This is a genomic window from Salinivibrio sp. HTSP (genome assembly GCF_003390965.1).
Classification (GTDB): Bacteria; Pseudomonadota; Gammaproteobacteria; order Enterobacterales; family Vibrionaceae; genus Salinivibrio; species Salinivibrio kushneri.
In genome coordinates this window covers 1,025-43,596 of record NZ_PXUD01000113.1, presented here as the reverse complement: position 1 = coordinate 43,596, position 42,572 = coordinate 1,025, and the positions used below count along the sequence as shown (strand labels likewise).

At 50.3% G+C, this 42,572-nt stretch carries 36 protein-coding genes; 18 read left to right on the top strand and 18 right to left on the bottom strand.

Annotated elements, in window-relative coordinates:
* Both C7A19_RS15030 and C7A19_RS15025 read left to right on the top strand, forming a co-directional pair.
* The coding region (locus C7A19_RS15030) for a VCBS domain-containing protein (RefSeq protein WP_116645314.1) at positions 1–4,073 on the top strand (4,073 nt) is incomplete at its 5' end.
* A 110-nt stretch (positions 4,074–4,183) separates the two neighbouring features.
* Positions 4,184–5,095, top strand: coding sequence for a mechanosensitive ion channel family protein (locus tag C7A19_RS15025; protein ID WP_235614325.1), 912 nt, complete (start codon positions 4,184–4,186; stop codon positions 5,093–5,095).
* Positions 5,096–5,173: 78 nt separating this feature from the next.
* Here C7A19_RS15025 and C7A19_RS15020 read toward each other — a convergent pair whose 3' ends face one another.
* On the bottom strand, positions 5,174–6,514 hold the full coding sequence (locus C7A19_RS15020) for a magnesium transporter (protein ID WP_077459023.1): 1,341 nt from the start codon (positions 6,512–6,514) through the stop codon (positions 5,174–5,176).
* 214 nt (positions 6,515–6,728) lie between these two features.
* On the opposite strand from C7A19_RS15020, the gene C7A19_RS15015 reads away from it, so the two are divergent.
* The 5 genes from C7A19_RS15015 to C7A19_RS14995 all read left to right on the top strand — a co-directional run bounded on the left by C7A19_RS15015 (position 6,729) and on the right by C7A19_RS14995 (position 11,226).
* Complete coding sequence (locus C7A19_RS15015) at positions 6,729–7,169, top strand: ATP-dependent zinc protease (RefSeq protein ID WP_077484960.1); 441 nt, start codon at positions 6,729–6,731, stop codon at positions 7,167–7,169.
* 14 nt (positions 7,170–7,183) lie between these two features.
* Positions 7,184–8,089, top strand: coding sequence for a 30S ribosomal protein S6--L-glutamate ligase (gene rimK, locus C7A19_RS15010; RefSeq protein WP_116645313.1), 906 nt, complete (start codon positions 7,184–7,186; stop codon positions 8,087–8,089).
* Positions 8,076–9,143, top strand: coding sequence for a succinylglutamate desuccinylase/aspartoacylase family protein (locus C7A19_RS15005; RefSeq protein ID WP_069360828.1), 1,068 nt, complete (start codon positions 8,076–8,078; stop codon positions 9,141–9,143). The genes rimK and C7A19_RS15005 overlap by 14 nt, the downstream gene beginning before the upstream one ends.
* Before the next feature lie 107 nt (positions 9,144–9,250).
* Positions 9,251–9,694 (top strand): peptide-methionine (R)-S-oxide reductase MsrB, encoded by a 444-nt coding sequence (gene msrB / locus C7A19_RS15000; protein ID WP_069360829.1) that lies wholly within the window; start codon positions 9,251–9,253, stop codon positions 9,692–9,694.
* A gap of 119 nt (positions 9,695–9,813) precedes the next feature.
* Positions 9,814–11,226 (top strand): GGDEF domain-containing protein, encoded by a 1,413-nt coding sequence (locus C7A19_RS14995; RefSeq protein WP_116645312.1) that lies wholly within the window; start codon positions 9,814–9,816, stop codon positions 11,224–11,226.
* 6 nt (positions 11,227–11,232) lie between these two features.
* On the opposite strand, the gene C7A19_RS14990 is transcribed toward C7A19_RS14995, so the two are convergent.
* On the bottom strand, positions 11,233–12,618 hold the full coding sequence (locus C7A19_RS14990; protein WP_116645315.1) for a class II fumarate hydratase: 1,386 nt from the start codon (positions 12,616–12,618) through the stop codon (positions 11,233–11,235).
* Positions 12,619–12,778: 160 nt separating this feature from the next.
* Between C7A19_RS14990 and C7A19_RS14985 the strand changes: the two genes are divergently transcribed.
* The gene (locus C7A19_RS14985) at positions 12,779–13,063 is read left to right on the top strand and encodes a hypothetical protein (RefSeq protein ID WP_077459019.1); all 285 of its coding nucleotides are present in this window, start codon (positions 12,779–12,781) and stop codon (positions 13,061–13,063) included.
* 51 nt (positions 13,064–13,114) lie between these two features.
* Here C7A19_RS14985 and C7A19_RS14980 read toward each other — a convergent pair whose 3' ends face one another.
* The 3 genes from C7A19_RS14980 to C7A19_RS14970 all read right to left on the bottom strand — a co-directional run bounded on the left by C7A19_RS14980 (position 13,115) and on the right by C7A19_RS14970 (position 15,693).
* Positions 13,115–13,582: an ASCH domain-containing protein gene (locus C7A19_RS14980; RefSeq protein WP_077459018.1), complete on the bottom strand. Its 468-nt coding sequence runs from the start codon at positions 13,580–13,582 to the stop codon at positions 13,115–13,117.
* 225 nt (positions 13,583–13,807) lie between these two features.
* Positions 13,808–15,055 (bottom strand): cysteine desulfurase-like protein, encoded by a 1,248-nt coding sequence (locus C7A19_RS14975; protein WP_116645311.1) that lies wholly within the window; start codon positions 15,053–15,055, stop codon positions 13,808–13,810.
* Positions 15,056–15,057: 2 nt separating this feature from the next.
* The gene (locus C7A19_RS14970) at positions 15,058–15,693 is read right to left on the bottom strand and encodes a 2OG-Fe dioxygenase family protein (RefSeq protein ID WP_077459016.1); all 636 of its coding nucleotides are present in this window, start codon (positions 15,691–15,693) and stop codon (positions 15,058–15,060) included.
* A gap of 439 nt (positions 15,694–16,132) precedes the next feature.
* On the opposite strand from C7A19_RS14970, the gene C7A19_RS14965 reads away from it, so the two are divergent.
* Together C7A19_RS14965 and acnA are read left to right on the top strand one after the other, a co-directional pair.
* Positions 16,133–16,735: a DUF6151 family protein gene (locus C7A19_RS14965; RefSeq protein WP_116645310.1), complete on the top strand. Its 603-nt coding sequence runs from the start codon at positions 16,133–16,135 to the stop codon at positions 16,733–16,735.
* Positions 16,736–16,911: 176 nt separating this feature from the next.
* The gene (acnA, locus tag C7A19_RS14960; RefSeq protein WP_116645309.1) at positions 16,912–19,650 is read left to right on the top strand and encodes an aconitate hydratase AcnA; all 2,739 of its coding nucleotides are present in this window, start codon (positions 16,912–16,914) and stop codon (positions 19,648–19,650) included.
* A gap of 39 nt (positions 19,651–19,689) precedes the next feature.
* On the opposite strand, the gene C7A19_RS14955 is transcribed toward acnA, so the two are convergent.
* Positions 19,690–20,733 (bottom strand): glycosyltransferase family 9 protein, encoded by a 1,044-nt coding sequence (locus tag C7A19_RS14955; RefSeq protein ID WP_116645308.1) that lies wholly within the window; start codon positions 20,731–20,733, stop codon positions 19,690–19,692.
* Between the two features lie 96 nt (positions 20,734–20,829).
* Between C7A19_RS14955 and C7A19_RS14950 the strand changes: the two genes are divergently transcribed.
* Positions 20,830–21,240: a diacylglycerol kinase gene (locus C7A19_RS14950; protein WP_077520358.1), complete on the top strand. Its 411-nt coding sequence runs from the start codon at positions 20,830–20,832 to the stop codon at positions 21,238–21,240.
* A 64-nt stretch (positions 21,241–21,304) separates the two neighbouring features.
* The gene (locus C7A19_RS14945) at positions 21,305–23,134 is read left to right on the top strand and encodes a DUF3413 domain-containing protein (protein ID WP_116645307.1); all 1,830 of its coding nucleotides are present in this window, start codon (positions 21,305–21,307) and stop codon (positions 23,132–23,134) included.
* A gap of 73 nt (positions 23,135–23,207) precedes the next feature.
* Here the strand turns inward: C7A19_RS14945 and C7A19_RS14940 are convergent, their stop codons facing one another.
* Genes C7A19_RS14940 through C7A19_RS14930 form a run of 3 tightly spaced genes read right to left on the bottom strand, consistent with a single transcriptional unit; the run spans position 23,208 to position 25,578 of the window.
* Positions 23,208–24,158, bottom strand: a complete 951-nt coding sequence (locus tag C7A19_RS14940; protein WP_116645306.1) for a biotin-dependent carboxyltransferase family protein — start codon at positions 24,156–24,158, stop codon at positions 23,208–23,210.
* Positions 24,143–24,838: a 5-oxoprolinase subunit PxpB gene (gene pxpB / locus C7A19_RS14935; RefSeq protein WP_116645305.1), complete on the bottom strand. Its 696-nt coding sequence runs from the start codon at positions 24,836–24,838 to the stop codon at positions 24,143–24,145. Before pxpB ends, C7A19_RS14940 begins: the two co-directional genes overlap by 16 nt.
* The gene (locus tag C7A19_RS14930) at positions 24,835–25,578 is read right to left on the bottom strand and encodes a 5-oxoprolinase subunit PxpA (RefSeq protein WP_116645304.1); all 744 of its coding nucleotides are present in this window, start codon (positions 25,576–25,578) and stop codon (positions 24,835–24,837) included. Before C7A19_RS14930 ends, pxpB begins: the two co-directional genes overlap by 4 nt.
* Positions 25,579–25,968: 390 nt before the next feature.
* Here C7A19_RS14930 and C7A19_RS14925 point away from each other — a divergent pair, with 390 nt between their 5' ends.
* Positions 25,969–27,639 (top strand): methyl-accepting chemotaxis protein, encoded by a 1,671-nt coding sequence (locus C7A19_RS14925; RefSeq protein WP_077459212.1) that lies wholly within the window; start codon positions 25,969–25,971, stop codon positions 27,637–27,639.
* Between the two features lie 63 nt (positions 27,640–27,702).
* On the opposite strand, the gene C7A19_RS14920 is transcribed toward C7A19_RS14925, so the two are convergent.
* The 4 genes from C7A19_RS14920 to C7A19_RS14900 all read right to left on the bottom strand — a co-directional run bounded on the left by C7A19_RS14920 (position 27,703) and on the right by C7A19_RS14900 (position 30,569).
* Positions 27,703–29,007 carry an MFS transporter gene (locus C7A19_RS14920; protein ID WP_077599722.1) on the bottom strand — a complete coding sequence of 435 codons (1,305 nt, stop codon included), beginning with the start codon at positions 29,005–29,007 and terminating at the stop codon, positions 27,703–27,705.
* A 157-nt stretch (positions 29,008–29,164) separates the two neighbouring features.
* Complete coding sequence (locus C7A19_RS14910; RefSeq protein WP_346330223.1) at positions 29,165–29,719, bottom strand: GNAT family N-acetyltransferase; 555 nt, start codon at positions 29,717–29,719, stop codon at positions 29,165–29,167.
* A 49-nt stretch (positions 29,720–29,768) separates the two neighbouring features.
* Entirely contained in the window at positions 29,769–30,125 is a 357-nt protein-coding gene (locus C7A19_RS14905) for an NADH:ubiquinone oxidoreductase (protein WP_069360848.1), read from the bottom strand.
* 57 nt (positions 30,126–30,182) lie between these two features.
* Positions 30,183–30,569, bottom strand: coding sequence for a hypothetical protein (locus tag C7A19_RS14900; protein ID WP_069360849.1), 387 nt, complete (start codon positions 30,567–30,569; stop codon positions 30,183–30,185).
* Positions 30,570–30,777: 208 nt separating this feature from the next.
* Between C7A19_RS14900 and C7A19_RS14895 the strand changes: the two genes are divergently transcribed.
* From C7A19_RS14895 to C7A19_RS14885, 3 genes are all read left to right on the top strand, one after another.
* The gene (locus tag C7A19_RS14895) at positions 30,778–31,842 is read left to right on the top strand and encodes an ABC transporter substrate-binding protein (protein WP_162300287.1); all 1,065 of its coding nucleotides are present in this window, start codon (positions 30,778–30,780) and stop codon (positions 31,840–31,842) included.
* 102 nt (positions 31,843–31,944) lie between these two features.
* The gene (locus C7A19_RS14890) at positions 31,945–33,678 is read left to right on the top strand and encodes a GGDEF domain-containing protein (RefSeq protein ID WP_155522577.1); all 1,734 of its coding nucleotides are present in this window, start codon (positions 31,945–31,947) and stop codon (positions 33,676–33,678) included.
* Positions 33,679–33,869: 191 nt separating this feature from the next.
* Positions 33,870–34,409 (top strand): histidine phosphatase family protein, encoded by a 540-nt coding sequence (locus C7A19_RS14885; protein WP_116645300.1) that lies wholly within the window; start codon positions 33,870–33,872, stop codon positions 34,407–34,409.
* A 138-nt stretch (positions 34,410–34,547) separates the two neighbouring features.
* On the opposite strand, the gene C7A19_RS14880 is transcribed toward C7A19_RS14885, so the two are convergent.
* Positions 34,548–35,978 (bottom strand): 6-phospho-beta-glucosidase, encoded by a 1,431-nt coding sequence (locus C7A19_RS14880; protein WP_116645299.1) that lies wholly within the window; start codon positions 35,976–35,978, stop codon positions 34,548–34,550.
* 222 nt (positions 35,979–36,200) lie between these two features.
* On the opposite strand from C7A19_RS14880, the gene C7A19_RS14875 reads away from it, so the two are divergent.
* Together C7A19_RS14875 and C7A19_RS14870 are read left to right on the top strand one after the other, a co-directional pair.
* Positions 36,201–37,085: an aspartoacylase gene (locus C7A19_RS14875; protein WP_077459220.1), complete on the top strand. Its 885-nt coding sequence runs from the start codon at positions 36,201–36,203 to the stop codon at positions 37,083–37,085.
* Positions 37,086–37,178: 93 nt separating this feature from the next.
* Entirely contained in the window at positions 37,179–38,567 is a 1,389-nt protein-coding gene (locus tag C7A19_RS14870) for a diguanylate cyclase (protein ID WP_116645298.1), read from the top strand.
* 56 nt (positions 38,568–38,623) lie between these two features.
* Here C7A19_RS14870 and C7A19_RS14865 read toward each other — a convergent pair whose 3' ends face one another.
* The 4 genes from C7A19_RS14865 to C7A19_RS14850 form a co-directional block, all read right to left on the bottom strand.
* Positions 38,624–39,730, bottom strand: coding sequence for a sel1 repeat family protein (locus C7A19_RS14865; protein ID WP_116645297.1), 1,107 nt, complete (start codon positions 39,728–39,730; stop codon positions 38,624–38,626).
* Positions 39,714–39,998, bottom strand: a complete 285-nt coding sequence (locus C7A19_RS14860; RefSeq protein ID WP_077459223.1) for a type VI secretion system PAAR protein — start codon at positions 39,996–39,998, stop codon at positions 39,714–39,716. The genes C7A19_RS14865 and C7A19_RS14860 overlap by 17 nt, the downstream gene beginning before the upstream one ends.
* Positions 39,999–40,033: 35 nt before the next feature.
* On the bottom strand, positions 40,034–41,980 hold the full coding sequence (tssI, locus tag C7A19_RS14855) for a type VI secretion system tip protein TssI/VgrG (protein WP_116645296.1): 1,947 nt from the start codon (positions 41,978–41,980) through the stop codon (positions 40,034–40,036).
* A gap of 123 nt (positions 41,981–42,103) precedes the next feature.
* On the bottom strand, positions 42,104–42,572 hold a 469-nt coding region (locus C7A19_RS14850), incomplete at its 5' end, for an Hcp family type VI secretion system effector (RefSeq protein WP_235614324.1).

Genomic DNA, 42,572 nt, shown 5'->3' with positions numbered 1-42,572 from the left:
CCCTTGATCAAGCCAGCGTGCAGGATTTAGACGCAGGCGATCAAGTTACCGACACTATCACACTAACCGCTACTAACGGTGTACCACAGGACATTGCCATTACCATTACCGGTAGCAATGACGCACCCACGTTGGCTCAGGCTGTTTCGACGCAAAATCTGCAAGAGGATTTTGTTAGCTACACCATTGATCTGAATACGGTATTTTCGGATATCGATAGCAACGATACGTTAAGCTTTGATGTGGCGAATGTGCCTAGTGGGGTCTCCGTTTCTATTGATGCGAATGGCATCGCGACCATTTCTTCGGTCGCCGATTGGAGTGGGACAGAGACAGTGAGCTTCCGCGCCACCGATACCCAAAATGCGAGTCTCACGCACGATGTCACCTTCAACGTCGAAGGGGTTGCTACCGCCCCCACACTCACGGTCAGTCGTGGCGATCAATCACTGACTTATATTGATAACACAGGACAAATCTCCGCCACTGACCCTGGAGCGGGCGGATCACGTGCCATTCTTTCGCCCTTAACAATCTCCGGCACCGCCAATGAAGCGGGCGAAACACTCACTTACCGAATCAGCGGCTTACCCGACGATGCGGTATTATCAGCGGGGACAAAAGAGGCAAGCACCGGCGATTGGCTGCTCACGGACGCGCAATTGAGTGGTCTTAATCTCGCCTCTCCCGCGGATATGACTGGCGTCACCCTATCCATTACGGCTATCAGTACCGACGGCACGGATCAGGCATCGACCACGGCCATGCTAAATCTAGAAAATGATAGCTTTGCGCTGACCGAAGGACAAACCACCAGCATTACCAGTGCCAATGGGCTGATTAGCAACGATACAGACACACAGGCCACGGTCACCCGCGTTGCCACCAATGCCAGCCAAGGAGAAAGTGGCAACAGTGAAGTTGTGATCGGCCCTGCCACCATCGCCACCGCACTGGGCGGCAGCATTACGGTCAGTGCCGATGGCAGCTTCACCTACACCGCACCAGCAGTGAATCATGCAGGCGGCGGTCAAGTCTATGACAGCTTCTCGTACCAAAGCAGCGAGAATGGCGAGTGGACAACCGTGACCTTTGATGTGAGCGACTCCGCGCCTGTCGCCCATGATGATAGCGACAGCGTGGCCTCTGCCGCCTCGACAGGGGGAAACGTGATCACTGCCGGCGCTGGCGCCGATACCCTTGGGGCGGATACCACCACGGTGACCGCGGTTAGCTTCAACGGTACCACCTATGCGGTTAACGGCAGTACTGTGATTGCCACATCGCAAGGGCAATTAACGATCCAGTCTGACGGTAGCTATGTTTACCAATCATTAGTCGCGTCAGCGACGGATGCCAGCACCCTGGATGATGAGGTATTCACTTATACCCTCACCGACAGCGATGGGAATATCAGTCAGGCACAGCTCACAGTCGGCCATGACAATAATACCCAGTTAAACGCCGATATCGCTTCAGTCAGCGAGCAAGGGTTAGTGAGCAACGATAATAGTCATTCCACCCAAGGCAACCTCTTGGATAATGACACCGGGATTGGTACCAATGTCGCTCTCGATCAAGTTAATGGACAAAGTTTTGGCAGTGACGGTGTCTTAACCCTCACGACCGCCAGTGGCACCTTGACTGTTTATAACCAAGACAACAGCCAAGGTTATCGCACGGGTGACTATACCTATACACTCAACAGCGCCACCAGCGGCGATAACGTGAGTGAAGCCTTCACCTACACGACTTATGATCCAACAGCGGCCACCGCTTATCGCTCATCGGCTTTTACTGTCAATGTGCAAGATGATACGCCGACCTCTGACAACATCGAAAGTGCCTTATATGCGACGGCAGAGAGTAGCTCGACCTTTAATCTGATTCTTACCGTTGACCTTTCGGGTAGTATGGCCGATCCGGTTGATCCGAGTGACCCGGATTCACCCACTCGGATGGAAGTCACCAAAGCCGCACTAAAATCCATGGTAGAGGAATACGATAAGCTTGGCGATCTCAACATCCAAGTTGTGTCATTTTCGAGTGAAGCCCAGTCTTCAGGTTGGATACTTAACGATGTCAGCAGCGCATTAGACGCAATCGAGGGCCTATATGCCGGCGGTGCCACCCGCTACGATAACGCGCTAAACGAGATCATCAATACTGTCGATACCTCTGGTATCACCACAGATAAAACCGTCTCCTATTTTATCTCGGATGGGATACCCAATGATGACTTTGAAAATAACACCAGCCTGCAAAGTGCATGGCAAAATTATATCGGCGCGCAAGGCATTGATGAGTCCTTCAGTGTCGGGGTCGGGGATGGCATTACGACATCGCCACTGACTCCTATAGCAGCAAGTAGCTCAGGTGATAGCAGTAACAATGTGTTGCTGGTGACCGATGAAAATGAACTCGCTTACTCACTGCTACAAACCATCAAGAGCGGACAAGTTTCGGGTGGCATGGTTCTGATGGATGATGAGGGTAATACTGTCTCCTTATTCGGCGCCGACGGTGGGTACGTTTCTACGCTCACCCTAGATGGGCAAACGTACAACTATGATCCCGCCACGGACAGCGCGCAGCAGACCTTTGAAACCGCCAAGGGCGGGATCCTCACCATCAATTTTAATACCGGCGAGTACGACTACCGCGTGGCGGTCGACAGAAATATTCTCAACGAACAAGAACAAATCGCGCTGACGCTTACCGATAACGATGGCGATACCAGTGATGTGAATGTTGCCATTGACCTCTACTACGAGGCACGGCTCGATGCCAATCACGATATAGTGATCACCAATGTTCATGACGGTAGCCCAATCGTGATCCCCGGTTTGGCATTAACCCATAACGATATTCCGTCAATGGACAGTACGATCACGGCGACCAGCAACGGGGTACAAGGGTCAGTAACGGGCACGGATGACGTCACCTTCACACCCGATAGTGCGATGAATACGCAAGCTTTCCTTGACCCCATCGGTAACGACTCTAAATTTATCGCAGAATCCGAACTCGGTGATTACGCTGGTTCGTTTGCTCAGGCACAGAGCCTAGACCGCGGTAAATTCGGGACCATGACCCAGGAGGTGTGGCCACACATTGATGTTGGTAACTTCGGTGCCAATGCCGCCCTGACGGGGACGGTGCAAAACGGTACCGACAGTGACATGACAAAAATGGATCTCTACCAAAACGAGAGCTTACTCTTTGATGATGACAATTGGACGAATAATCTGAGCGTAAGAGTGTATGACGAAAACCAACAGCTATTGGATACTCTCAACCCAGATACGGGCAGTAATAGCTTTACGGCCGGTCAGCAAGGCACTTACTATTTTGAGGTCGTGTCCAACAATGAATCCAATGATACCGAGAGCTATGAAATTTATCTCACTCTGGATAGAGCTAATGCGGTGTTGCCAGAGCCTGAACATCAATTTGAATACACCTCCTCTAATGGCAGTTATATAGATAGTGCACTGGTCGATATTATTGCGATTGATGAGCAAACGCTGGAAGGTACTTATCAAAGTGAAGTTCTCGCGGCCGGTGCAGGTGACGATACCCTGATTGGCAACGCGGGCGATGATAGTTTACTCGGGAACCACGGCGACGACGCGCTTGATGGCGGCCTTGGCGATGATCTGCTAATTGGCGGGAAAGGTGACGATACACTGACCGGAGGGCTTGGCTCTGATACCTTCGCGTTTTTAAGCGGCGATCAAGGGTCGGTCGGCGCAGAAGCAGTTGATCGCATTACTGACTTTGATGTGCAAAAAGATACACTGGCTCTCTCCGAGCTGCTGATTGATGAAGACCAAGCCGGAGAGAGCCTTGAAGACTATTTGACGCTTGAGGACAACGATCAGGGTGAAGCCACTTTATACATCGCCTCTGCGGGCGATAATCAAATCGACCAACACGTGGTGTTTGAAAACCTCAGTGTGGCAGACATGGCTAGCGCATACGAAATTGATATGAGTGGCCTCAGCAGCCAAGAGCTAAGCGCTTCCGTGATAGATGCCATGATCCAACAAAACAAACTGATGACAGACTAATCGACACCTGACGCGTATATCTGATGCGTGGGAGTAAGTTTATGTTCTATTTTGCCTAACAAAGGGGCAGAATAGCGCCAAAACTTGCCAGAAGCATGATGGGAGTGATTTTGTTATCTGAGTTGAAAAATATCGCCCAACTGTTGGTCGAAAACAAACTATTGACCACCATTGGTGTTATCGTTTTTGTTAGCGTGATCCGCCGACTGATTTTACGTCATATTCGCGGCGACAGTAACTTCCTCAGTGAAGATCAACGCAAGTGGATCTCACGTACAAAAAACGGGGCATTTAGCCTGCTTTTACTGTTTTTGTTCTTATTTTGGAACACAGAAATTAGCGAGTTTGCCCTGTCGCTCACCGCCATTGCAGTCGCGGTGGTGGTGGCCTCCAAAGAGATCATCCTATGCTTTACCGGCTCAATTCAACGCGCCAGCTCACGATCATTTCGTATCGGTGATTGGATTGAGGTCGGTAACTCTCGTGGCGAAGTGATCGAGCACAACTTAATGGCCACCAAAATTCAAGAGATTGATACCCACCATGGTCACTATTGCTATACCGGTAAAACAGCGACCTTACCGAATAGTCTGTTTTTCTCTACCACAGTGAAAAACCTGAACTTTATGAAGCGCTATGTCTATCACCATTTTCACTTGGTGATCCGGGGCGATATAAATTTATATCCCCATATTCCGGCGCTGCTGGCACGCATCGACGATCATAGTGAGGATTTTCTCGATATCGCTCGACGTTATAACCATGTGATTGAACGTCATGCGGGGGTGGATTTGCCTGGGCCTGAGCCTCATGTCTATTTGTCTCATACCGATACTGGAGAGCAACATGTCCACGTCCGCCTGTTCTGTCCGACCGAACGCGCCGCCGAACTCGAACAATTAATACGGGAAGACATTATGACGCTTTATTGCGAAAAGCTGCTCCCCGCAGCAGACGGCAAACTGAGCGAAAAAACCGAGTTGACAGCGGCCGAAACGACCGCGCCTTCAACACCCGCTTGAGAGAATAAAGCGCTCGTGAGGATCACGCGCGCTATCAAGCGATCAACTGAGTGACGACGCATCACGTCCAAGTAAAACTCACAGTAAAAACAACGTCCCTAAGCCCAAGAAAGCGACAAAGCCGACGATGTCCGTCACTGTGGTTAAAATCACTGAGCCTGACAGTGCCGGATCAATCTTCAGCTTCTCTAATAACACTGGCACAAAAATCCCCGCCAATGCCGCACTGATGATATTGGCGACAATCGCGGCACCGATAACCGCACCAAGTCCCCAGCTTTCAAACCAGTAACCCGCAATGGCACCAATCACAAGCGCCCAAAGCACACCATTAAGCAGCCCCACTTTAAATTCCTTGCTCAAAAGAGGCTTTAGGTTAGCTTTAGAGATTTGCCCGAGCGCGAGGCCTCGCACGATCAGCGTCAAGGTTTGACTACCGGCGATCCCCCCCATAGAAGCGACCACGGGCATGAGTACCGCCAGCGCGACAACCTGCTGCAACGTTGCTTCAAATAGACCGATAAACCATGACGCGAGAAAGGCTGTCATCAGGTTCACCCCAAGCCATAACGCACGGTTGCGCGCACTTTTCATTACCGGGGAGAATAAATCTTCATCTTCATCCAAGCCCGCGGTGGCCATAATTTGCGCTTCTGCCCGTTCCGCTTGCATCTCATAAGCCGTGCCCAAATCAAGTCGCCCAATCAACATATTACCGTCATCCAGCACGGGCAGTGCGATTTCTTCACTGCTCGCGACTTTGTCAGCGCTGGTATAAATATCATCACGTGCGTTCAAGCTGGGGAACTGTTCACGGACCAGCTCACTGATTTTTAGCACCCCGTCCGCGCCGAACAGCTTATGAATAGGGACAGCCCCGACCCAGATGCCTCGACTGTCGACAACGAAGACATGATCACAATATTTGGGCATCACACGGCGCAGTAAACGCAGTACCACATTGACTTTTGTTTTGGCGGGCACCACTAAGGGTTGATGATCACACCAATGCCCCACTTGGTTATCCGCATACTGTTGTGCCGAGGCATAGCGTTGCTTTTGCTCCGAGTCCATACGACCGAGCGCTTCTTCTAGCAGCGGTTCGGTCAACACATCTTGCAACTCCAACAAGGTGTCCGCGTCGAGATCAGCAAAAAGCGTATGGAGTTGTGCCTCATCAACGGCACGGATCACCGCCTCACCGGCGTCATCACGCATTTCCGCCAACACTGGCAGTTGTAACGAGGGAGAGAGTTGTTCCCAAAAGCCCACACGATCGTTGACGGGCAAGGCTTCCAACAACAGAGCGAGGCTATCCACACCGTGTGCTTGCTCTATCTCTTGTATCGTCTCGGGCGCATCTTGATCGACTTTTGATAGCAAATCGTCAATCACTTCTTGTCTATCACTCGTTTGCATGGTATTTCCTTCTCAACGGTCATCATGTGCACAGCAGTCCAGCGAACCGCCCCCGGCAGGGGCCCTCAGCTGTCTCCTATATGCGATGCTAGTGCCGTTTCCAGTGTGCGATGGTTATCACATATCATCGCCGATTTTTCAGATTCTTACCAAGAATAACCGCTATCACTTCTATGGTGAAAGCAAGGCAGAGCACTAACGAGTAATGATAACAATGCCGGTTCAATCAACGGAAAAAGTGTGTGTAGGTTGGCGTGAGTGGATTAGCCTCCCCGACCTCAATATTGCGCGTATAAAAGCCAAAATTGATACGGGCGCGCGGACTTCATGCTTACATACCTTCAAAATCGAAGAGTTTGAGAAAGGAGACGTCACCTGGGTTCGTTTTTGGATCCATCCTCACCAAGGCGATGACGAGCATGTGATTCAAGCAGAAGCGCCCGTGCTTGCGCGTCGCGTCGTGCGCGACTCTGGCGGGCATGAGCAACTTCGCTATGTCATTCAGACCACACTTAAAGCCGGTGAACTGTGTTATCCCATAGAGATGACACTCACCGCACGCGATAACATGCGCTTTCGTATGCTGTTAGGTCGTACCGCGATGACGGGAAACGTCATTGTCGATCCTATGCATTCATTTCTGCTTGGCAAATAGGAGCCCTAACCATAATGAAAATCGGTATCCTTTCCCGGAATAAAAACCTCTATTCCACTCGGCGCCTGATTGAAGCGTGCGAACAACGTGGCCATGAGTATAAAATTATTGACGCACTACGCTGTTATATGAGCATTAACTCGACACAACCGTCGATTCATCTCGCTGGCGAGGAGTTAGAGGGGTTTGACGCCATCATTCCGCGTATCGGCTCCTCAGTCACCTTTTATGGCTGTGCCGTATTGCGCCAGTTTGAAATGATGGGGGTTTTTCCTGTTAATGAGTCTGTGGCCATCACCCGCTCTAGAGACAAGCTAAGGTCAATGCAATTGCTGTCGCGCAAAGGCATAGGTATGCCGCATACTGGGTTTGCCAGCAAGCCGGGTGATGTGGGTGATTTGCTGGAAATGGTGGGCGGTGTCCCTGTGGTCGTCAAGCTGCTGGAAGGCACCCAAGGCATTGGTGTCGTCCTCGCCGAAACCAAAAAAGCAGCTGAAAGTGTGATTGAAGCCTTTATGGGCTTAAAAGCCGATATTTTAGTGCAGGAGTACATTAAAGAATCCAGCGGTGCTGATATTCGCTGCTTTGTGATTGGTGACAAGGTGATTGCGGCAATGAAACGTCAAGCCCAGCCAGGCGAGTTTCGCTCTAATTTACACCGCGGAGGCTCAGCATCCTTGGTTCGGCTCACGCCCGCAGAGCGACGTACAGCCATCGCAGCGGCCAAAGCTATGGGGCTCAATGTCGCCGGGGTTGATCTGCTGCGCTCAGAACGTGGCCCGCTTGTCATGGAAGTTAACTCCTCTCCAGGGCTAGAAGGCATTGAAAACGCGACCGGAAAAGATGTTGCTGGCATGGTCGTGGAATATATCGAAAAGAACGCTTACTCAAAAAGGACACGCACTCGTGGGAAGGGCTAAAAAAAACAAGGCCATCGAAATCGGTGGCGAGACCGTTAACCCAGGTGATCGTCTCAGCCTAGAGCTGGAAATCGCCAAGCTTTATACCCACGCACCGCTCAACGTGAGTATCGAGATCCTTAACGGCAAATTATCGGGCCCCACACTGTTAATATGTGCGGCGATTCACGGCGATGAGCTCAATGGTATCGAAATTGTTCGCCAAATCATGGCCAGAACCGATACAAAAAAATTGCGCGGAACCATAATTGCCATTCCCGTTGTGAACGTGTTTGGGTTTATTCATAAATCTCGCTATCTACCAGATAGGCGAGACTTGAATCGCTCTTTTCCAGGTTCAGAACGTGGCTCTATTGCCGGGCGCATGGCGTATCAGCTTTTTAATGAAGTGATCAGTCAATGCACCCACGTGATCGATCTCCATACCGCCGCCATCCACCGCACCAATCTACCGCAGATCAGAGTCAACCTGGAGAATCAAGAGGCGGCGGCGATGGCGACTGCATTTTCCGCCCCTGTGGTTGTCGACGCCGCATTAAGAGACGGATCCTTACGCGCAGAGGCAGAAGCGATTGGCATTCCGGTGATCACCTATGAGGCCGGCGAAGCACTACGCTTTGAGCCTTACGCCATTAACGCAGGTGTTAGGGGGATCATACGCGTGATGCGGCACTTAGGCATGCTGCGTCAATCGCGGCGGAAATTACCGTACAAACCTGTCACAGCCAGAACAAGCCGTTGGGTACGTGCCGATGCAGATGGCATATTCCGCAGCCATATTGCCCTGGGTGAGATGGTCTCCAAGCAACAAGTCATCGGTATCATTTCTGATCCAGCAGGCAGTCAAGAGGTCGAGGTCATCGCTCCCCAGAGCGGCATCCTCATTGGGCAGCAAACACTGCCCGTGGTCAATGAAGGTGACGCTATCTTTCATATTGCTTTTTTCTCACAGTCTGATGATTTGATTGAACAACACTTGGAAGGTTATCGAGATCAAGTCAAAGACGACCAAGATGATGAGCTAAAATGGGGAATTGGCACCCTATCAACATGATCGCGTCACGAGAAACAAACCGTACTACTTGCATCGAGCCATAAGATTCATAACACTACGCGTTTTGTAGCACGGGCAGCCGCCCGTTCAATAAGAGGAACGACATCATGCTGACATGGCAAGACATCGTCGCTCGAAGTGAAAACGGTAATCTCACGCCGCCGTCGCGGGTTGAGAAAACAGACCAAGAGTGGCAAGCACAGCTCAGTGAAGAGACCTTTCGTGTTACCCGCCAAAAAGGCACAGAGCGCGCGTTTAGCTCAGGGATGTGCACGCTCTTTGAACCAGGGCGTTATGGATGTACATGCTGCGGCACCTTGCTGTTTGATGCGCATGAAAAGTTTGATTCGGGGACAGGCTGGCCGTCGTTTACGCAACCTGCGCAAGATGATGCCATCGCCTATCATAAAGATGGCAGCCACGGAATGACGCGAATTGAAACCACCTGTGCCACCTGTGACGCTCACCTTGGCCATGTATTCCCAGATGGCCCCGAGCCATCTGGCTTACGCTTTTGTATGAACGCCGTCGCGTTGAAAAAGCTCGATTAACCGTACCTTCCCCACTAAAAAAGCAGAGTCCAACCGCGGCTCTGCTACACTTAGCCATAAGCGAACTGCCACTATCAACCACTTTTCCATCCTATTGCATCGCACGACGCAGAGGTGACATGCTACTGGGGAGTTCTTTACCTGCCGCTCGCCACATATTGTTGTGGAGCCTCATTTACGGGGCGATCGTCTGGCTGGATATGCGTTATTTATCCGCAATACTCGATATCAATACGGTCACCTTACTCAATATTTCCAGTGGCCTAGCAGTGGTATTGTTCCGGCATCTAGGGCTGGGTTTACTGCTCCCTCTTATCTTGGCCGGTTCGTTGGGTCATGGCCTGGCGGCGGTTACGCGGATCGAATCGCTGCATCTCGCTACTGGCCTGTTTTTTGGTATATTTCTGACCCTCACCTCCGCATTATCCGCTTGGCTATGGCAGAAATACTATCCACATTGCCTGGATACCGTGCGGGCTCTTTTTCGATTTGTGCTCGTCGGATGCCTGTTACCCGCGATAGCAATGATGGCCATTGTCGCCATTCCTCTTTATATCGATGAGCAGTTAGTTCATGGGCGCCTACAATTCTTAACCATTGAATTTACCATGACTTACACCACATCAACGCTACTCTGGGTAAGCTTGTACACGGCTTGGCAAAGGCAGGGGTTTGACTGGCCAACACTCCGTTGGCAAAACGTAGCCTACGTCGCTGCCATTATGGCACTGACACTCATCAGCTTTTCCGTGTTTCCAGGCGCTATTTATATTGAGCTTGCTTTGCTGATTTATATCGCGTTCTCCGGCCATTGGCGTACGCTACTGGTTGGCCTTTGTGGCTTAATCATCGTGTCTATCTTAAGGGTACCATTCGATATGGGGGCATTCGCGATCCCTGACCTCTATGACGGCGTGTTAGCACTGCTTATTTTTATCTTCACCACCGTACTGGCCAGCATCAGTATTTCTATCCAAGTGATGGAATATAAAAATGCCGTTGCGGCAAGAGACAGCTGGCAACGAAAAGCCAGCCTGGATCCACTGACTGGCACCGTTAATCGCTACGGCCTATTGCCTGAATTAGCGATTGAATACGAACGATCTCGGCGAACGCGATACACCTATACGGTCGCCGTCATCGATGTCGATAACTTTAAGCAATTTAACGATACATACGGTCACTCCGCCGGCGATCGCGTCTTGCAAGATGTTGCTGCTGAGATAACACGCGCCGTTCGCCAAACCGACTTGGTGGCTCGATATGGAGGGGAAGAATTTGTGATTATCTTTCGCAATACTGACAGCCACGATGCGTACTACGTGGCCGAGCGTATTCGCCAACGTATTGCGACGAATACCTCACAGTTTGATAACCAATCGCTCACCTATACGGTCAGCTGTGGCTTATCCGAAAGCTGCCCAAACGATAGCCATCCTGAGCAGGTATTTGATCGCGCTGATGATCACCTATATACCGCCAAAAGCCTTGGGCGCAATCGTGTGGTGGTTGCGCCCAAGGAGGACCCGTGAAGCGCATTACTCGGCGATGCCGCCTTTAGTGAGCTTGGTTGGATCAAGAAGCTGCGAAAGCTTCTCTCGACCCAGATCGGTTTCTTCTTCGGCAACGTCGAGAATCGGGCGTCCTTGTTGATACGCTTTTTTAGCGATTTCAGCCGCTTTCAAGTACCCAACAACAGGGTTGAGGGCGGTGACCAAGATAGGGTTACGAGACAACGCAGCTTGCAGGTTATCTTCTCTCACTTTAAAGCTGCGAATCGCTTTATCGGCAAGCAGTCGGCTTGCGCCAGCGAGCAAGTTGATACTTTGCAACACATTCGCGGCAATCACTGGCAGCATCACGTTCAGCTCAAAATTCCCCGACTGACCCGCCACCGTCACCGTGGTGTCATTGCCCATCACCTGCGCGGACACCATCGCCGCCGACTCGGGAATAACGGGGTTGACTTTGCCTGGCATAATTGACGAGCCTGGTTGCAACCCTTCCAGCTCGATCTCACCGAGTCCCGCAAGTGGCCCCGAGTTCATCCAGCGCAAATCATTGCTTAGTTTCATGGTTGCCACCGCGGTGGTTTTTAATTGACTATGAAGGGCCACCAGCGCATCTTGGCTGCCAATGGCAAAGAATGGGTTCTCACTGGCCGTAAAACCCGTCTTGCTCAGCGCGGCTACCGCTTCGGCAAAACGCTCAGCAAACAATGGGTGAGCATTGATCCCTGTGCCGACCGCTGTCCCTCCCTGCGCCAACGCGCGTACCGGCGACAAACTCTGGGTAATTTGTACCATGGCATGTTCAATTTGCTGCGACCAGGCATCCAGTTCTTGCGCCATGGTGACTGGCATGGCGTCCATTAAATGGGTACGCCCGGTTTTGACAATATCGCCAACGGACTGTTTCTTTTCTTGCAAGGCATCACGCAAATGAGCGAGTGCAGGCAGCAGTTTTTGCTCGCAGCCTAACGTGGTACTGATCTGAATTGCCGTTGGCACGGCGTCATTGCTGCTTTGGCTCATGTTGACATGATCGTTGGGGCTAACCATCTCACCGGATTTCTCTGAGGCTAAGGTAGCAAGTACCTCGTTCATATTCATATTCGAACTGGTGCCCGACCCGGTTTGAAACACATCAACAGGAAACTGATCCAAGTGATTACCCGCCATGATTTCTTGTGCGCTCTCACAAATGGCGTCGGCAATCTTACGCTCTAACAACCCGAGTGACTCATTTGCCTGTGCCGCCCCGTATTTCACCATCGCCAGCGCACGAATAAAGTCCGCCGGCATCGTCTGATCGCTGACCGCAAAGTTATTCACCGCACGCTGCGTTTGTGCTTGATACAAAGCCTGCTCAGGCACTTCCACGTCACCCATGCTGTCTTTTTCAATACGTGTTTTCGCCATGATCACATCCTTTTATTTCGCCATGCCGTTTCGATAATGGTTATCATTAACACATTAAAGTAGCTAAATGAAGTCAGTGACTTCATCGGTCGATAAAAAATCCGTGCCTCTTCGTCGTGCATCTCCTAGTATGGCGTCACTGTCACCCATAACGAGCAATACCATGCAAGACGAAACCAGTACCAGTATCACTAATTTGATTGAAGTGGTTGAGAACCAGATTGCCGACCAAGAGCCTAAAAAGGTAGCAGAAACCTTGATGCGCCTACGTATGACCGGCTATTCACGCGATGAAGCTATCGAGTACATTGCCTGTGCGTTAATGGTTGAGATCTACGACGTCAGCAATCACAACGGACAATTTACCCTGTCCCGCTATGAAGCCAACTTAGATACCCTGCCAGACATGCCATGGGCCGATGAGATTAATTTGGATATCGGTGAGTAACGCCTTCAGTTAAGCAATTACCCTAAAAGCCGCTCAGCGCGGCTTTAATTTTTAGAGTGGATAGACTTTCTCAAACTCTTCAAGCACCACATCCGAGTGCTCATCAAAATGCAGGCCGTGTGTTTTGGCGTATTGGGAGAAGTATCCCCAATGCGCTTCGTGCCAACACTGGTAAGAACCATCTCCCTCCCCTTCTCGTGCCGCAAATTCGGCGCTGACTTGGTTAAATGGGCAATAACTCACTTTAGTGGTTTTCACAATACAAACGGGCCGTTGGTGACCATTTAGCACAATTTTGTATTGGCCTTTCTGCGGGGCCACCGCATGTTTCTCTTCCAAAGAACTGCGCAACCGGCAGTGCGCTTTCTTTTTATTCAAACTCACCAAGGTCGCGACTTCATTGGCTCTCACCGTATGATGGCTTAAGGTGTCGACCACCACGTGCTCATCGGCTGGCCGTTGGTCCGAGGGAAGGGTCGCAAGATATTGATGCCAAAAGGCGTTTTGTTCTTCAGTCATGGGTCTCGCCTTGATTCTTATTGGTTTCTTTTTAAATGATTTCTTTATGAACAGTTTCTTGGACAACACTAACAACGTTGATCATAACGTGCAGACGCGCATTCGCCTATGCGCTGGCTAACGTTTCTAAGTTGCTTTGTGAATAAATTACACTTAAACATCAATCAAAGCCAATTTAAACCCAAAAAAAGCGGCCCTTTTGGCCGCTTGAGAGAATCATTCACCTTAATCGCTAATAAATGGCAATAAGGCTTGGTGTAGCCGATCAATTTCATCAACCGTGTTGTAATGCATCATACCGATGCGGATCACACCGCCCTTGTCTAAAACATCAAGCTGTTCACACAAGCCTTGCGCATAAAAGTGGCCGTTCCAGACACAAAAATTTTGCGCGCCGAGTGCTTGCGCAACCTCAGCTGGCTCGACCCCCTCTATACGCATCGCAAAGGTAGGGGTACGTTTATCGAGCAGATGATTGTCAGTAATACCATAGATACGTACTTTGGGATAAGCGCGCATCAACTGAAGAAAATGAGCAGACAGGGCCCGCTCATGTGCTTGATACTGCGCATAGCTTGCCGCTAGTCTTTCTCGTAGTGAAGACGTTGGGTCGCCCCATTGTGCAAGATACTCAACCGCGGCAATAAAGCCCGCAATGGCTTCAAAGCTTTGCGTGCCCGTTTCGAACCGGCCGGGGCCTTGATTAGTCGCAGGTTCTACTTTGTACGGTTTTAATGTCTGTACCCACTCAGGCGCGACATACACGAAACCAACATGGGGCCCAAAAAACTTATACGCCGAACAAGCAAGAAAGTCGCATCCGAGCGCTTGTACATCCACCAAGCGATGGGGCGCGTAATGCACCGCATCGACATACACTTTGGCGCCCACTTTTTTCGCCATCTCGACCACTTTTGCCACATCGACCAAACTGCCTGTGGTGTTTGAGGCGAGTGTCACCGCAACCAACTTGGTTTTATCGGTCATTAGGCTGGCAAGATGTGCCATATCGATAGAATACGTCGACTCGTCAACACGTACTTGTTTCACCGTCGCACCCTTATCGTGCGCCGCTTGCTGCCAGCTAGACACGTTTGAATAGTGGTCTAACGCGGAGACAATCACCTCGTCCCCCGCCTGCCAGTCGCGACTGATTGCGCGGCTCAACGAGAAAGTCAAGGTGGTCATATTAGGCCCGAATACCATGCTTTCTGACGATGAGGCATTCACAAAGGCGGCCGCCACATCCCGTGCCCGCTGCATCAGCTCGGTGGTATAACGACCAGAGAAAAACTGGCCACCAAGGTTGGCGTTGTAGTGCCCTAAATAATCCACCATGGCATCAAGCACCGCACTCGGCACTTGCGCGCCGCCCGGACCATCAAAAAATGCAACGGGTTGACCGTTAATCAATTGCGCAAGCGCGGGAAAGTGTCCCCGAACAGCATAAGGTGAAAAGCCTGCTGGTGTCATCGTTACTTCCTTGTTGCTGTGAGTACAAATACATCCATCGTGCCCGGTTTCTGGTTATCCACGGGCGTAATTGGCTCAGCGTAATGCCACAGTGTACGGTCATCAAGTGCTGCCATTTGTCCCGGTGCCAGCGGCAAACTAAACAGCGGGGCGCTTGTTTTGTGACTAAATACCTGAAAGTCACCGCCATCAATATTATCGCGGCCAATGCTCACAATGGCGATATGATCGAAGCCATCTTGGTGAACCCCCTCTGGGGCGACTTGTACCGACTGATCATCCGCCTGAATACGAATTTGGTGGATTTCAATATCGTTACCGTCGCTTAACTGATACATATCGCGGAAAGTGCGACACATGGCATGAAAACCAGGCTTTTGCACGGTTTCTGATTCAATATCTTCAAATGTCCTCGCCACATCGCCTTGGAACTCGTTGATATCCGAGGTTTGCATAAACGGCCGTGGTGGTAGTTTTTCGACACCTTCATTGAAAACATGAACCACCGAGTAACGACGAAGTCGATAGCCGCCGTCTGCATGTGAAGTGCCAGGGAGATTATCAAACGAGGGTTGAAGCTGCTTGATGTCGTTATCATCCAGTTGATTGAGCTGCATGAGTAGTGAAGACGTAGTCATGGCGTTCTCCTTTTATCCGTACCGAAGCACGCATTGATGCCAGGGCCATTGCCAAGCACAATATTAACAAATGCGTTACATGTTATGTTTAACTAAATCCCCTACCATTTCCAGTTTCGACCCTAGATTTGTCGACTTTAAAACCATCAATCAGAATGATTACCTACTAATAACCCTTAAGCCATTGAAAACCTCCAAGCCAAAAGTTAACAATTAGTAAACATTAGCATTAACCACCAATTAAAAGGCAATGATCAATATTTTAAGTCGCACTCTCGGCAGTTTACTGTCACGAAAAGTTGCCATATCCGATAAAACAGGATCTTATAGATAACGTTTTCGCGTGATTGCGACGGTCTATATCCGTTTTATCGCAAACGTCTAAACACATAATTCGCGCTATACTGATGAGATAGGCTCTGCAACGAGGGGAAATAATATGGCACGTCTTGCCATTCGGTGTTCATGTGGGCAAATGACAGACGAGATCATTGATGCACAGCAAAGCCAACGTTGTGTGTGCTTTTGCAGTGATTGCCAGGCCTATGCGCAAACACTGGGCTACCATACTGAACTCGAGCCAGGCGGCGGCACAGAAGTGCTACAAATTACGCCATCGCAGCTCCGCATTTATCGCGGCCGAGACCAATTAACCTGTTTGAGACTGAGCGAACGAGGTCTATACCGCTGGTATACCCATTGTTGTCAAACGCCTATCGCCAATACCATTCATGCCGATATTCCTTTTGTTGGCGTGGTGAGCGCTTGCTATCAGATTGAAGGCGATAATGAAGAAGAAATCGGCCCAGTTCGCTGGTATGTGCAAGGACAAGATGCTCGCTCAACGCCTACAGCAAACAAGGTTCACGCAAGATTTCCATTGCGCCTGATGGTTATCACTGCCGTAAAGGGCTTGTGGGCACGGCTACTGGGTAAACATCGTCCGAATGTCTTTTTTGACCGTGAAGGGCGTCCGCGTGGCCTGATTCATCATGTGGAGCAATCAGCCCCCTCATCGAGAAGGAAACAGCCTCTGCCGTGACAAGATAAGGTAAGACCGATGGGAGTGATAGGTTGTAGCGTGATAACAACGCTTTAACTTCATCATCAGCCCATTTACAATAGAGCTGTAAAATCAAGCAATCCCCCGAGCGAGGCGACAGCCTTCCAGGCAAAGTCGCCTCTCTTATTCACAATAACGGACAAGGGGAGGCATCCGTGAGCAACCCATCTCAACACCCAGATAGTTTCAACACCCGACGTACTCTACATGTCAACGGTGAAACCTACGACTACTACCGCCTGGACGCACTGTCCGATAATTTCGAGATCAGTCGTTTACCCTACTGCTTAAAAGTGCTGCTAGAGAACTTGCTACGTAAAGAAGATGGCAAGAATGTCTCCGCAGACGACATTCGTACGCTTTGCCAATGGCAAGCCGATAAAGCTGGGCAAGATCAGGTAAACTTCACGCCTGCTCGTGTCGTGCTTCAAGACTTCACTGGCGTACCTGCGGTGGTTGATTTAGCGGCGATGCGTGCCGCCATGCGCGAATTGAAAGGAGATCCAGCCAAAATCAACCCGCTTGGTGCGGTTGATCTTGTTATCGACCACTCGGTCATGGTGGATGACTACGGCAACCCTGATTCCTTGCAGAAAAACACTGAGATTGAGTTTGAGCGTAACAGCGAGCGCTACCAGTTTTTGCGCTGGGGTCAGCAAGCCTTCTCTAACTTCCGTGTGGTGCCACCTGGCACTGGGATTGTGCACCAAGTAAACCTTGAGTATTTAGCCCCGGGTGTATTAGTGGAAGAGCAAGGCGGCAACAAGTTAGCCATGCCAGATACCCTGGTAGGTACAGACTCACATACCACCATGATCAACGGTTTAGGCGTGCTCGGTTGGGGCGTGGGGGGGATCGAAGCAGAAGCGGCGATGCTCGGCCAGCCTATCACCATGCTGATCCCAGAAGTGGTTGGTTTTGAGCTAAAAGGTGAGCTGCCTGCTTCCGCTACCGCCACTGATTTAGTACTCACCGTCACCCAGATGCTACGTGAACGCGGTGTGGTGGGTAAATTTGTTGAGTTTTATGGCCCCGGGCTCGCCAAATTACCGCTGGCTGACCGTGCGACCATTGCCAATATGGCGCCCGAGTATGGTGCAACCTGTGGCATCTTCCCGATTGATAATGAAACCCTCAACTATATGCGCCTGACAGGCCGCACTGATGAGCAAATCACACTGGTCGAAACCTACGCCAAAGCACAAGGTCTGTGGCGTGATGACGACGCACCCGTTGCCGATTACAGTGACACGCTCCATCTCGACCTCGGCGATGTGGTACCAAGTCTTGCTGGCCCCAAACGCCCACAGGACAGAATTGCATTAACCGACGCCAAAGCCCAGTTCGATCAGCTGTTGGAAAAAGAGCAAGCGGCAGCAAATAACCTGATCGCCAGTTTTGCCAGTGAAGGCGGACAAACCGCGGTCGATAATCCTAGCCTTCGCGAACAAGGTAAAGTGGAGGTCGAATACAAAGGGGAAACATTCAACCTTGAGCACGGCGCGGTTGTGATTGCGGCGATCACCTCCTGCACCAACACCTCGAACCCGGCCGTATTGGTGGCTGCAGGGTTGGTGGCACAAAAAGCACGTGAGCGAGGCTTAAACACCAAGCCTTGGGTGAAAACCTCTCTCGCACCTGGTTCTCAGGTGGTGCCTGCCTATCTAGAAAATGTTGGCCTACTTGAACCACTTGCCGAACTTGGCTTTAACATTGTTGGCTTTGGCTGTACCACCTGTATTGGTAACTCAGGGCCGCTACCTGAGCCTATCACTGAAGCCATTCGCTCGGCGGATCTGCTTGCGACCAGCGTGCTTTCCGGTAACCGCAACTTTGAAGGCCGTATTCACCAAGATGTGAAAGCCAACTATCTCTCCTCACCCCCGTTAGTGGTGGCCTACGCACTGGCGGGTAATATGAATGTCGATGTCCTTAAGGAGCCATTAGGACAAGATGAAAACGGTAAGCCTGTTTACCTCAAAGACATTTGGCCCACCCCGCAGGAAGTGGCGCAAACTATCCAATCCGCAATGACGGAAGGGCTGTACCAAGACAAATACGCGGATGTGTTTGCCGGCACAGACGCATGGCGTAAACTGCCGGTGCCTGAAGATGAGATTTATTCATGGCCTGACTCCACTTACGTTAAAAAACCAACCTACTTTGACGGCATGACCATGGCACTGCCGGAAATGAAACCGATTAAAGGCGCACGCTGTGTGGTCAAAGTCGGTGATTCGATCACGACCGACCACATCTCACCCGCCGGCGCAATTAAGCCAGATAGTCCAGCGGGCGAGTATTTGAAATCTAAAGGCGTTGAGCCAAAAGATTTCAACAGCTACGGCTCACGTCGAGGCAACCACGAGGTGATGGTACGTGGCACCTTTGCCAACGTGCGCTTGAAAAACCAAATGGCGCCGGGCACCGAGGGCGGTATGACTACCTATTTGCCCACCAATGAGCAAATGAGTATCTATGAAGCGGCCCAACGCTATCAAAAAGATGATACGCCATTAGTCGTGCTTGCGGGTAAAGAGTACGGGACAGGGTCGAGCCGTGACTGGGCCGCCAAGGGTACCAACTTGCTGGGTATCAAAGCCGTCATTGCTGAAAGCTTCGAGCGTATTCACCGCTCTAACTTAGTGGGCTTTGGCGTGTTGCCACTGCAATTTAAAGAGGGTGATTCCGTCGAATCACTTGGATTGGATGGGACAGAAGTGTTCGACTTTGACGAGATCAAGGGCGAACCCTCTACCCTCAAGGTACGTGCGGTTCGGGATGATAAAACCATGGAGTTTGACGTCAACGTCCGCATCGATACTGCCGTTGAATGGGATTACTACCGCCATGGCGGCATTCTCCACTACGTGCTGCGCCAACTCGCTAGCTAATACTGGTACCAATACCAAAAAGGCCCCGCGGGGCCTTTTTTATTGCGTCGCCATCATGGTTTCAAACGCGTCGATCACCTGCTGAGTGTCAATGGCGGCCATCACATGATCACCTTTCACCCGCGTGCTCCATGCTAGCTGATCAACGGGCTTGCCATGTTGCTGTTCAGCAAAGGTTTCATAAACACTGACCACATCCGCGAGATTGTTATAAGGGCCGGTGCGCTTCGGGTTGCTATGGCCATAAAGACCTAAGACGGGTGTGCCTTGTGTGGTTGCCATGTGCGCGGGGCCGGAGTCGGGGGCCAGCACCGCATCGGCGCACGCGAGCACCGCAGCCAATTGTTTGAGACTGGTTTGTCCCACCAAGTTCATCACCGGCACGTTGGCGTCGGCAATAATGCGCGCGGCCAGCGTTTTTTCACGCTCGGCCGGTGAACCACACAGGGCCACCTGATACCCTTTACCGACCACGTAGTCGGCGAATTCAGCGTAGCGCTCTGGCAGCCAGTTGCGCTCATCTTTACTCGCGGCAGGACTGATCACGACAGTAGGCTTGTCACCCAGTTGCGCGTTGGCAAAGGCATGATCGTCTTCAGAAAGTGGTAGTTGCCACTGCGGCGGCGTAACCGGCACGCCCAAATATTGAGTAAAGGCGAAAAAGCTATCTAACACATGGCACGATTGGGTATCGGGGATCCGTTTATTGGTAAACAGCCACTGCCCCTCTTTCGCTCGGTGACGATGAAACCCCACGCGATGGTGCGCGCCGATCCCCACAGTCAATAAGCTAGCGCGTAAAGCAAGCTGCATATGCACTAGCGCATCAAACCGGCGCCCTTTCAGCTGCTGCCAGACGTGACGCATGCCTGCCAAGCCTGCCTTTTTGTCAAACACCACCAGCTCCACTCCTTCAAGCCCGGCTAAAAGCTGTGCTTCGACTTTACCAACCACCCAAGTGATCTGCGTCTGTGGCCAATGGCGCTGCACGGCTTGAATCGCTGCCACCGCATGGCAAACATCGCCAATCGCAGACAGGCGTAAAAAACACAGGGAGCGTGGGGCGTGAGTAAACAGAGGCATAACAAATTCCAATTAAGTTATCGCGCCGATTATGCAGTTGGCTCGGTTAAATGTAAAATGCCAGCCTATCGATCAAATTGTTACGAGAATGTATTTATGGGCGCTAATACATCCCCCTCAGAAAAGCCGCGAGGGATCATACGTATCATTAAAGCCACCGGCTATTCTTGGGCTGGATTAAAAGCGGCATATCACCATGAAGCGGCGATCCGCCAAGAAGTTGTATTATTGGCTGCGGCGCTAGTCGTATTACTCTGGCTGCAATTACCGCTGACGGAATCCTTGATGATGTTCGGCGTCATTGTGTTAGTGATTATCGTCGAATTACTTAACTCCGCCATTGAAGCCGTGGTCGACAGAGTGGGTGAAGAGCGTCATGAGCTAAGTGGCAGAGCCAAAGATATTGGTTCTGCGGCGGTATTTGTCAGTTTGCTTTTGGCGGGTGTAGTCTGGCTTGCCACCCTTTGGCATCACTTCGGCAGGCCACTTATTCAGTCATACACCTAAATACACAACCCGGCAACGCGCCCAATACGTTGCCGATTGATTCACTCAACTGTGATGAGAAACCATGTCTTTTAAATCGCGACTTCAAACACATAGCTGGTTTATTGCCATTAACGCCCTTGTATTGATGGCAATAGCCAGCCGCTATTTTGCGTTTCTACCGAGTTTTCCCACTGAGCCACTTGGCATCACCTTTATCGTGGTCAGTATCTTTAGCCAAATGGCCTTACTCGCCGCCATTGTTGGCTTGGTGACACTTCCACTTTTACTCCTGCCAACCAAGTTGCGCCAACCATTGCTCGCCTTGATTGCCTCGGTGGGTGTGATCACGCTTTTCATTGATACCATCGTGTTTGCCCAATACCGATTCCATATTAATGCTATGGTGCTGGATCTGATCCTCGCCGGACAGATCGTTAGCTTCCCGCTCATTACTTGGCTGATGGTGATCGGGGGCGTGATTGCCTGCCTCGCGGCGCAATGGGGATTGCTCACTGGGTTGTCGCGGACACGTTTTTCCCAGCAGCGCAAAGTCGGCAAAAAATTCGCGCTGCTCACGTTTCTTACCTTGCTCGCCACCCACGGGATTCATATTTGGGCCGCGGCCTACGCGTACCAACCCGTGACAACGGTGAAACGTTATTTGCCACTTTTCTATCCAGCCACCGCCAACAGTATGATGCGCAAAAACGGCTGGATTGATGAACAAGCTCTAGCGCGCCAAAAAGCCATGGATGTGGATCGCGAAGCCGACCTTAACTACCCTCTTTCCCCGCTGAGTACGACGGAGGTTGAGCAGCCGGTGAATATCATGTTTTTGGTGGTTGACTCATGGCGCGCAGATACCTTCAATGCCGACAACACGCCCAACCTTTGGGCACTGGCGCAAGATGGCCGTACCTATTCACATCATCTCGCGACAGGGAACGCCACTCGAACCGGCATTTTTGGCCTGTTTTATGGCATGCCTGGCACCTATTGGCACAGCTTTCTTGCCAATCAGCAATCACCGATGCTGATGGATCGCCTACAGGCGCTCGATTATCAACTGGGTGTGTTCACCGCGACACAATTGGAAAAGCCGGAATTCAATCAAACCGTATTTGCTAAGGTGTCCGATTTACGTAACGGCTCTGAGGGCGACTCTCCCGCCGAACTAGACGCGGATCTCACCCAAGATTGGATCCGTTGGCACCAGCAGCGTGACCCCAATCGTCCCACCTTCTCGTTTTTATTTTACGATGCGCCACATGGCTATGATTTTCCTGCGGACTTTACCCCCAAATATCAGCCGATGTTGGATGAAGTTAACTACCTCAAGTTGGACAACGAGACAGATCCGACACCGTTTTTTAATCGCTACAAGACCAGCGTACGTTACGTTGATAGTTTGGTTGCCCAAGTGGTTGAAGAGCTGAAACAAAGCGGAGAGTTCAACAATACTCTGCTGGTGCTCACTGGCGATCATGGACAAGAGATGAATGACAACCAACTGAATTTTTGGGGTCACAACAGCAATTTTACTGACCCACAAATTCACGTGCCTTTCGCGATGATAGGCCCCGGCATCAATGCCAAACAAGTCGATACTGGCAAGCGGCTGACCAGCCACCAAGATGTAGCGCCCACCCTGATGAAGCATTATTTAGGCGTCACGTCCGATCCGGCCAGCTACGCGATTGGTCATGATTTGCTTGCACCCAACCCCGGGCAAGATTGGGTGTTATCGTCAAACTACAGCGGCTATGCGTTAGTCACCGACGACACCATTTTAGAAGTGGGTGCGGGAGGGCAATATCAATACATGGATAACACCAACCGACCCATAGAAAACGCATCACCTGACTTTGCGCAAATGGAAAAAGCCCTCGAGCAAATTAGCCGTTTCCGCTAGTCCACTGTTTGCGCGTGACTACCCTTCACGAGCCTCTGTTTTCCAGAGGCTCATCTTTCCGTTTTTCTTCGGACTACAGCCAGTCAAAAAACTGCACAAACGCTTGCCATTGCGCCGATGCATCCGCCAGCCTCGCCGGATAAAAACGCACGGCCTGACCGGGTCGCGTTTGCGCCAACATGCTCAAGCTGGCACGAGTTAAACAGCCAAGCTTAGGATAACCACCGAGTGTTTGCCGATCGTTGAGTAATACAATCGGCTGACCGTCAGGGGGCACTTGCACGGCCCCGAGCGCAATGCCTTCGGAGACAATACCCGGTTGCTTGCTCACGACGCTCGGTCCATTGAGCCGCACGCCCATACGATCACTGTGTTGATCGACCGTGTATTCACCATCAAAAAATGCCGTTAGCGCCTCGGAGCTAAAGCTATCAAATTGATACCCCGGTACAAGCGCCAGTGGGGTCAGGGCATTGTAGTCAGGAATAAAGCGTGTCGGCACACCGCGCACTCTTGGCAACAGCGCATGCGGTCGACAAGGCAACACATCTCCTTTGGTGAGCGCCATGCCTCCCGCCTGTTCGCCTAACCCGGAATGGAGGCCGCCGAGTTGATTGCGCATCACCGTCGCGGCACTGCCAAATGCGCCATCGACCGTCCACCCGCCACGCACCGCGAGATAGGCCCGCAAGCCACGGCGTGCGTAGCGTAAACGCAATTCATCACCCGCATTTAGCGTCAAGGTCTGCCACATTCCCACACGCTGACCATTGATACAAGGTTGCATGTCTGCGCCGGTGATGGCGATCGACATCGCGTGATCAGCACGAAAACGTGCTCGGCCCATGGTTATCTCGACAAGCGGTGTATTCGCGGGGTTATCGAGTAAATAATTCGCCCAAGCAAATGCATGGCAATCGACCGGCCCGCCTTGGCTTAAGCCAAGCTGGCCCACCCCATAGCGCCCTGTGTCTTGCACCAAACTCAATACGCCGGGATCAAGCACCGTTAATCCTGCCACCATTGACCTCCTGCCGCGCGGTAATCAGACTCTGATATCGGCTCAAAACGGACGGTATCACCTACATCAAACGACATCATGGGCGATTGACGGGGATTGAATAGCTCCTTGGGGCAGTTACCAATAATTTGCCAGCCTGCGGGTGACGCTGCCGGATACACCGCGGTTTGCTGTTGTGCAATGCCCACACTGCCGGCAGGGATCTGATGACGAGGCGTGGTATGACGTGGCATGGCTATGGTCTCATCCACCGACGCAAGAAAGGCAAAGCCGGGCGCGAAACCAATCGCACAAACGGTGTAAGTTTGTTGGCTGTGTCGCGCAATCACCTCTTGTTCACTCACGCCGGCAAACTCGGCGACCGCAGCCAGATCGGGTCCGACCGAGGGGTGATAGTACACCGGCAACGACACGTGTTTTCCGCCCACGGCGTTGTCGGTGACTCGCAATGAGTCGCCTTGATTCATCACCCAGGTTTTCAACGTTTCTGGCGAGAGTAAGCGAACATTCACTTCCACCAGAACGCTGGTGTAGGCGGGAATTAACTCAACCACACCACGGCCAAAGTGTTGCTGGATTCGCTCACACAGCGCGGATAACTGTGGAACTAAGACAAGATCGATCTTATTGCCCAACCGGATCATTACCGTGGTTTCACTGACCTGCTCAACCTTGAGTGTCATGGTGTTAAGGCCTTTCTGAGTTGTTTTATCGCCTCGACCGATTGTGGGTTATCTCCATGCACACACACCGTATCCGGCGAAAGCGAGAGCGTTTGTCCCTCGAGGGTTGTCACTGTGCCATATTGAGATAACTGCAACACTTGGGCAATCATCGCGTTGGCGTCATCTAACACAGCGCCCGGTCGACTGCGCGGCGCCAATTGTCCTGACGCCAGATAGGCTCTATCGGCAAAGGCCTCAAAAATCAGCGGTACACCGGCTTGTTGGGCAAGCTGGCGATGCGGACGGTTATCAGGCAGTGCCAGTACCATTAATGGCGTATTGGGCAGCGTATCAGCCACCGCAGCCAACACCGCCTCAAAGCAATCATTGTCCACCATCATGGTGTTATACAGCGCACCATGGGGCTTCACATAATCAAGACTCGCATTAAAGCGTGCACAGATCCCTTGTAATGCGCCGATTTGATAGCGAACGAGGTGACTAATTTGTGCTGGGGTATGATCAATATGACGACGGCCAAAGCCCTGCTTATCGGCGTAGCCGGGATGAGCACCAATACTCACATTGTGCTGTACTGCGAGTGCCACCGTGGCCGCCATTACATCAGGATCAGAGGCATGAAAACCACACGCAATATTGGCCATATCAATCCATGGCATCAGCGCGCTATCCATTCCCATTGTCCACGCACCAAAGCTTTCACCCATGTCTGCGTTTAGTTTCATCATTCCCTCGATTTCAATGACTTTGCTTTACCTTACGGCTTTTTAACCCACGGATAAACCACCACAACTCGGACTCATGATCACCCACTCCCGTAGCACTTACTATCTATAAAAGAACAAATTAAGCCTATAAAAACAGACAAAGATAGAATACTCCACTAAATCAAAGGTTATTTTTTAGAGATCAGAGGAGTGAACACATCCCTAACAAATTAATCATTAATCGTCGATTAATCAGATGTTTAACAAAAACATTCCTGTATAGATATGTAGGCACACATAATAGATTACAGGATGCATCCTAATCCATATCAAATAAAAGGGCTTTTTGCGCGGCAAACGGAAAGGATATCTTCCATACTTGAGCAAACGAGAAACCACAATTAACACAAGGTATCCGGTATGTTGAAGTTAATGCTGCGCGGAAAGCTCTTAGTGCTTGCCATCGTCCCTTTGATCTTATCCATTCTGGTGACTTTGTTTATCACTACCTATTACGAGCGTGAGCTGGTCGAAGAGAACATTGCCACTTTTCGAACCAAATTGATCGATGAGCGAAAAATGCAGCTTCGCGAAGCCACAGAAATTGCCGCGACTGTGGTAAAAAACGCACAGCAAGCGAGCGGCGATGCCACACAAAATGTCAAAGACGCACTTCGTGAAGTGACCTTTGGTAAGGCAGGCTACTTTTACATTTACGATAAACAAGGCAATAACGTATTCCATGCCTTAAAGCCAGAGCTAGAAGGCCAGTCCTTGATTAATCTTACTGATCCTAAGGGCAACAAAATTATTGTAGGCCTGCTCGACGCGGCGCAAAGTGGCGATGGCTCCTTCACCTACCTCTATCAAAAACCGGGTACCGATGAACTGATCGAAAAGATTGGCTATGCCGACATGGTTAATAACGGCCAATGGATGTTGGGAACGGGGGCCTACATTGACGATATTGAGGCGCGCGTTGCCGATTTCCGGGAAAATGCAGAAGAGGCATTAGCGGCACAAACTGCTCGAATGATCATTGCAGGTATCATTATTCTAGTTGTTACCTTTGTTGCGGTTGCCTTTGTTGCCCAACGGATGTCAACACCAGTGAAAGACATGCTGGACAACCTCAATGATATTGCCGACGGCGATGGCGATCTAACCCAACGCCTGAAAATTAAAGGCAGTGACGAAATTGCGCTGCTTGGGGATGCGTTTAATCGCTTTATCGACAAGCTGCAAACCACCATCCGCAGCGTGGTCGATGTCACGGAGAAAGTGAGCCACACCGCACGCACAATTGACGAGCAAACCCAAATGGTTGCCACGCAATTACAAACTCATGATAACGAGACCGAGCAAGTGGTCACCGCTGTTACCCAAATGAGCTCGGCTGCGCAGGAGGTGTCTCAGAACGCCACCCAAGTGGCTGATGCCACCAGTGCTGCTACTGATGATGCGCGTCACGCCCAAGAAAAAGTCCAGTTCTCGATCACCTCGATGCAAGCGCTGGTTGAGCAAATGAACACCTCCAGCAGCCATGTGGATTCTCTGAATGAGCAGTCCCATAAAATTACCGGCGTGCTTTCTGTGATTGGCGATATCGCTGAACAAACCAACTTGCTGGCACTTAACGCTGCCATTGAGGCCGCGCGTGCAGGCGAACAGGGTCGCGGGTTTGCGGTGGTCGCTGATGAGGTGAGAACTCTCGCAAGCCGCACGCAAAAGAGCACTCACGAAATTCGCGAAATGCTGGATGAGCTACAGTCATACGTTAATCAGGCTGTGGACGGAATGAAGCAAAGTAATGATACTTGCCAACAAACCTCAGAGGCATCTAACGAAATTGGTAGTGGCATTGATTCGGTAAGTAATGCCATTACCCAAATCAATGACATGACCAGCTATATTGCCTCGGCTGCGTCGGAGCAAACCACAGTGACCGAAGACATTCACCGTAATCTGGTATCGATTCGCGACATTGTGAGCCAGTTACTTAACGCCAGTAATGACTCGGCACAAGCGGCGACTGACTTGAATCAGACAGGCGAGGAGCTCAAACGACTAGTGAGCCAGTTTAAAGTCTAACCGGCAACACCAGATGAAAGAGGCGCTGGTGAGCAGCGCCTCTTTCATGTTCCGTCCGCAGACTTATCTTTCTACTTCTGGCAGTGCGCGCGCCATCAATGCACCCAGTAGACCCAACGCCGATAACACTGCAATCACTACCATTAATCCCCACTGGCTCAACCATGCCGTGACACCGCCCATGAATAAGAGCACGAAACCAATCAAGGTGTTGCTGACCGAGACATAATCGGTGCGCTGATTGCCCTCGGCCATGTTCACAATGTAGGTTTTACGCCCAAGGCGTACACCCTCGTGAGCAATGGTCAGGACAAAGTAGACGCCAGGCAGTACCCACGCCAAAGAAAAAAGCGCGGGATACCAGAGACTAATACTCACTACCACCAGCCCCAATAACGCCGTCACCACCGCAGCCATTATCATCACTTGGCGGCTGGAGCGATCGGCAAACAGCCCCCAAAAAGGAGCCGACAACAAACTTGCGATACCGCTAATCGCGACAAAGCTTGCGGTGGTAATCGCCAGCGCTTGGCTATGCTGACTGGCTAACAGTACATAATAAGGCGCAGATAGGGCCGAGCAGAGTAACAGTGAACGCGTGATCACAAAGTGGCGTAGGCGTCTATCATCCACCAATAAACGCAGTTTAGAAAGCGCATGCGTCAGCGCATTGGCACCGCCTTCAGTGGCTCCTTCGTACTCATCAACCTGACTGTAAACCGCCGCGGCAATCCACCAAAGTACTGCGCCGAACGCCAACAGCGCGCAATAAACCCACACATGTTGCTGATCAGAAACACTAAATAAACCCACACCGGCAGCAATCGTCACCGCACCCGCCAAGCTTGACGACCACCCATTCAAGCGTCCTCGTTGCGGCTTAGGAATGGTTTTCCCTAACACATCTTTGGAGGCAACTGAGCACAGGCCTCGCGCCAAACTAAATACTACCAGCAAGCCAACAATGCTCCAGCCAGCTACTTGACCGGTTAAAAGCAACGCGGCGATCGCCATTGCTAGGATACACGCCCCTTGAATGACAGAGCCCGCCACCCATGCCCACTTACGTACCGCAAATTGGCGGACATAACCGGCGATACCTAACTGAGGCACTAACGAGCCTGCCTCGCGAATAGGTACCAATAAGCCAATTAACGCTAACGGGGCGCCCACTGCAGTGAGCAGCGCTGGCAAGACAATTTTCGGGTTAGATACCGCGTCGCCAATTTTGGTGAGTCCTTGACTGACGATGATGCGGAAAAAATTGCCCGGCACTTCACGACACGCACTGCCATCAATGTCTTTACAGGCACGCGCATCTTCTTCATTAAAAAGCTTTTGGTGTAAGTCATCCGCGAGTTTGTGCACACTTGCTCCCCATCTTATTTGTTTTTTAGTCTGGCCTTATTGACAAGGCACGGCAAAATCAACGTGATAGTATTCATCATGGCGAACCCAAGACCGCCGTGTTGAAACCTGAATATATTGCTTTAAATACTGTATCCCCTACGTATCGTACTGGCGATTAATCAGCATGGTCTGCCTGCCAGCTGGGTTTCGATATCGCGTATAAGACATGCTTTGCGAGCGGATGATCTGCTGCCAAATGAGGATGAGAAAAGGTAAAGGGAGCAGCCGGTGTCATCCCGAGTTTTTTCATCACCGCTTGTGAGGGCAGATTATTCTCGGTGGTAAATGCGTAAATCGCTGGGAGCTCAACGTCCTCAAAGCCGATGGCAAGTGCTTTTTGTGCCGCTTCAGTGGCATAGCCTCGCCCCCAATATGCCGACGCTAAACGCCAACCAATTTCAACAAACGGCTGATGGCCGAGGTCGAAGGTGGGCCGGTTTAACCCCACAAAGCCAATGAATTCGCGTGTCGCCGTCAGCTCTACCGCCCAAAATCCGAACCCATTATCCGCCAGCTTGGATTGAATATGCGCCGCCATCGCATCACTTTGGGCGCGTGAGAGCACGCTGGGAAAATAGCGCATAACGCCTGGGTCTTGATTGAGTGCCGCAAAAGGGGCCAAATCGGACGCTTGCCATGCGCGTAGCGTCAGTCGCGCCGTTGAATACATCACCAATACCGTTCTTCGTTAAGGATCACACTGCACACCGCCGACCCCGTTACTGCAAATCTCTATGGCGCAAGCGCGTGAGCCAATATTCACGATAGCGAAAATAGCAATAGGTCGAGGCAAACAGGAAAAATAAATACGAAAGCGAAAAGACCAAAGGCGAGGTGATCAAGGCATGTTTTAACCCGAGCAATACACCCGCGGCCGTCACGGCAATTTTAGCGACCACCCCGAGCAACAACAAAAATAAAGCAAACTGCGGGTAATGGCTGCTACGAAACGTGATCCAATAGCAAGCCCCCACCGCTGTACTGGCGACGCCCAAGCCAAGAAGATAAGAATGGAAATGCTCACCCGCCAACAATCCACCTAGAATGCTAAGCACAATAATCACAATAAACGTCATGAGTTCCCACCTTTTTTCTCAGTATGGCACTGACGCAAACCGCCAAAAACAAGCCTCTTAAGAGAGTGCGACCTTGCTTGCAGGCTCTATGCACGCGGTTGAAATCGACGACTGGACGTTTGCTATCAAAGCACCATAGCGGTGATTAAGCGCGTCGACAGTGACGATCTGCCCTTGCCGGCGGATACTCACTTTAGTGCCCAAATCCACCCCTGTGAAACGCATCTGCTCATTGCCGCCACTCACAAAGTGGAAGCAGTCAATCGCCAAGTCAACGAGCCGAAAGTCTCGGCGACGACAGTTCAATCGTGCTACCCAACGTTTCGCCGATAAAACTTGCGCGGGAGACAAGGCGCGCACTGCAAACTGCCAGCCTTCACTCTCGCCATAAAAATCCATCGGAAAATGCCGCTTAAATTTCTTCTTATCGTAGTAAGATTTCATTACATTATTTTCATTTTATTCGCCATGGACTGGCACGCGAGTCTACACAGCTATGATGCCGTATAAGCTTTCGCTTGCCCAATAAAATTTATGTGTCAAGCAGCGGCAATCTAAACCAATGACAGACAATGATAAACCTACCGCAATCAAGCGTATACATATGCGCTATCCTTAACACAGATGGCAAATGGAGAGGAGCCTTCCCTACATGTGTAGAAGACTGGTTTTGTGGTGTGTTGTTTCTGTATACATGCTGTTCAGTATCCACGCTCACGCTGAACAGGCCCAGCCGCGTGTATTATTTATTAACCCTGGTTATGCAACGGAAAGCTTCTGGCAGGACGTGGATGAATATGCCAATGCCGCAGCCTCTGCATTGAATGTGGATCTAACGATTCGTCACGCCGATCGCAATCACTTCGCGGTGCGTCAAATCCTAGCCGCTACCTTGAGTAAACCGACCCACCCTGATTACATTATTATTGTGAATGAAAAGCTGGCGGCCAAAAACCTACTCCCCATACTGAGCAAATATCCCATTTATGTGCAACTTATCTTGAATGATGTCGATCAGCAGACCAAAACTAAACTCTATCAAGATCCACATTGGCAACAATACTTATTGCCAAGCATCATTCCCAATAATCATGCGATAGGCTATGCGATCGCCGAAGCCATGGTGCGAGCAGGCGATAATGCCCCTGGCGAAGCCGTCATGATTTCAGGTGATCTCACCACCCCCGCATCCGTAAAACGCGAAGCAGGCGGCAAACGCTTTTTCGTTGAACGCTCAGACATTACGTTACATCAAGTCGTTCATGGTCAGTGGGATGAGTCCATCAGCCAGGAGCAAATGCATACCTTATTGCAACGCTATCCCAATGTACGCTACGTGTGGACGGCTAACGACCATATGGCATTTGGTGCGATGAAAGCCGCACGACAAGCGGGAAAAACGCCTGGCGATGACATCTATTTTGCCACGGTCAATACCTCCGAGCGGGTGCTTTCTTTGCGAGAAAAAGGCGACATTTCCGCTCTTGGGGGCGGGCACTTTGAAGCCGCTGGCCTTGCATTGAGCCGTATTTACGCTCACGATAAAGGTTGGTCGTTACCACAGCAATGCACTGGACAGTTATTTCACTTAATTGAACCTGGCTCCGCTTTTTTCCTACAGTTGCGCGAGCAGGCGTGGGATCAAATCTCGTTTTTGAACATGGCGAAAGGGATTGAAAGCCATTGTCATTCAACCACAACGAAAATGGATAACTAAGTGATAAAACGCGATGTAAACTTACGCGGTCTTCAAGCGCGCGTCGCCTTCGTTGTGCTCGCGATCAGCTTACTTTTTGCGGTAGGGAGTACACTAACGCAGATGTACATAAACTACCAACGCACACTGGCTGCTACCACGCAGCTGGTAGAGAGCCGGAGCCATAACTCGGCTCGCGTGATTAGCCACGCCTTGTGGGTCGTTGATTTAGAGCTTGTACGCCGCAGTGTAAAGGGGTTATCGATGCTCCCCACCATTTGTCGCGTTGAGGTAAAAGGTTTTGATGGCACACATATCACTGAAGTCAATAGTAGCAGTGAGGATTGTGACGCCAATCATCAGTCATTGTTGAGCGTTCAAGGGAACAATATTGGCACCCTGAACATTGTGCTCGATCGCAGTGCGATTAAACGCGATGCCTTCACGGGCACCGTGCCTGTCGCTATCGTCCATTTTACTGAAACCTTGCTCATTACCCTGCTCATTCTGTGGGTCATCCATCGGCTGTGCTCGCGCCCCCTCCAACAACTATCAAATACGCTGGATTACTACCAAACTGACAAGACCAACCAAACGAGTGTGCCACTCTCGTTGATTCAACGTAATGACGAAATAGGCAAAGTGTCTCGCTCAATCAATGCGATGCAATCGCGTATCAGAGACGACTTTTTACAAAAACGCGTGACAGAGCGTGAACTTCGCCAACATCAAACTTTATTGAAAGAGCAAGTTGAGCAACGCACCAAGGCACTCAATTGGCAATCAAACGCTAGCTCGTTACTCGCTGATATTTCAATTCAATTCTTACGCGCAGACTCGCAATATATTACCGAAAACGTAGAGAAAATTTTTCCCGATATGGCGTCATTACTCGGTGTTGAGGCCATTGGTTGGTATGCCTTTGACGCATTCCGCGCTGAACGCCGTTGTTATTGGCCACAAGAGATTGATTTTGCGCCCCAGACCGTCGATTTAAGCGATATGCATATGATAAAACGGTGGCTGGCTGATACCGACGCACTGGTCGTGCCCCATGTCGGCCAACTCGGCGATGATGCAACGAACGAGCGCTCTTGGTTGCGCCAACGGCATATTTTATCGTTTGCCGCTTTTCCGCTGACCGACGGTAGAAAAAGCTTTGGGATGATTACAGTGGCAAATCGCCGTTTACCCTTCATCTGGGATAACAATAAAACGTTGCTTTTAAAACGTTTCGCTACTGCCATCAGTGAAGTCATGATCCGCGAGCGGAACCATTACGCCATGGAAGAGCTGCAAGAAGAGCTGATTGTCGCCAATGAAAAGTTGAAAGTCCAAGCAGAAACCGATGATCTAACTCGATTAAGTAATCGAAGACCGTTCAAGCGTGAGCTAAAAAATCATATCCAGCATGGCATCGCCAGCCGATTACCTGTCGCCGTCATGATGATTGACGTCGATCACTTTAAAGCATATAACGATGAATATGGTCACCTAAAAGGCGATGACGTTCTCACCCGAATCGCGCGCGTGCTACTCACACAAACCGAGCGCTATCAAGGATCGGTTGCCCGGTTTGGAGGCGAAGAATTTGCGATTACGCTGTCCACACGCTATGCCGCCAAGCTAACTCAACTAGCCGAAACCATTCGCGCTGAAATTGCCAAGCTTGATATCGAGCATAAGAAAAACCCAGATGGTGACAGAATCACTGTCAGCATCGGTGGCATTATCACCCTACCGACTCGTGAGACCACTGACTCTTACCTGCTTGAGATGGCTGACCAACGTCTCTACCAAGCCAAAGAGGAAGGTCGCGACCAAACTAGGATCCTTGACCAAACAGCGGAAAAATAGCGAGCTTGCTCACGCCCTACTGTCAATGCCACACGTGAGTCATGACAGTCCGATGACGGTATGCTACAACCCTCGTCAGCGATATGTCGGCCACCTGCCTAAGCGGGGGCCGCCTCATTGTCCGGATAATAAAATGTCACTGACCCAAGCAGCAGCGCTTCAGACGCTGTAGACGCAGAAAAGGAAGCCCTATGAAAGTCGTCTTTGTCCGTCACGGAAAAACCGATTACTCATTGGCCGACGCTCGCCAAATGAGCCAACTGGAAAAAGACTATGCGCCACTCCAACGTGCGTGTATTCCGGCCATTCAATCGCTAGCCAATCACCCGAGTATACAACAAGCGGAAATCATCCTCTCCTCGCCCTACACACGCGCCTTACAAACAGCAGAAATCCTCAACCGTCAATTGCAAAAAGAACTGTTTGTCGAGCATGATCTCCGCGAGTGGCAAGCGGATGTCAAAGGGAGCTATATCCCCCTTTCAGAACGTGATAGACGCTGGCTTGAGTATCGCGAGTTGTTTGCCAATGGAAATGAAGTGACCAATGCAGGTTATGAGTCCGCGACCGCGTTGTATCGCCGAGTGACATCTGTGCTCGATACCTATCAAGACTACAATACGATTGCGGTTATCGCGCATTTTAACGTGATTGAGAGCTTAGTAGGTTATCGTGAGCAGGGGATTGAGTATGGAGAAGTGATTGAGGTCGACTACCAACCCAACCTCTAACGTCTCCCCTTAGCGGGCGAGGTTTGACGCGCTAAAAAAGGTAAAAATCGCATACCTCGATGCAATGACTTTACCGATAATTATAAAAGGGACGCAATAGGCGTCCCTTCTCGTCTTACCACGACTCGACCAAAGCCATCACTCGGTCAAGCCATTGTTTTTAATCACATTTTGATACCAGTAAAAGCTCTTTTTACGATGACGAGAAAAGTCACCACTGCCGTCATCGTGACGGTCAACGTAAATGAAACCATAGCGCTTGCGGTATTCGCCCGTGGTAAAGGACACGCAATCGAGACAACCCCATGGCGTGTAACCAATCACCTCAACGCCATCTTGCCAAATGGCCTCTCCGAGTGCCTCGATATGTTGTGACAAATAGCTAATGCGATAATCATCATTGATTTCCCCTGAGGTTTCACGCTTATCTGTCGCGCCAAGGCCATTTTCCACTACAAAAATGGGTTTTTCATAGCGTTCATAGAGCTCGGAGAGCGCAAAACGTAGACCTTTGGGATCAATCTGCCAGCCCCAATCAGAAGCCGGTAAGTGCGGATTCAATCGGCTTGCGCTAAATAAAGCATTTTCATCTTCTTCTGGCGGGTTGGCATCGACAATGTTGGTCATGTAGTAACTGATCGCTAGAAAGTCTACTCGACCGTTTTCCAAGATGTACGCGTCATCGTCCTGCATTTTGACCTCAATGCCTTTCTCAGCCCATTGCGGCCAAATATAGTGAGGATAGTGGCCTCTGACCTGTACGTCGCTGCATAAATATTTGTCACGCATCGCTTGCTGTGACGCCAGCATATCATCAGGGTGACAACTTGCCGGATACAACGGCATCATGTGGATCATGCTACCTATTTTAAAATCCGGATTAATCACATGCCCTAGAGACACCACTTTGGCACTGGCAACGAATTGATGATGTAGCACCTGATAAAGAACCTGCTCGGGATGATCGTGCTCGGTAAAAATCACACCTGAATTACAATAGCCAAATAGCGGATAATCCCAGTTGAGCTGGTTGTTGATCTCGTTAAAGGTAATCCAATAAGTCACTTTGTCGCGATAGCGCGTCATTACTGTTTCGCAAAAACGCACGAAAAACTCAATCACATCTCGATGCGCCCAGCCTCCGTATTGCGTCACCAAATGCTGGGGCATCTCAAAATGAGAAAGCGTAATGACAGGTTCAATCCCCTTCTCTAATAGGTAGTCAATAAGGTCATCATAAAAGGCAAGGCCCGCTTCATTTGGCGTAAGCTCATCACCATGAGGAAATATTCTCGACCACGCGATAGACGTGCGAAAACACTTAAAACCCATCTCCGCAAAGAGATCAATGTCTTCACGGTAGCGATGATAAAAGTCCACAGCATTATGGTTTGGATAGGCTTGATGTTCTTCCACCCGCTGGGTAATTTTGCGCGGTGTACCATGGGCACCTTTGGTCAGCACATCCACAATGCTGACGCCTTTACCGTCGCAATCCCATCCCCCCTCAACTTGATGAGCCGCTACCGCGCCACCCCATAAAAAATGCTCAGGAAATACCGTTTTCATTGTTCACCTCTTTGTATCGTCTTCCGCTAGGCTAACGATTTCCACTCAGCTGAAGTGTGAACTGACTCGAAAAAGCATAGGACCTCCACTACCAACTCGCGATCAAGTGAATAGAAAAGCATTAATAAAGAAAAATTATGCTATTAACCTATCGAGTGGTTAGTGCTAAGCTGTCTCAATAGGCAAGTCCATGCGATTATTCTTCACTTATCAGGAGCTTTCATGAGTCGGTTTAGTAACGTTGCTATTGTTGGTGGTACCCATGGTAACGAGTTTAGCGGTATTTACGCACTGAAACAGTGGCAATCCAACCCAGCAATCACAGCCCGCGATAGTTTTTCCACCGAACATGTGTTTGCGAATCCCTCTGCTTATAGCGCCAACAAACGCTATGTAGACTGCGATCTTAACCGTCAATTCGATCCTAAACTGCTGGCTGACTACAGCTTGGCAAACTACGAGCAAAGTCGCGCTAAAGCCCTTAACCAACAATTAGGCCCAAAAGGGGATCCGCGTGTCGATTTTATTATCGACCTGCATAACACCACCAGCAACATGGGCCCCACACTGATACTCTTGACACTTGATATGTTCAATAAGCAACTCGCCGCTTACATTAGCGAGCGTATGCCCGATGCCATCATCTTAGTCGAAGATCATATTGAACCTATTCAGCACGCGTTTTTATGCTCAATCGGCAAGCAAGGTGTGATCGTTGAAGTGGGTCCACAGCCCCAATCGGTGCTACGTCATGATGTGATGGAATCGATGCAAGAAATGACAACACACATTTTGGACTTCGTGCATCTGTTTAATATTGATAAGGTGCCAGCGCTGCCTAAAAGCATCACCGCCTACCGTTACAAAGAGACACTGCATTTGCCACAAAATGCGCATGGAGAGCGAATTGGTATGGTGCACCAGCACGTTCAAGACAAAGACTTTCAGCCAATACAGCCCGGTGAACCCTTGTTTATGTGTTTTGATGGCACTGAATTAACATGGCAAGGCGACTACACGGCCTATCCGCACTTCATTAATGAAGCAGCCTATTACGATAACAATATTGCGATGTCGATGGCCAACGTGTTTACCTTGACAGTATAACCCGTTTCACAGCCTCACACGCTCAGCGAGCACGAGCTTCTGGGATTTGTACTACGCTTAAAAGTAAACTAAACAGCCGTATAGAGTCCAGTAGTGAACCAGTCCAATGACCAATATATTACCGCCATACTGCCCTCGCTTTTTCGCCATCTCGATACGGCGGTTGTTATTGCCGACACAGATCGCCGTATCCAGTTTTTTAACCCACAAGCAGAAGCTCTGTTCGGTTGCAGCCTAGCCGATGTCAAAGGCGCTAGCACGCGCATTCTTTATGCCGAACAAGAAGACTTTACCGCGACGGGCAAAGATCGTTTTAATACACACTCAGTTCAAACATACTATGACGTTTATGTGGTGAGGTATAAAACCGCCGATGGCCATGTGTTTTTAGGTGAAACACATGGTGGGCCAGTATGCAATGAGCAGCAAGTTGTCACCATGTACGTGGCTTTTATTCAAGACATTAGCACCCGCGTAGAAGTAGAATCCGCTCTCAACCAGCTCCACTCAATCACTTCAGCACGCAATTTAGATTTTTGCCGCCGCGTGGAGCGCATTCTCTCTCTCGGGTGTAAACACTTTAACTTGCCTATTGGCATACTAAGCCAAATTAATGGCCAGCGTTATACCATAAAATACGCGCAGCATCCCGACAACGCCCTGCAGTCTGGGCAGGTGTTTGATCTGAAAGAAACATACTGTTATCACGTCTACGAGACTAATGAGGCGCAAGGTTTCCACCATGTTTCGCAAAGCGATATCAAAACCCATCCCTGCTACGAACACTTCGGCCTCGAAGCATATATCGGTGCCCCCATTTTTATTGATGGCGAACGCTATGGCACGTTAAATTTTTCAAGCCCAGAACCCACTCGCCCCTTTGTCTCACAAGACTACGAACTAATACGACTCTTTGCTGAATGGGTCGGCCATGAACTGGCGCGTCTACGGGATTGGGAAGCACTCGAGCAGGCACAGCAATTGCTCGAGATACAAGCAAATACTGACTCGTTGACGCAACTTTATAACCGCCACTATCTCAGCAATGCTCTCGTTCAGGAGTTGGCACGCTGCAAACGGTACAACAATCCCTTAACGCTGGCGATCGTAGACTTCGATAATTTCAAACGCTTAAATGATACCTATGGTCATCGGGCAGGCGATATCGCCTTACAACGCTTTGGCAATATTGTACGGGAAGAATCACGGACCAATGACATATACGGCCGCTGGGGCGGAGAAGAGTTTCTCTGCTTGCTTCCTGAAACAGATTTAAGTGGTGCGGAAGTTGTACTAAAACGTTTGGTGGAGCGCGTACATGGTGAAGAAATTCACGTCGACGGACAAACCATACGCTGTACCATCAGTATCGGTTATACGGGCTTCTCGGCAGGTGATACACAAGACAGCATCATTCAACGTGCCGATACCGCGCTCTATCTCGCCAAAGAAAACGGCCGCAATCGAATCGAAAAGCAATGATTCGATGGCAGCCGCTAAAATCTTCGTCGGAGCTAGATTGTCAAACCTCTGCCCAGCTAGCTTGTTGGATCGGCTTCTTGCTCTGTGTTTGTGGCTGTTTTTTGCCAATATCGATCGTAGTAAAAGAAGGTGTGGTTTTTCCGCAGCTCTGCCGCGTTTTTCTCCACATCTTTCAGGACCTCATTAGACACGCGAGAAGACGCCAGCTCAAACTGCGCCATTGCCTGATCCCTTAAATCAACAAATCGCCCTTGGCCAACTACATCCAGGTACGCGGAAAGGTACACCAAACCATCCATATACTTTTCATCATCGGGTGCATAATCTGTTGTATATACGCGACCTAACGCAGCCAAAGACATGAGATCGCCCTGCTCTATCGCTTTTTCACGCCACTCAACGGCTTTAGGGGTTTCGCCACGGCGAATAAAGTCACGGTATAAACTCTTCGTTCCGGGAATCCCCCCAGCATTGGCAATTTGCTTTTTTACCTCAGCAGCTGCATCCAGGCGAGAGCTGGGGAAAAGATAAAAGCCACGCTGCGCCGTTTCTATTTGTGATGCTTTGTGTAATAGCGCATCGACATCGTTTGCCGCAATGGCCTCTTCGAGATAGACCTCAGCTTTTTGTTTATCGGTGGAAGCGGTGTATTGGTATAAACTAAAGGCAGCCTCTTCAGGGGCGTCTTTATACCAGGCATCCAAGGCCTCTTCGTACTTGTGACGCCATATCGTGCGATGGTTAGCTGACAACCACTCACCTTCTTCAACCAATAGCTTCATGGCTGGAATGTAGCCTTCTCGTGCAGCCTGAGTGAGATATTGCTGCGCCTCCGGAGAATACGCGAGTTTCTTGCCATCATCACTCACCAACACTGCATACAAGTAAGCCGCAGGCACATTACCTTGATCGGCAGCCGCTCGCAGATACTTCTCCGCGCGTTGATAATGGAATTGCGCACGCGACAAACGGCCATGTTCAAATAGGGACTCCGGTGTCATCGCCTGAATATCATAGTCATCGGCAATTTTCTCTACTGGCTCCAATGACACAAACGGTGTCGCCTCTATTTCAACCTGCTCGGCGAAAGCCTGTCCACTGATAACAAGCAAAAGAGCACAAAAACTGACTTTTAATTGTGATGACTTAACCAATGTTGACACTCGAACCTCCTGAAATGACGCCGCCACAGCTTATTGCATCACCAATTCGCGCTGCCGGTTTTCCATCAATGTTGACGCTACCAGACCCAGCATTTACTGACCGACCATGCGGTGGATGCTTAGGCTTACTATGAGGGGCCAGTGGGTCGCCTTTGCGTACCGCTGGGATCCCATCAATCTTTACCGTTGGTGAACCCGCTGTAATGGGCGTAGGCGGAAAGCCATCATGGGCGGTACCAATATGGCCAACCAGTGCAGCTTTTGGCATAGTTTTCCTCGATTCTTATGAACTTGCGAATATGATTAGGGCTTCTTCACTGCGCGTGGTGAGGCCGGTTGTTTACCTTGGTAACCCGATCCACTCCCCGCACTTCCACCTGCATTGAGATTTATCACAGGCCCTAATAAGTGCACGCCTGCAGCATCCACTTTCATGACGCTACCACCGGCCGATACGGTAATCTCTGTACCCGCATCAAGCACGACATTTGTGCCCGCTTTTAGATGTACCTCACGTCCGGCGGTGGCCGCGAAACGGTTATTAATTTTTTCATGAATACCACCATCAACCTCAAAGGTGGCGTCCTTTTTCACTCGCTCTCTTGCTTGCTTATCGACGGTAACATGTTGGTTATTCCCCACTTTAGAGAAAGAATCATGAGCCGTCTTTTGGTGCTCATCATGCCTTATTTGAGTAATGACATCATTTTCGACATCGGATTGCCAATCACGCTGTGCATGTAAATACACTTGCTCGCTGTCCGATTGGTCTTCGAATGTTAGCTCGTTATACCCTTCTCCTTGATGCGATTCACTGCGCCACACGGTTTTAGTTTTATCTGCAGGCAATGTATAAGGGGGTACATTTGTTGCGTGATAAGTGCGTCCGGTAATAATCGGCTGATCTGGGTCGTTATGTAAAAACGACACAATCACCTCATGCCCAATACGTGGAATCGCCATCATGCCGTATTGGCTGCCGGCCCAGCCCTGAGAAACGCGAATCCAACAGCTACTTTGTTCGTCACCATTTGAGTAACGATCCCATGGAAAATGCACTTTCACCCGACCATGCTCATCACAGAATATTTCTTCACCTTCGGGGCCGACGACAATACCGATAAGGGGGCCGTCCACCTGTGGCTTAGGGTGCGGGGTTGCCCGCCACGAGGTGGAGGCCGGAATCACGGTAAACTGATTATGATAAGTGGTAGCGCCAGAACAGCCTTCTTCTTCGACCGCTTGTGGCTGGGTGCCGTAATGCTGAACGCGCACCACTTGCCATTTTTGATTCATGGTACGGTCGAGATGATCTTGCATTTCAAATGCATGCCCCGCCTGTACAAGAAAATGATTACTTTTTCCGTCCGCGGTGACTTTATCACGCACCAGAAATTCTTGCCGTACCTGCGCTAGGTGTTTGCCTTGGGCATCATCTTTATATCTGCCTGGGAAATCATAAACCTCATAATCTTGGCGTTGATAATCGATGCCTGCCGTGTTTACTTGTTGCAAAAAACTATAACTCGGCTTTTTAAAGCTATAGTCTTTCATTGCCAACGACGAGGGAACAATGCGCGTGCGTTTTTCTATCGCACGGATATACGGCTCATCCACCACCGCCCCTGACTGCGCGTTGTGGGCAATCGGCTGCTCTAGAGCTGGGAGAGCGAAAGGTGAATCAGTAATGTATAAAAGCTGCTTTCCCTCTTTCCATAAAAAGCAGTAGATGAGCCCCTCTTCTGCGGCGATTCGATGGAAAAACGCCAGATCTGTTTCTCGATACTGAACACAAAACTCACGCTCAGCATATTCTTTTGTCAACCCGAAACCGACATCCGTGATATCCATTTCCTGCAACAGCACTGAGATGATTTGCGGGACCGTTTGATGTTGGAAAACGCGGCTATTGTGCCGTAGTGACAAGCGCTCCAGCTCAGGCACCAGTTCAACATCATAGTAAGTGTGGTGGTGTCCAATATCGCCTTGGGAGAATTGGCGAACAATACCACTGACGCGACGCTCACACTGCTCATTACGATAGAGAGCGAGCGTTGCTTGGCAATCCACTAATTGGTCAGGGGTTAGGGAATGATCGCGACTTGCCAATGCAATCGAATAACGAAACCCGTTGCAAGCTTGCTGATCAAACGCCGCAGCAGAGAGAGATTCATTGCCCTGATACTCTCTGACCACAAACGTGTCTGGCTCTAAGCCCTCGACGCTAAATTCAAAACGTAGTTTCGCCATGATCTCTCCCGAACCTTGTTCCCGCAAAAGTGAACACTTGTCTAGCACTCCTCAGATTAATGACTGAAGCTCGCTAGACAAATGATGAAGCGCCGGCAATATGCCGACGCAACATATGAGCCCTTAGGCTTCAATAGGCTTACGCCAATCGTCTGAGCCTGACGTACCCGCGTTAACGTGATCCCAGGTGATTTTACGATAAGACATCGACACGGTGAGATTCTGAGTGAAATCAGATTTAGCCGGATCTTGGCAATGTGGCATTTCACAGTGGATGTCAACAATCGACGCACTCTCGAGTTTGGTAGTAAAGAAGTTTTCTTGCTTACCTTCAATCGACGTGCGGTACCATTTTAACTCCACAGTAGACATTTTTTCGCCTGAAGACAGCGCGTTGTAAAGCAATGGAACAGCTTTATTCAATGCCACGGTAAACTTGAATGGCTTGTGGACACGTTGTCCTGATGGCTGACCAGACTGAGGATCAGTTGGAACCGTGACATTGTGATCAAACTGCTGTACCAGCATCTCATCTTCATGACCTTCAACGAATGCATCACCGATTGAATCAGCTGTGCAAGCACCAGCAGTG

Bases quoted from the DNA above. Each gene is read 5' to 3' on its own strand.
- C7A19_RS15020 (WP_077459023.1), bottom strand. From the start codon at position 6,514: ATGCAAACGAGTGATAGACAAGAAGTGATTGACGATTTGCTATCAAAA.
- C7A19_RS15015 (WP_077484960.1), top strand. From the start codon at position 6,729: ATGCCGGTTCAATCAACGGAAAAAGTGTGTGTAGGTTGGCGTGAGTGG.
- rimK (WP_116645313.1), top strand. From the start codon at position 7,184: ATGAAAATCGGTATCCTTTCCCGGAATAAAAACCTCTATTCCACTCGG.
- msrB (WP_069360829.1), top strand. From the start codon at position 9,251: ATGCTGACATGGCAAGACATCGTCGCTCGAAGTGAAAACGGTAATCTC.
- C7A19_RS14995 (WP_116645312.1), top strand. From the start codon at position 9,814: ATGCTACTGGGGAGTTCTTTACCTGCCGCTCGCCACATATTGTTGTGG.
- C7A19_RS14985 (WP_077459019.1), top strand. From the start codon at position 12,779: ATGCAAGACGAAACCAGTACCAGTATCACTAATTTGATTGAAGTGGTT.
- C7A19_RS14980 (WP_077459018.1), bottom strand. From the start codon at position 13,582: ATGACTGAAGAACAAAACGCCTTTTGGCATCAATATCTTGCGACCCTT.
- C7A19_RS14975 (WP_116645311.1), bottom strand. From the start codon at position 15,055: ATGACACCAGCAGGCTTTTCACCTTATGCTGTTCGGGGACACTTTCCC.
- C7A19_RS14970 (WP_077459016.1), bottom strand. From the start codon at position 15,693: ATGACTACGTCTTCACTACTCATGCAGCTCAATCAACTGGATGATAAC.
- C7A19_RS14965 (WP_116645310.1), top strand. From the start codon at position 16,133: ATGGCACGTCTTGCCATTCGGTGTTCATGTGGGCAAATGACAGACGAG.
- C7A19_RS14955 (WP_116645308.1), bottom strand. From the start codon at position 20,733: ATGCCTCTGTTTACTCACGCCCCACGCTCCCTGTGTTTTTTACGCCTG.
- C7A19_RS14950 (WP_077520358.1), top strand. From the start codon at position 20,830: ATGGGCGCTAATACATCCCCCTCAGAAAAGCCGCGAGGGATCATACGT.
- C7A19_RS14945 (WP_116645307.1), top strand. From the start codon at position 21,305: ATGTCTTTTAAATCGCGACTTCAAACACATAGCTGGTTTATTGCCATT.
- C7A19_RS14940 (WP_116645306.1), bottom strand. From the start codon at position 24,158: ATGGTGGCAGGATTAACGGTGCTTGATCCCGGCGTATTGAGTTTGGTG.
- pxpB (WP_116645305.1), bottom strand. From the start codon at position 24,838: ATGACACTCAAGGTTGAGCAGGTCAGTGAAACCACGGTAATGATCCGG.
- C7A19_RS14925 (WP_077459212.1), top strand. From the start codon at position 25,969: ATGTTGAAGTTAATGCTGCGCGGAAAGCTCTTAGTGCTTGCCATCGTC.
- C7A19_RS14910 (WP_346330223.1), bottom strand. From the start codon at position 29,719: ATGTATTCAACGGCGCGACTGACGCTACGCGCATGGCAAGCGTCCGAT.
- C7A19_RS14905 (WP_069360848.1), bottom strand. From the start codon at position 30,125: ATGACGTTTATTGTGATTATTGTGCTTAGCATTCTAGGTGGATTGTTG.
- C7A19_RS14900 (WP_069360849.1), bottom strand. From the start codon at position 30,569: ATGAAATCTTACTACGATAAGAAGAAATTTAAGCGGCATTTTCCGATG.
- C7A19_RS14895 (WP_162300287.1), top strand. From the start codon at position 30,778: ATGTGTAGAAGACTGGTTTTGTGGTGTGTTGTTTCTGTATACATGCTG.
- C7A19_RS14890 (WP_155522577.1), top strand. From the start codon at position 31,945: ATGTACATAAACTACCAACGCACACTGGCTGCTACCACGCAGCTGGTA.
- C7A19_RS14885 (WP_116645300.1), top strand. From the start codon at position 33,870: ATGAAAGTCGTCTTTGTCCGTCACGGAAAAACCGATTACTCATTGGCC.
- C7A19_RS14880 (WP_116645299.1), bottom strand. From the start codon at position 35,978: ATGAAAACGGTATTTCCTGAGCATTTTTTATGGGGTGGCGCGGTAGCG.
- C7A19_RS14875 (WP_077459220.1), top strand. From the start codon at position 36,201: ATGAGTCGGTTTAGTAACGTTGCTATTGTTGGTGGTACCCATGGTAAC.
- C7A19_RS14860 (WP_077459223.1), bottom strand. From the start codon at position 39,998: ATGCCAAAAGCTGCACTGGTTGGCCATATTGGTACCGCCCATGATGGC.
- tssI (WP_116645296.1), bottom strand. From the start codon at position 41,980: ATGGCGAAACTACGTTTTGAATTTAGCGTCGAGGGCTTAGAGCCAGAC.